58 protein-coding genes, 1 tRNA gene and 1 other RNA gene (2 of these 60 cut by a window edge) are annotated in these 53,322 nt (G+C 70.3%); 25 read left to right on the forward strand and 35 right to left on the reverse strand.

Going from position 1 to position 53,322, the window contains the following annotated elements; genetic code table 11:
* Together ACE3TE_RS01555 and ACE3TE_RS01560 are read right to left on the reverse strand one after the other, a co-directional pair.
* Positions 1-928, reverse strand: the 5' portion of a protein-coding gene (locus tag ACE3TE_RS01555; RefSeq protein WP_374601565.1) for an efflux RND transporter periplasmic adaptor subunit. It extends 299 nt beyond the left edge of the window; only the first 928 of its 1,227 coding nucleotides appear in the window; its start codon is at positions 926-928; the stop codon falls past the left edge of the window.
* A 25-nt stretch (positions 929-953) separates the two neighbouring features.
* Positions 954-1,643 (reverse strand): YIP1 family protein, encoded by a 690-nt coding sequence (locus tag ACE3TE_RS01560; RefSeq protein ID WP_374601567.1) that lies wholly within the window; start codon positions 1,641-1,643, stop codon positions 954-956.
* A gap of 223 nt (positions 1,644-1,866) precedes the next feature.
* On the opposite strand from ACE3TE_RS01560, the gene ACE3TE_RS01565 reads away from it, so the two are divergent.
* The 5 genes from ACE3TE_RS01565 (at position 1,867) to ACE3TE_RS01585 (ending at position 7,875) form a co-directional block, all read left to right on the forward strand.
* Positions 1,867-2,757: a dienelactone hydrolase family protein gene (locus tag ACE3TE_RS01565; RefSeq protein ID WP_374601569.1), complete on the forward strand. Its 891-nt coding sequence runs from the start codon at positions 1,867-1,869 to the stop codon at positions 2,755-2,757.
* Between the two features lie 193 nt (positions 2,758-2,950).
* On the forward strand, positions 2,951-4,429 hold the full coding sequence (locus tag ACE3TE_RS01570; RefSeq protein ID WP_374601571.1) for a SulP family inorganic anion transporter: 1,479 nt from the start codon (positions 2,951-2,953) through the stop codon (positions 4,427-4,429).
* A 15-nt stretch (positions 4,430-4,444) separates the two neighbouring features.
* The gene (locus ACE3TE_RS01575; RefSeq protein ID WP_374601573.1) at positions 4,445-5,329 is read left to right on the forward strand and encodes a universal stress protein; all 885 of its coding nucleotides are present in this window, start codon (positions 4,445-4,447) and stop codon (positions 5,327-5,329) included.
* 220 nt (positions 5,330-5,549) lie between these two features.
* Positions 5,550-6,257, forward strand: coding sequence for a pirin family protein (locus ACE3TE_RS01580; RefSeq protein WP_374601575.1), 708 nt, complete (start codon positions 5,550-5,552; stop codon positions 6,255-6,257).
* 46 nt (positions 6,258-6,303) lie between these two features.
* Positions 6,304-7,875 carry a serine hydrolase gene (locus tag ACE3TE_RS01585; RefSeq protein WP_374601577.1) on the forward strand — a complete coding sequence of 524 codons (1,572 nt, stop codon included), beginning with the start codon at positions 6,304-6,306 and terminating at the stop codon, positions 7,873-7,875.
* A 6-nt stretch (positions 7,876-7,881) separates the two neighbouring features.
* Here the strand turns inward: ACE3TE_RS01585 and ACE3TE_RS01590 are convergent, their stop codons facing one another.
* From ACE3TE_RS01590 to ACE3TE_RS01605, 4 genes are all read right to left on the reverse strand, one after another.
* Entirely contained in the window at positions 7,882-8,130 is a 249-nt protein-coding gene (locus ACE3TE_RS01590) for a hypothetical protein (protein ID WP_374601578.1), read from the reverse strand.
* A gap of 114 nt (positions 8,131-8,244) precedes the next feature.
* Positions 8,245-9,525, reverse strand: coding sequence for a tol-pal system YbgF family protein (locus ACE3TE_RS01595; protein ID WP_374601580.1), 1,281 nt, complete (start codon positions 9,523-9,525; stop codon positions 8,245-8,247).
* Positions 9,526-9,616: 91 nt separating this feature from the next.
* Complete coding sequence (locus tag ACE3TE_RS01600; RefSeq protein ID WP_374601581.1) at positions 9,617-10,324, reverse strand: YdiY family protein; 708 nt, start codon at positions 10,322-10,324, stop codon at positions 9,617-9,619.
* Positions 10,325-10,411: 87 nt separating this feature from the next.
* Entirely contained in the window at positions 10,412-12,061 is a 1,650-nt protein-coding gene (locus ACE3TE_RS01605) for an isovaleryl-CoA dehydrogenase (RefSeq protein WP_374601583.1), read from the reverse strand.
* Positions 12,062-12,103: 42 nt separating this feature from the next.
* Here ACE3TE_RS01605 and ACE3TE_RS01610 point away from each other — a divergent pair, with 42 nt between their 5' ends.
* The 5 genes from ACE3TE_RS01610 to ACE3TE_RS01630 all read left to right on the forward strand — a co-directional run bounded on the left by ACE3TE_RS01610 (position 12,104) and on the right by ACE3TE_RS01630 (position 18,101).
* Complete coding sequence (locus tag ACE3TE_RS01610; RefSeq protein WP_374601585.1) at positions 12,104-12,550, forward strand: hypothetical protein; 447 nt, start codon at positions 12,104-12,106, stop codon at positions 12,548-12,550.
* Between the two features lie 57 nt (positions 12,551-12,607).
* The gene (locus tag ACE3TE_RS01615) at positions 12,608-13,171 is read left to right on the forward strand and encodes a GNAT family N-acetyltransferase (RefSeq protein WP_374601586.1); all 564 of its coding nucleotides are present in this window, start codon (positions 12,608-12,610) and stop codon (positions 13,169-13,171) included.
* A gap of 13 nt (positions 13,172-13,184) precedes the next feature.
* Positions 13,185-16,649: a transcription-repair coupling factor gene (gene mfd, locus ACE3TE_RS01620; RefSeq protein WP_374601588.1), complete on the forward strand. Its 3,465-nt coding sequence runs from the start codon at positions 13,185-13,187 to the stop codon at positions 16,647-16,649.
* Positions 16,650-16,714: 65 nt separating this feature from the next.
* Positions 16,715-17,227: a histidine phosphatase family protein gene (locus ACE3TE_RS01625; protein ID WP_374601589.1), complete on the forward strand. Its 513-nt coding sequence runs from the start codon at positions 16,715-16,717 to the stop codon at positions 17,225-17,227.
* A gap of 10 nt (positions 17,228-17,237) precedes the next feature.
* Positions 17,238-18,101, forward strand: coding sequence for a pirin family protein (locus ACE3TE_RS01630; RefSeq protein ID WP_374601591.1), 864 nt, complete (start codon positions 17,238-17,240; stop codon positions 18,099-18,101).
* 3 nt (positions 18,102-18,104) lie between these two features.
* Here the strand turns inward: ACE3TE_RS01630 and ACE3TE_RS01635 are convergent, their stop codons facing one another.
* The gene (locus ACE3TE_RS01635; RefSeq protein ID WP_374601593.1) at positions 18,105-18,953 is read right to left on the reverse strand and encodes a pirin family protein; all 849 of its coding nucleotides are present in this window, start codon (positions 18,951-18,953) and stop codon (positions 18,105-18,107) included.
* A gap of 188 nt (positions 18,954-19,141) precedes the next feature.
* Here ACE3TE_RS01635 and ACE3TE_RS01640 point away from each other — a divergent pair, with 188 nt between their 5' ends.
* Positions 19,142-19,756 carry a GNAT family N-acetyltransferase gene (locus ACE3TE_RS01640; protein WP_374601595.1) on the forward strand — a complete coding sequence of 205 codons (615 nt, stop codon included), beginning with the start codon at positions 19,142-19,144 and terminating at the stop codon, positions 19,754-19,756.
* A gap of 69 nt (positions 19,757-19,825) precedes the next feature.
* Positions 19,826-20,968 carry a polyamine ABC transporter substrate-binding protein gene (locus ACE3TE_RS01645; protein WP_374601597.1) on the forward strand — a complete coding sequence of 381 codons (1,143 nt, stop codon included), beginning with the start codon at positions 19,826-19,828 and terminating at the stop codon, positions 20,966-20,968.
* Positions 20,969-20,971: 3 nt separating this feature from the next.
* On the opposite strand, the gene ACE3TE_RS01650 is transcribed toward ACE3TE_RS01645, so the two are convergent.
* Complete coding sequence (locus ACE3TE_RS01650) at positions 20,972-21,601, reverse strand: class I SAM-dependent methyltransferase (protein ID WP_374601599.1); 630 nt, start codon at positions 21,599-21,601, stop codon at positions 20,972-20,974.
* 90 nt (positions 21,602-21,691) lie between these two features.
* Between ACE3TE_RS01650 and ACE3TE_RS01655 the strand changes: the two genes are divergently transcribed.
* Positions 21,692-22,093, forward strand: coding sequence for a DUF6491 family protein (locus tag ACE3TE_RS01655; RefSeq protein ID WP_374601600.1), 402 nt, complete (start codon positions 21,692-21,694; stop codon positions 22,091-22,093).
* 9 nt (positions 22,094-22,102) lie between these two features.
* Here ACE3TE_RS01655 and rlmKL read toward each other — a convergent pair whose 3' ends face one another.
* Together rlmKL and ACE3TE_RS01665 are read right to left on the reverse strand one after the other, a co-directional pair.
* A complete protein-coding gene (gene rlmKL / locus ACE3TE_RS01660; protein ID WP_374601602.1) occupies positions 22,103-24,238 on the reverse strand; it encodes a bifunctional 23S rRNA (guanine(2069)-N(7))-methyltransferase RlmK/23S rRNA (guanine(2445)-N(2))-methyltransferase RlmL in 2,136 nt (711 codons plus the stop codon).
* The gene (locus tag ACE3TE_RS01665) at positions 24,235-24,756 is read right to left on the reverse strand and encodes a hypothetical protein (protein WP_374601604.1); all 522 of its coding nucleotides are present in this window, start codon (positions 24,754-24,756) and stop codon (positions 24,235-24,237) included. The genes rlmKL and ACE3TE_RS01665 overlap by 4 nt, the downstream gene beginning before the upstream one ends.
* Positions 24,757-24,820: 64 nt before the next feature.
* Here ACE3TE_RS01665 and ACE3TE_RS01670 point away from each other — a divergent pair, with 64 nt between their 5' ends.
* Genes ACE3TE_RS01670 through ACE3TE_RS01685 form a run of 4 tightly spaced genes read left to right on the forward strand, consistent with a single transcriptional unit; the run spans position 24,821 to position 27,934 of the window.
* Positions 24,821-25,396: an N-acetylmuramoyl-L-alanine amidase gene (locus ACE3TE_RS01670; RefSeq protein ID WP_374601605.1), complete on the forward strand. Its 576-nt coding sequence runs from the start codon at positions 24,821-24,823 to the stop codon at positions 25,394-25,396.
* A 55-nt stretch (positions 25,397-25,451) separates the two neighbouring features.
* Entirely contained in the window at positions 25,452-26,333 is an 882-nt protein-coding gene (tesB, locus tag ACE3TE_RS01675; protein ID WP_374601607.1) for an acyl-CoA thioesterase II, read from the forward strand.
* The gene (locus ACE3TE_RS01680) at positions 26,333-26,731 is read left to right on the forward strand and encodes a hypothetical protein (protein WP_374601609.1); all 399 of its coding nucleotides are present in this window, start codon (positions 26,333-26,335) and stop codon (positions 26,729-26,731) included. The genes tesB and ACE3TE_RS01680 overlap by 1 nt, the downstream gene beginning before the upstream one ends.
* 60 nt (positions 26,732-26,791) lie before the next feature.
* A complete protein-coding gene (locus ACE3TE_RS01685; protein ID WP_374601611.1) occupies positions 26,792-27,934 on the forward strand; it encodes an RNA polymerase sigma factor in 1,143 nt (380 codons plus the stop codon).
* 67 nt (positions 27,935-28,001) lie between these two features.
* On the opposite strand, the gene ACE3TE_RS01690 is transcribed toward ACE3TE_RS01685, so the two are convergent.
* From ACE3TE_RS01690 to ACE3TE_RS01755, 14 genes are all read right to left on the reverse strand, one after another.
* Positions 28,002-28,361: a PilZ domain-containing protein gene (locus tag ACE3TE_RS01690; RefSeq protein ID WP_188661472.1), complete on the reverse strand. Its 360-nt coding sequence runs from the start codon at positions 28,359-28,361 to the stop codon at positions 28,002-28,004.
* Positions 28,358-29,356, reverse strand: coding sequence for a DNA polymerase III subunit delta' (locus ACE3TE_RS01695; RefSeq protein WP_374601613.1), 999 nt, complete (start codon positions 29,354-29,356; stop codon positions 28,358-28,360). The genes ACE3TE_RS01690 and ACE3TE_RS01695 overlap by 4 nt, the downstream gene beginning before the upstream one ends.
* Positions 29,353-29,979, reverse strand: coding sequence for a dTMP kinase (tmk, locus tag ACE3TE_RS01700; RefSeq protein WP_374601615.1), 627 nt, complete (start codon positions 29,977-29,979; stop codon positions 29,353-29,355). The genes ACE3TE_RS01695 and tmk overlap by 4 nt, the downstream gene beginning before the upstream one ends.
* Positions 29,979-31,010: an endolytic transglycosylase MltG gene (gene mltG / locus ACE3TE_RS01705; protein ID WP_374601617.1), complete on the reverse strand. Its 1,032-nt coding sequence runs from the start codon at positions 31,008-31,010 to the stop codon at positions 29,979-29,981. The genes tmk and mltG overlap by 1 nt, the downstream gene beginning before the upstream one ends.
* Before the next feature lie 12 nt (positions 31,011-31,022).
* Entirely contained in the window at positions 31,023-31,835 is an 813-nt protein-coding gene (pabC, locus tag ACE3TE_RS01710) for an aminodeoxychorismate lyase (protein WP_374601619.1), read from the reverse strand.
* Positions 31,832-33,172, reverse strand: a complete 1,341-nt coding sequence (locus tag ACE3TE_RS01715) for an aminodeoxychorismate synthase component I (protein ID WP_374601621.1) — start codon at positions 33,170-33,172, stop codon at positions 31,832-31,834. Before ACE3TE_RS01715 ends, pabC begins: the two co-directional genes overlap by 4 nt.
* 23 nt (positions 33,173-33,195) lie before the next feature.
* Complete coding sequence (gene fabF, locus ACE3TE_RS01720; protein ID WP_374601623.1) at positions 33,196-34,434, reverse strand: beta-ketoacyl-ACP synthase II; 1,239 nt, start codon at positions 34,432-34,434, stop codon at positions 33,196-33,198.
* 135 nt (positions 34,435-34,569) lie between these two features.
* Positions 34,570-34,809 carry an acyl carrier protein gene (gene acpP, locus ACE3TE_RS01725; RefSeq protein WP_026817670.1) on the reverse strand — a complete coding sequence of 80 codons (240 nt, stop codon included), beginning with the start codon at positions 34,807-34,809 and terminating at the stop codon, positions 34,570-34,572.
* 131 nt (positions 34,810-34,940) lie between these two features.
* Complete coding sequence (fabG, locus tag ACE3TE_RS01730) at positions 34,941-35,684, reverse strand: 3-oxoacyl-ACP reductase FabG (RefSeq protein ID WP_374601626.1); 744 nt, start codon at positions 35,682-35,684, stop codon at positions 34,941-34,943.
* Positions 35,685-35,707: 23 nt separating this feature from the next.
* Positions 35,708-36,649 carry an ACP S-malonyltransferase gene (gene fabD, locus ACE3TE_RS01735; protein ID WP_374601627.1) on the reverse strand — a complete coding sequence of 314 codons (942 nt, stop codon included), beginning with the start codon at positions 36,647-36,649 and terminating at the stop codon, positions 35,708-35,710.
* A 73-nt stretch (positions 36,650-36,722) separates the two neighbouring features.
* Entirely contained in the window at positions 36,723-37,442 is a 720-nt protein-coding gene (locus ACE3TE_RS01740) for a hypothetical protein (RefSeq protein WP_374601629.1), read from the reverse strand.
* Positions 37,443-37,445: 3 nt separating this feature from the next.
* Positions 37,446-38,420, reverse strand: a complete 975-nt coding sequence (locus tag ACE3TE_RS01745; protein WP_374601631.1) for a beta-ketoacyl-ACP synthase III — start codon at positions 38,418-38,420, stop codon at positions 37,446-37,448.
* Between the two features lie 106 nt (positions 38,421-38,526).
* Positions 38,527-38,721: a 50S ribosomal protein L32 gene (rpmF, locus tag ACE3TE_RS01750; RefSeq protein WP_188661456.1), complete on the reverse strand. Its 195-nt coding sequence runs from the start codon at positions 38,719-38,721 to the stop codon at positions 38,527-38,529.
* A 13-nt stretch (positions 38,722-38,734) separates the two neighbouring features.
* Positions 38,735-39,247 carry a YceD family protein gene (locus ACE3TE_RS01755; RefSeq protein WP_374601633.1) on the reverse strand — a complete coding sequence of 171 codons (513 nt, stop codon included), beginning with the start codon at positions 39,245-39,247 and terminating at the stop codon, positions 38,735-38,737.
* Between the two features lie 117 nt (positions 39,248-39,364).
* Between ACE3TE_RS01755 and ACE3TE_RS01760 the strand changes: the two genes are divergently transcribed.
* Positions 39,365-39,847: a hypothetical protein gene (locus tag ACE3TE_RS01760; protein ID WP_374601634.1), complete on the forward strand. Its 483-nt coding sequence runs from the start codon at positions 39,365-39,367 to the stop codon at positions 39,845-39,847.
* Positions 39,844-40,422, forward strand: a complete 579-nt coding sequence (locus ACE3TE_RS01765; protein ID WP_374601636.1) for a nucleoside triphosphate pyrophosphatase — start codon at positions 39,844-39,846, stop codon at positions 40,420-40,422. Before ACE3TE_RS01760 ends, ACE3TE_RS01765 begins: the two co-directional genes overlap by 4 nt.
* On the opposite strand, the gene ACE3TE_RS01770 is transcribed toward ACE3TE_RS01765, so the two are convergent.
* Positions 40,390-42,276, reverse strand: coding sequence for an ArnT family glycosyltransferase (locus tag ACE3TE_RS01770; protein ID WP_374601638.1), 1,887 nt, complete (start codon positions 42,274-42,276; stop codon positions 40,390-40,392). The two genes, ACE3TE_RS01765 and ACE3TE_RS01770, sit on opposite strands and share 33 nt — an antisense overlap.
* 49 nt (positions 42,277-42,325) lie before the next feature.
* Between ACE3TE_RS01770 and ACE3TE_RS01775 the strand changes: the two genes are divergently transcribed.
* From ACE3TE_RS01775 to ACE3TE_RS01790, 4 genes are read left to right on the forward strand one after another with little or no spacing between them, the layout of a single operon-like run.
* The gene (locus ACE3TE_RS01775; RefSeq protein ID WP_374601640.1) at positions 42,326-43,279 is read left to right on the forward strand and encodes an AAA family ATPase; all 954 of its coding nucleotides are present in this window, start codon (positions 42,326-42,328) and stop codon (positions 43,277-43,279) included.
* A 3-nt stretch (positions 43,280-43,282) separates the two neighbouring features.
* Positions 43,283-44,251 carry a DUF58 domain-containing protein gene (locus ACE3TE_RS01780; protein WP_374601642.1) on the forward strand — a complete coding sequence of 323 codons (969 nt, stop codon included), beginning with the start codon at positions 43,283-43,285 and terminating at the stop codon, positions 44,249-44,251.
* Positions 44,244-46,202, forward strand: a complete 1,959-nt coding sequence (locus ACE3TE_RS01785) for a DUF3488 and DUF4129 domain-containing transglutaminase family protein (RefSeq protein WP_374601644.1) — start codon at positions 44,244-44,246, stop codon at positions 46,200-46,202. The genes ACE3TE_RS01780 and ACE3TE_RS01785 overlap by 8 nt, the downstream gene beginning before the upstream one ends.
* Positions 46,199-46,675 (forward strand): Slp family lipoprotein, encoded by a 477-nt coding sequence (locus tag ACE3TE_RS01790; protein ID WP_374601645.1) that lies wholly within the window; start codon positions 46,199-46,201, stop codon positions 46,673-46,675. Before ACE3TE_RS01785 ends, ACE3TE_RS01790 begins: the two co-directional genes overlap by 4 nt.
* A gap of 12 nt (positions 46,676-46,687) precedes the next feature.
* Here the strand turns inward: ACE3TE_RS01790 and ACE3TE_RS01795 are convergent, their stop codons facing one another.
* From ACE3TE_RS01795 to dnaX, 4 genes are read right to left on the reverse strand one after another with little or no spacing between them, the layout of a single operon-like run.
* Positions 46,688-47,029 carry a histidine triad nucleotide-binding protein gene (locus ACE3TE_RS01795; protein ID WP_374601647.1) on the reverse strand — a complete coding sequence of 114 codons (342 nt, stop codon included), beginning with the start codon at positions 47,027-47,029 and terminating at the stop codon, positions 46,688-46,690.
* Between the two features lie 10 nt (positions 47,030-47,039).
* Positions 47,040-47,642, reverse strand: coding sequence for a recombination mediator RecR (recR, locus tag ACE3TE_RS01800; RefSeq protein ID WP_374601649.1), 603 nt, complete (start codon positions 47,640-47,642; stop codon positions 47,040-47,042).
* Between the two features lie 7 nt (positions 47,643-47,649).
* Positions 47,650-47,976, reverse strand: a complete 327-nt coding sequence (locus ACE3TE_RS01805; protein ID WP_374601651.1) for a YbaB/EbfC family nucleoid-associated protein — start codon at positions 47,974-47,976, stop codon at positions 47,650-47,652.
* 17 nt (positions 47,977-47,993) lie between these two features.
* Positions 47,994-49,664 (reverse strand): DNA polymerase III subunit gamma/tau, encoded by a 1,671-nt coding sequence (dnaX, locus tag ACE3TE_RS01810; RefSeq protein WP_374601653.1) that lies wholly within the window; start codon positions 49,662-49,664, stop codon positions 47,994-47,996.
* Between the two features lie 111 nt (positions 49,665-49,775).
* Between dnaX and ACE3TE_RS01815 the strand changes: the two genes are divergently transcribed.
* A tRNA-Ser gene (locus ACE3TE_RS01815) sits at positions 49,776-49,868 on the forward strand.
* 60 nt (positions 49,869-49,928) lie between these two features.
* Positions 49,929-50,025, forward strand: an RNA gene (ffs, locus tag ACE3TE_RS01820) — signal recognition particle sRNA small type.
* Between the two features lie 14 nt (positions 50,026-50,039).
* Here the strand turns inward: ffs and ACE3TE_RS01825 are convergent.
* The 6 genes in view from ACE3TE_RS01825 to ACE3TE_RS01850 are tightly spaced (at most 1 nt apart) and all read right to left on the reverse strand, a layout consistent with a single transcriptional unit that may run on beyond the window.
* A complete protein-coding gene (locus ACE3TE_RS01825) occupies positions 50,040-50,453 on the reverse strand; it encodes a molybdenum cofactor biosynthesis protein MoaE (RefSeq protein ID WP_374601654.1) in 414 nt (137 codons plus the stop codon).
* Positions 50,450-50,686, reverse strand: a complete 237-nt coding sequence (locus tag ACE3TE_RS01830) for a MoaD/ThiS family protein (protein WP_374601656.1) — start codon at positions 50,684-50,686, stop codon at positions 50,450-50,452. The genes ACE3TE_RS01825 and ACE3TE_RS01830 overlap by 4 nt, the downstream gene beginning before the upstream one ends.
* A complete protein-coding gene (gene moaC / locus ACE3TE_RS01835; RefSeq protein WP_374601658.1) occupies positions 50,683-51,171 on the reverse strand; it encodes a cyclic pyranopterin monophosphate synthase MoaC in 489 nt (162 codons plus the stop codon). Before moaC ends, ACE3TE_RS01830 begins: the two co-directional genes overlap by 4 nt.
* Before the next feature lies 1 nt (position 51,172).
* A complete protein-coding gene (moaA, locus tag ACE3TE_RS01840) occupies positions 51,173-52,195 on the reverse strand; it encodes a GTP 3',8-cyclase MoaA (protein ID WP_374601660.1) in 1,023 nt (340 codons plus the stop codon).
* Positions 52,192-52,959 (reverse strand): MBL fold metallo-hydrolase, encoded by a 768-nt coding sequence (locus tag ACE3TE_RS01845; RefSeq protein WP_374601662.1) that lies wholly within the window; start codon positions 52,957-52,959, stop codon positions 52,192-52,194. Before ACE3TE_RS01845 ends, moaA begins: the two co-directional genes overlap by 4 nt.
* On the reverse strand, positions 52,956-53,322 hold the end of the coding sequence (locus ACE3TE_RS01850) for a 3-deoxy-D-manno-octulosonic acid kinase (RefSeq protein ID WP_374601663.1). The gene runs 404 nt beyond the window's last position; the window shows 367 of its 771 coding nt (coding positions 405-771); its start codon lies off the right edge, out of view — the gene reads right to left on this strand; its stop codon occupies positions 52,956-52,958. Before ACE3TE_RS01850 ends, ACE3TE_RS01845 begins: the two co-directional genes overlap by 4 nt.

Below are 53,322 nucleotides of genomic sequence, written 5' to 3' on the forward strand. Positions count from 1 at the left end.
TCTTGCCGCCGTCGCCCAGGAAGATGTCGGCGCGCGCGCTCATGCCCGAACGCAGGCCCAGGTCGTCCGGCACGTCCAGGAGCACGTCGACCTGGTAGGACCGACCCTGGCTGCCCGGCTCGAGGCTCGGCGCCAGCGCGATCTGCGCGACCTTGCCCTGCAGCGGCGTGTCCTGGTGCGCGGCCGCCACCACTTCGGCCTGCTGGCCCATGCGGATGCGGGCGATGTCGGCCTCGTCGACCTTCAGTTCGGCCTGGATCGCCGAGGTATCGGCGATCTTCATCAGGCTGGCGCCGGCCAGCGACATCGTGGACGGGATCGCGGTCTCGCCGACCTTGATCGGCAGGGCCACGATGGTGCCGCCGATCGGGGCGCGGATGTCGGTCTTCTGCAGCTGCTCGCGGGCTTCGCTGAGGATGGCCTGGGCCCGGCGCAGCGATTCCTGCGTGCTGCGAAGCTCGACGCGTGCCAGGTCGCGGGCATTGCGCAGGTCGTCGAAGTCGCTCTGGCCGATCATCTGCCGGCCCAGCAGCTCCTCGCCGCGCTTGAGCCGGGTCTCGGCCAGGGCCAGCGCCAGCCGCTGGCGCTCGATGCTGATCTGGCTCTGGCGCTGGCTGGCCTCTTCGCGCTCGATGGCGTTGCGGTAGGTCTCGGGATCCAGGCGCAGCAGCAGCTGGCCTTTTTCCACGCGGTCACCCTCCTGGACCAGGATCTCCTCGACCTTGGCCACCAGTTCGGCGGTCAGGTTCACCTCGTCCAGGTAGGCCAGCAGCCCCGAGGCGAGGATCGAGGGGCGGATGTCCTGTTCGGACGCCAGCACCACCTCGACCTCGGTGCGGGACTCGCCGCGCAGCGACTTGACCGCAAGCGGCAGCGCGACCACGGCGACGACGATGGCCGCGGCCACCCACTTCTTGTTGAGCTTCATCGGGACTTGGTTTCCAGGCTTGGCGTCAGAGGATCGCGAACAGGGCCATCACGCCGTAGATGAGGATCGACGGCAACAGCGCCACGAACAGCGCCTGGCCCCAGCCGGTGCGGAACCAGGTCTTCCAGCCCAGCGCGGCCAGGAACCAGACCCAGAAATTGAGCAGGCTGAAGCTCTTGGCCAGCATGGACCAGTCGTGGTCCATCGGCAGCTGCACCAGCAGCGGATCGACGTTGGTCAGCTGCAGGCTCTCGAACGGCGTCTGCGGCGAACTGGTGAGGATGCCGCCGATCACCACCAGGGTGCCCAGCAGCATCGGCATGCTGGCCCAGCTGACCAGGGCCATGCCGTGGCGGAAGCTGACCGCATGGCCGGTGACCTTGCCCGCCAGCAGGTAATACAGCCCGTAGACCAGGAACACGATCACCATGAAGATCATCGCGCTGGGCGCGGCGATCCACGCGGTGGTGCGCGCGCCGGGCATGAAGGCCTGGGCCTGGGCGATCTCCTCGCTGCTCATTTCCGGCCGCTGCGACAGCATCTGCGCGGTCTGGTGCTCGGCGAACCAGGCCGGGTCGACGGTGAGGAAGTACAGCAGGGTCGAAACCGCGGTCAGGCCCGCCAGCAGCAGCAGCGGGGTCCAGAACGTGGGCTTCTCGCGCAGGTCGGCGAACACCTTGGCCGGCTCGAGGAAGATGTTGATCAGGTGGGACATGCAAGGCTCCTGGCTGGTGAAACCGCGACTCCCCTTGAATCGCAGCGTGAATGGTAGGTGATTCGGGCCCCGCCGTCGGCCCTTGGGACGAAATCCTTCCGGGCGGGGATACAACCCCAGACGCCGCGACGAAACAAAACGTGACATCCGGCTTCACGCCAATTTTCGCCCCGGCTGCGAGGCTGCGGGCTGGCCAGAGCCGAAACCACCGGGAGAAACGCCCATGGACCGCAAGACCACCCGCGATTTCCACCCCGAAGTCCTTCGGCTGTTCGACCGCTACGTGCACGGGCAGCTGGACCGGCGCGGCTTCCTGCAGGCCGCAGCGGGTTTTGCCGCCGGCGCCTCCGGGGCCGCCGGGCTGCTGGCGGCGCTGTCGCCGCAGTTCGTCCAGGCCCGCCAGGTCGAACCCGACGATCCGCGGCTGGCGACCAGCCGCCCGCGCTTTGACTCGCCCGCTGGCTACGGCGAGGCCGGCGGCTACCTGGTCCGCCCCACCGCTGAAACCGGGCCGCTGCCGCTGGTGCTGGTGGTGCACGAGAACCGGGGACTCAATCCCCACATCGAGGACGTGGCCCGGCGCGTGGCGCTGGAGGGTTACCTTGCCTTCGCGCCCGACGCCCTGTTGCCGATCGGCGGTTACCCCGGCGACGAAGACGCCGCCCGCGCGAAGTTCCAGACCCTCGACCAGGCCAAAACACGACAGGACATGCTGGCCGCCGCGCGCTGGCTGCAGGGCCACGCCCTCGGCAACCGCCGCCTGGGCGTCGTGGGCTTTTGCTACGGCGGCGCCATCGCCAACTTCCTGGCCACCCAACTGCCCGACCTTCAGGCCGCAGCGCCGTTCTACGGCGGCGCGCCGGATGTCGCCGACGTGCCCGCGATCAAGGCCGAACTGCTGGTGGTGCTGGCCGCGGACGATCCGCGGGTCAACGCCAGCTGGCCCGGCTACCAGGCCGCGATCGAGGCCGCCGACACCGATTACACCCTTCTCCAGCCCGGCGGCACCGTGCACGGCTTCCACAACGACACCACGCCGCGCTACGACGAAGACGCCGCGCGCCTGGCCTGGGACGCCACGCTGGACCTGTTCGAACGCCGGCTCAAGGCCTGATCCGAGCGCAGAGCGGATCAAGGCCGAACTGAGGCGGTTATACTGCGTCCCCGATGAGCCCGCTCCTGCTTCCCGTTACGCCACCCTAGCCCCGGCCATTTCGCCGGGCTTCCGCGGTGGCCGCTCGTCGCGGCGCTCCCTGCCCCCTACTTCCCTGCATGACCCGCCGCCGCCCGGGTCGGACACACAATCCATGTTCAAGAATTTCCGTGACGACTGGCTCGCCAACGTCAGGGGCGACGTGCTCGCCGGCCTGGTCGTTGCCCTGGCCCTGATCCCCGAGGCCATCGCCTTTTCCATCATCGCCGGCGTCGACCCCAAGGTCGGCCTGTACGCCTCGTTCTGCATCGCGGTGGTGATCGCGTTCACCGGCGGCAGGCCGGGCATGATCTCGGCCGCGACCGGCGCCATGGCGCTGGTGATGGTGGACCTGGTCGCGGACCACGGCCTGCAGTACCTGCTGGCCGCGACCCTGCTCACCGGCGTGCTGCAGATCGTGGCCGGCCTGTTGAAGCTCGGCGCGCTGATGCGCTTTGTTTCGCGCTCGGTGATCACCGGCTTCGTCAATGCGCTGGCGATCCTGATCTTCATGGCCCAACTGCCCGAGCTGATCGGCGCGACGTGGCTGGTCTACGTGCTCGTGGCCGCCGGCCTGGCGATCATCTACGGCCTGCCCTACCTGACCAGGGCCGTGCCCTCGCCGCTGGTCTGCATCGTGCTGCTGACCGGCCTGGCGATCTGGCAGGGCTGGGACGTGCGCACGGTCGGCGACATGGGCGAACTGCCCGACAGCCTGCCGGTATTCCTGCTTCCGCAGGTGCCGCTGAGCTTGGAAACGCTGTGGATCATCCTGCCGGTGTCGGTGACGCTGGCGGTGGTGGGCCTTCTGGAATCGCTGCTCACCGCGGCGATCGTCGACGACCTGACCGACACGCCCAGCAACAAGAACCGCGAAGCCGCGGGCCAGGGCGTGGCGAACATCGCGTCCGGCCTGGTCGGCGGCATGGCCGGCTGCGCGATGATCGGGCAGTCGGTGATCAACGTGAAGTCCGGCGGCCGCGGCCGCCTGTCGGCGCTGGTGGCCGGCAGCGTGCTGCTGGTGCTGGTGGTCTTCGCCGGGCCGTGGGTGAAGCAGATCCCGATGGCAGCGCTGGTGGCGGTGATGATCATGGTGTCGATCGGTACCTTCAACTGGGGCTCGATCAGGAACCTGCGCGAACATCCGAAAAGCTCCAGCCTGGTGATGATCGCCACTGTAGTCGTCACCGTCGCCACCCACGACCTGGCCAAGGGCGTCGGCGCCGGCGTGCTGCTTTCGGCGCTGTTCTTCGCGCGCAAGGTCGGCCGCGTGCTGCACGTGGGCTCCACCCTGTCCGCCGACGGCGACCGTCGCGACTACGTGGTCACCGGCCAGGTCTTCTTCGCGTCGGCCGACAGCTTCATCGCCGGCTTTGATTTCAGGGAAGTGCTCGGACACGTCAGCATCGATGTCAGCCGCGCGCATTTCTGGGATCTCACCGCGGTCGGCGCGCTCGACAAGGTGGTGCTGAAATTCCGCCGCGAAGGTACCGTGGTGGAAATCATCGGCATGAACGAGGCCAGCGCCACGATCGTGGACAAACTGGGCGTGCACGACAAACCCGACGCCGTCGAACGGCTGATGGGCCACTGAGGGAGACACCTGGCCATGAACGACACCCGCCCGCTCATCCACGCCGACGGCAAGGTGCTGGCCGCGATGGATCCTTCGGTGTACGCCGACTCCGTCGCCGACCACGCCGGCTGGGCCGCGACCCGGCTCGGCTCGCCGCTGGAACTCGTGCACGTGATCGATCGCCGCCACGGCGCCGCCGCCGGCACCAACCTCAGCGGCAGCCTGTCGCTGGGCGCGCAGGAAAACCTGCTGCAGGAGCTGGCGGATCTCGATGAACAGCGCGGCCGGGTCGACCAGGCCCGCGGCCGCCTGCTGCTCGACCAGGCCCGCGAACGCGTGCAGACGGGGTTTGGACTGGCCGCGCAAGCGCGGCAGCGCCAGGGCACGCTGGTCGACAGCCTGCTCGAACTCGAGGCCGGCGTCCGGCTGTTCGTCATCGGCAAGCGCGGCGAACACGCCGACTTCGCCAGCGGCCACCTGGGCAGCAACCTCGAACGCGTGGTTCGCTCGGTGCACCGGCCGGTGCTGGTGGCCTCGCGGGCGTTCAAGGCGTCGGCGCGTTTCCTGGTCGCCTACGACGGCAGCGCCACCACCCGCCGCTGCGTCGAGATGGTCTGCGCCAGCCCGCTGCTGCAGGGCCTGGCCTGCGACGTGCTCACTGCGGGAGAGGCCAGCCCCGACGCGCAGGAACACATGGACTGGGCGCTTGCAAAGCTGCGCGACGCCGGCTTCAGCCCGGAAGCGGTGTTCCAGCCCGGCGCCGCCGATACGGTCATCGCCGAGGTCAGCCGGGCGCGTGGCAGCGACCTGCTGGTGATGGGCGCCTACGGCCACTCGCGCATCCGCAGCCTGATCCTGGGCAGCACGACCACCCAGGTCCTGCGCAGCTGCCTGCTGCCGGTGCTGCTGCTGCGCTGAGGCTGGCAGCGCCGGAAGCCCTTCCGGCGCAACACTGGGTTGACTGGCACCCTATTTGTTCCTCTGGCGGGACGACGGACAATGGCCGCCCATCACATCCCGGAGGCAACATGAGGTCCCTGGCCACCTTCGGCGCCCGGCTCGGCCTGGCCCTGATCTTCATCCTCGCCGGCTCGCTGGGGCCGGACAGCTGGCTGGGTGAACGCCAGGCCGGTGCCCGGTGATCAGCCTGCGCCCGGCCCGCGAACGCGGTCACGCCAACCACGGCTGGCTCGATTCCTGGCACAGCTTTTCCTTCGCCGGCTACCACGACCCCGAACACGTGCACTGGGGTCCGCTGCGCGTGATCAACGAAGACCGCGTCGCCGCCGGCCAGGGCTTCGGCACCCACGGCCATCGCGACATGGAGATCATCAGCTACGTGCTCGAAGGGGCGCTGGGCCACAAGGATTCGATGGGCCACGCCGCCAGCATCGTGCCCGGCGAAGTGCAGCGCCTGAGCGCCGGCACCGGCATCACCCACTCCGAGTACAACCACAGCGCCACCGGTGAAACCCACTTCCTGCAGATCTGGATCATCCCGCACACCCTGGGCGCGAAGCCCGGCTACGCGCAGAAGACCTTCACCGACGCCGACAAGCGCGGCCGGCTGCGCCTGGTCGCCAGCGGCGACGGCGCCGAGGGCTCGGTGCCGATCAACCAGGACGCGCGTTTGTATGCAGGCTTGTTCGACGATGACGAAGCCGCAGAGCTTGCGCTTGCCCCGGGCCGACTTGCCTATGTGCATCTGGTGCGCGGCGAACTCGAGGTCAACGGCCGTCGCCTGCAGGCCGGCGACGCGCTGAAATTCCGCGACGAAGCGATGGTAAAGGTGGCCGCCGGACGCGGCGCCGAAGTGCTGGTGTTCGACCTGCCGCCCCTGGACTGAGGCGCTTGGGCATAATCGGGCGGCACCCTTGAAAGGAGCCGCCCGCTTGCGCAAGACCGCCCTCGCCCTCTGCCTTTTCGCCCCTGCCGCCCTGGCGACCCCGCCCGGGCTGGACGAGGTTGTCCAACGCACGCGCGACACCTTCGACGTACCCGGCATCGCCATCGCCATCGTGAAGGACGGCGAGGTGGTGATGGCGCGCGGCTTCGGCCAGCGCGACCAGCGCACCGGCGAACCCGTGGACGCGCAGACGCGTTTCGCCATCGCCTCGCAGACCAAGGCCTTCACCTCGGCGGCGCTCTCGATCCTGGCCGACGACGGAAAACTCAGGCTCGACGACCGGGTGATCGACCACCTGCCCGGCTTCCGCATGTCGGACCCCTACGTCACGCGCGAAATGCGCGTGCGCGACCTCCTGACCCACCGCAGCGGCCTCGCCCTGGGCGCCGGCGACCTGCTGTTCTGGCCGGCCAGCGAACATTCCACCGAGGAGATCGTGCGCCGGCTGGCCCACGTGCCGCTGGCCACCAGTTTCCGCGCCGACTACGCCTACGACAACGTGCTTTACGCCGTGGCCCAGCGGCTGATCGAAACCGTGTCCGGCCAGTCCTACGGCGACTTCGTGCGCGAGCGCATCTTCGTGCCGGTGGGCATGCAGGGCGCCGTGATCAACAGCGACCGCCTGCCGGACGGCGCCAACGCCGCCACCGGCCACGCGAAGCCGGGTTTCGCCGGTGAACTCGTCACCGTTGCGCCGATGACCTGGTCGAACAACCAGGCCGCCGGCGGCATTTACGCCAGCGTCGACGACCTGGCGCGCTGGATGCAGGTGCAGCTCGACGGCGGCGTGCTCGGCAAGAACGACGACGGCAGCGAGCGCCGCCTGTTCAGCGCCGAACGCCACCGCGCCATGTGGGAACTGGTGACCCCCATCCGCATCCCGGCCGAGCCGGCGGTGCCGGAACTGGCGCCGGCCCTGCCGCAGTTCGCCGGCTACGGCGAGGGCTGGTCGGTCAGCGAATACCGTGGCCACCGGCTGGTCTGGCACACCGGCGGCTGGCCCGGCATGGTGTCGCGGGTCACCCTCGTGCCGCAGCTCGATCTGGGCATCGTGGTGCTGACCAACCAGGAAGTCGGCGCGGCGTTCCAGGCAGTCACGCTCGAAGCGCTGGACCATTACCTGCAGGCCCCGGACACCGACTGGGTCGCCGCTTATGCCGCGGCCGTGGCCAAATCACGCGAGAAGGCCGACGAGGCCTGGGAAAAACACCAGGCCGCGCGCGACCGCCGCAGCCAGCCCTCCCTGCCGCTGGACGGCTACGCGGCCACCTACCGCGACGCCTGGTACGGCGACGTCGCGATTGCAAAGGAAGGCCAGAAGCTGGTGATGCGCTTCGCGCACACGCCGGCGCTGGTGGGCACGCTGGAACACTGGCAGCACGACACCTTCCTGGTGCGCTGGCACGACCGTGCGCTCAACGCCGATGCCTTCGCCAGCTTCGCGCTGGACCCGGACGGCAAGGTGCGGGAACTGCGCATGCAGGCCGCGTCCTCGCTGACCGACTTCAGCTTCGACTTCCACCACCTGCGGCTGCTGCCGCAGGCGGCTTCGGACTGAGCGGCTTCAGCCGACCCGCACGAGGCGGTGACTGGAGTCGCCGGCGTAGCTGCGGTCCTGGGCGTAGCCGCTGCTGCGGCCATAACCGGTGCCGAAGTCCCGGCGACGATAGCGGTCCGGGCGCATCGCCTCGGCGAGTTCGATCGCCACCGGGGTGGCGCTCGGCAGCTGCCTGGCGGCGGACGCCCGGGTCACCGGCACGGACGCGACCGGGCGGGTCGGGAACAGGCGGTAGAAGGAATTCAGGGCATTCATGGCCGGGGCCTCGTGAGTTGGTGTGCTGGTAATCTACAACACCTAACCGCACACGCCATGGGCCGGAAGTCATGTTCCGTAAATTATTGAATTCCTGCCGTTTTCCCCAGGTCTTCAGGGCCCCTTGAAGCCGGGCGACGCCGCGAGCACCCGCTCCAGCGCCGCCAGCTGGGTCCGCGCCTGCGCCGCCAGCGGGTGCCCGGGGTGCGTGCGCAGCAGCGCCCGGAGCCGGTCGCGCGCCTCCTCGTCCCGCCCGAGGCGTTCGCTCAGCAGGGTCGCGGCGGTAAGCACCACCTGCGGCAGGTCGGGACTGTCGGGAAAACGGCCTTCGAAATCCTGCGCCAGTGCCACCGCCCGCTGCGCCTGGCCCAGGCGCGCGGCCAGGGCCACCAGCCGCGCTGTCTGGTCGGGCAGGTCCAGCCGGAAACCCCGCACCCGTTCGGCGGTATCGGCGTAAACCGCGAGGGCGCGCTTTTCCTTGTCGGTAACGACCAGGCTGGAGATGTACTCGCGGTCGTGCGCGGCAAGGCGCTCGAGCTCTCCTTCGGCGATCAGCAGTTCGCGGAAACGGTCGTGCACCGGATCCGAGGCGCCGCGTCCGCGGAACAGCCCGGCCAGCAGCTCCGCGGCCGCGGCCGGCTTGCCCTGCGCGGCCAGTTCCCCGGCGCGGGCCATGGTTTCGTCCTCGATGGGATTGGCGTAGGTCGCCCGGGCCACCGCCGGCGTGACATCAAGGCCCAGAACTTCGTGGTGCCGATGCAGGGCGTCGCCCAGCACGTGGTAGCTGGCGACCAGCGCGTACAGGGCGATGAAGCTGCCGGGCACCTGCCCCGGATCGCCCATGACGGCCATGAACCCCCACTGCAGCGCCTCGGACAGCAGGCCGAGGATCGCGAACACCAGCACCACGCCGAAGTAGGCGCCGCCCAGGCGGCGGATCAGCTCGAACCAGGCCAGGGGGTTGAGCGCGTTGAGGTAGTGGTGGTTGATCGCCAGCAGCATCACCGCCGCCGGCATGAACAGGAACACCGCCAGCAGGGCCACGGCCGTGGCCACCAGCCCCAGGTACACCGCCACCAGCGTCACCGCCAGGCCGACCAGCACGCCCAGCACCAGTTGCTCGATCGCATCGCCGTCGGTGGCCAGCATGTCTTCGCCGTGCAGGGCCTCGTAGCGCCCCTGCGCGGTATTGGTCAGGGCTTCGACCGCCATCTTGAAGCCCATCACCCAGAAGGCCAGTTCGAACAGCATCCCCAGGATGTTTGGCAGGTTCGACAGCAGGCGGAACAGCGCCAGCCCCGCGAACATCAGCAGCATGTCCCGCGTCGCGGGGTAGGCCAGCAGGCCGGGCAGCCGCTCGAAGAGGGAACCGGCGACCGGGGATCTGTTGGCCATCTGCCTGCCTTTGCCAGGGGAGTGAAGCACCCGAGGCTAGTGCGCGCCCCGGCCGGGGGTCAATCCGGCCGGGGCGCGCCGGCGTCGCTGCCTAGTTCGCGGCGGGGGTCCAGACGATGTTCACCGAGGTCAGGGTGTCGGTGTTCTCGGTGCCGACCGGCACCTCGGTGTTGTGGCGGGCCTGGAAGGCGGCCTTCAACGCCAGGGTCTTGTTGATGCTGACCGCGATGCCGATGTCGTTCTGGGCGAAGGTGTTGTCGCTGGTCGCCTCGACCAGGGTGGTGTTGAAGAACTTGGTGCTGTCGGTGATCTGGTGCTGGTAGTCGGCGAAACCACGCACAAGCGCCCCGGATTCAACTTCGCCGGTATCGGCCAGGCGGGCGCGACGCACGCCGGGGCCGCCCTCGATCTTGAACGTGCGGCCTTCTTCGCGCACCAGCCAGCCACCGTAGTTCAGGGCCAGCGTGGCCTGGTAGTCGTAGGGCGAAAAATCGTCGTTTTCATAGCGGGCGGCGGCACCGAGGTAGCTGCGCTCGGTGAGCTTGCGGTCGGACTTGGCGCCGACCTCGTAGCGGTTCGCGGTGAGCTCGTCGTCGTTCTCCGAGCGCAGCGCGGCCAGGTAATAGTCGTGCGTCCACAGGTCTTCCTCGGCCTTGAGGCCGAACCGCCCGTTGATGCTGGTGGTGTCGGAATTGCCGGTGGTGTTGACGATGCCCAGTTCGGCGCTGGGTTGCCAGGTGGCTGCATTGGCCACGGCGGGGCTGGCCAGCACGGCCAGCACGAGGAGGGTTCGGTTCATGGGCGCTTGCGTCTTCTTGCTGCGAATCGGCCGCCTATTAAAACGTAGCCAACATGAACACGCTGCAAAGGCTGCAAACCAGGGCTTTCAGGGCAGGACGCGCGCCAGCAGTTCCGGCAGGCCCTCCCGGCGGGCGAGACCACCGAATCCCAGGTCACTGCCCGCGCCAAGGCGCGCGTGGCAGAAAGCCTGCGCCACGGCTTCAGGCGCGCCGCGCAGCAGCACGCTGGCCTGCAGCGCGATGGCCATGCGCCCGGCGAGCTCGCGCGCCCGCGGCACGAGCTCGTCGGCGGGCAGCCGGAGCAGGCTTTCGATCGCGGCGGCCTCCGCGTCCAGCGCGGCGCTGGCACCGCGGGCCGCGGCCAGTTCGCCGAAATACGCCCGCGCGCATTCGGGCTCGCGGCCCAGCGCGCGCAGCACGTCCAGGCACTGGATGTTGCCGCTGCCTTCCCAGATCGAGTTCAGAGGCGCCTGCCGGTACAGCTGCGGCATGCCGGTTTCCTCGACGTAGCCGATGCCGCCCAGGCATTCCATGGCCTCGGCGAGGAAAGCAGGCGCGCGCTTGCACACCCAGTACTTTCCCAGCGCGGTGGTGAGGCGCGCGAGTGCCGCTTCACAAGGGTCGCGTTCGCTGGCATCGACGGCGCGGGCAACGCGGAAGGCCAGCGCGGTGGCCGCCTCCGACTCGAGCGCCAGATCCGCGAGCACGCTGCGCATCAGTCCATGCTCGACCAGCCGCTTGCCGAACGTGCGACGATGGCGCGCGAAGTGCATCGCCCGCGCGAGGCCCTGGCGCATCAGGCTGGCCGAGCCGAGCAGGCAGTCCAGCCGCGTCAGCGACACCATCTGCAGGATGGTGGCGACGCCGCGGCCTTCGTCGCCGATGCGCCAGGCCAGCGCGCCCTGGAATTCGATCTCGGCACTGGCATTGCTCCAGTCGCCGAGCTTGTCCTTCAGGCGCTGGATCTGCACGGCATTGCGGCTGCCATCGGGAGCGAAACGCGGCAGCAGGAAGCAGCCCAGGCCACCGGGCGCCTGCGCCAGCACCAGGAAGGCGTCGCACATCGGCGCCGAGTAGAACCACTTGTGGCCGACCAGCGAGTACAGCCCCTCGCTGCCGGGCACCGGCGTCGCGCGCGTGGTGTTCGCACGCACGTCCGACCCGCCCTGCTTTTCGGTCATGCCCATGCCGATGGTGACGCCCGGCTTTTCCCAGCCGGGACGATGCGAGGGGTCGTAGCGGTCCGAACGGATACGCGGCAGCCATTCGGCGGCCAGCGCCGGCGCGTGCATCAGCGCCGGCACGCTGGCGTAGGTCATCGTCAGCGGGCAGCTGCTGCCCTGGTCGGCCTGGTTGTGCAGGAACATCAGCGCCGCGCGCGCCACGTGTGCCCCCTCCCGGCCGGCATGCCGCCACGCAAAACCCGGCACGCCGTGTTCGACGGCCGTGCGCATCAACTGGTGGTAGGCCGGATGGAATTCGACCTGGTCGATGCGCTGGCCGCGGGCGTCGAAGGGCAGGAAACGCGGCCGGTTTTCATTGGCAAGCCGACCCAGCTCCTGCAGCTCGCCGCCGGCCAGCGCGCCGTAGGCCGCCAGTGCGTCGCCGGCCCAGCTGCCGCCTTCGCGGGCCACGGCCTCGCGCAGCGCCACGTCGCCTTGCCACAGGTCGCTCGGGGCCAGCGGGGGCGGCTGGTTTTCCACCTCGTGGGTGCGGAAACGTTCGCGGATGTCCATGCGCCCCTCCTGGTCCCGGCCATTGTGCCTGCGCGTATGATCGTGGACACCCGCCCCCTCAAGCCGGCGATGGAGCCCGCGATGAAGCCACAGCTCAAGCGCATCACCGCCGTCCTGCCCGTCGACGCCATCGAGCCCTGCCTGCCCTTCTGGGAAGCGGTGGGCCTGGTGCGCACGGTGGAGGTACCGCACGGCGACCGGCTTGGGTTCGTCATCCTGGCCGGCCACGGGCTGGAAGTGATGCTGCAAAGCCACGCCTCGATCGCCGACGACGTGCCGGCGCAGGCTGAAGAAGCGCGCGCGGCGAAGGCCTACCTGTTCATCGAGGTCGCCGACATCCATGCCATCGAGCGCGCGCTGGCGGCCTTCCCGGTGGTCCTGCCCCGGCGCACCACCTTCTACGGCGCCACCGAGGTCGGCTATCGCGAACCTGGCGGCCACCTGGTGACCTTCGCGCAGTTCAGCGGGGGCGACCCGGGTCCGGCGTGAACGGCAGGCCCGTCGTTTAGAGCAAGCCTGCAATACGAGGCAGGGACACTGGGCAACGTGGACAACAAGCGCCGACGCAGGAAGCCCGCTGCCGCGCCCGACCCGGGGCGCCGGGAGGCCGTTCGGCTGCCCGATGGCCGCGAGCTGTGGATCAGGCCCGTGCATCCCGGCGACGCCGGCCCGATCGCGGGCGCTTTCGACCTGCTGAGCGAGGACGAGGTCCGCCGCCGCTACCTGCATCCCGTGAAGGCCCTGGCGCCGGTTTACCTGGCCCAGCTCGTGTCCCCCGAGCCCGACCGCTCCTACGTGGTGGTGGCCGCCGAACCGCTGCCGCCGGGCGAGGCCCTGGTGGGCGCGGTCGCGCGGATCGATCTGGATCCGGGCACCGAAAGCGCCGAATTCGCGATCCTGGTGTCGCGTTTCGTCGCCGGACAGGGCCTTGGCAAGCTGCTGATGAAGCGCCTGGTCGAATGGGCGCAGGCCCACGGCCTCAGGCGGCTCTGGGGCGACGTGCTCGAGGACAATGCCGCGATGCTGGCCTTGGCCCAGGCGGTGGGATTCCGGCGTGAACACATCCCCGGCTCCGGGGGCCAGGTCCGCGTGACGCTCGACCTCCGGTAAAATCCCGGGCCTGATGACCCACGACTCCCTTCCCAGCGCGCCCCGTCCCCGGGCGGGCCAGCAGCGCGCCCTTTGGCGTGCCCCTTCCAGCGACAGCCTGCGGGCCCTGGCCCTGGTCGAAGCCGCCCGCCAGCACGCGGGACTGGTGCTGGCGATCACCCGCGACAGCCACGGTGCCCAGGCCCTGGAACACGACCTGCGCGTGTTCGCCGGCGAAGGACCCGATGCCCTGCCGGTGCTGCACTTCGCCGACTGGGAAACCCTGCCCTACGACCTGTTCAGCCCGCACCCGGACATCATTTCCCAGCGCGTCGCGGCGCTCTACCGCCTGCCCACCACCCGAAGGGGCGTGCTGGTGGTGCCGGTGGCCTCGCTGATGCAGCGGCTGGCGCCGCCGAGCTGGATCGCCGGCAATACCCTCGACCTGCGCAAGGGCCAGCGCCTGGACATGGACGCGGAAAAGCGCCGGCTCGAAGCGGCCGGTTACCGCAACGTGCCGCAGGTGCTGGATCCGGGCGACTTCGCGGTCCGCGGTGCCCTGCTCGACCTCTACCCGATGGGCGCCGACCGGCCCTACCGCATCGAACTGTTCGACGACGAGATTGATTCGCTGCGCAGCTTCGACCCGGAAACCCAGCGCTCCGACCACCCGGTGGACAGCGTTCGCCTGCTGCCGGCGCGCGAGTTCCCGCTCGACGAGGCCAGCACCAAACGCGTGCGCGAGCGCCTGAGCGAACGTTTCGATTTCGACCCGCGCCGCTGCCCGCTGTACCAGGACCTGAAGGAAGGCGGCACGCCGGCCGGCATCGAGTACTACCTGCCGATGTTCTTCGAGCAGACCGCCAGCCTGTTCGACCACCTCGCCGACGACACCCTGCTGGTGCTCGGCAACGGCGTCGCCGAGGCCGCGGAAGCCTTCTGGGCCCAGACCGGCGAACGCTGGGAACAGCGCCGCCACGACCTGGAGCGGCCGATCCTGCCGCCCGGCGAGCTCTACCTTTCGCCCGAAGAGCTGCGTGCCCGCTGGAACAAGGCCGCGCGCATCGACATGCTCGATGCGGACCACGCCCAGGCCGCCAAGGCCGTCGCATTGCCCGAACAACCCGCGCCGAGCCTGCCCTGGAGCCAGAAGGGCGGCGAACCCGGCAGCGCGCTGCTCGGTTTCCTGCGCGCCTATCCCGGCCGCGTGCTGCTGGCCGCCGATTCCGCCGGTCGTCGTGAGGCCCTGCTCGAGCTGCTGGCCTCGGCCGACCTGCGTCCGGTGGTGGTCGCCGACTGGGCCGCCTTCCTGGCCAGCGACCAGCCATTCGCGATCACCGCGGCGGCGCTCGAGGACGGTTTCGCGCTGACCGAACCGGCGCTGGCGGTACTCACCGAACGCCAGCTTTTCCCGGAACGCGCCGAACAATCCCGCCGACGCCGAAAGGCCGTGCGCGACCCGGATGCGGTGCTGCGCGACCTGAGCGAGATCCAGGTCGGCTCGCCGATCGTGCACGAAGACCACGGCGTCGGCCGCTACCAGGGCCTGGTGACGCTCGACGCCGGCGGCGTCAGCAGCGAATTCCTGCAGATCGAATACGCCAAGGGCGACAAGCTCTACGTGCCGGTGTCGCAGCTGCAGCTGGTCAGCCGCTATTCCGGCGCGTCGCCGGAACACGCGCCGCTGCATTCGCTTGGCGGCGAAGCCTGGGAAAAGGCCAAGCGCAAGGCCGCCGAGAAGGTGCGCGACGTCGCCGCCGAACTGCTGGAAATCCAGGCCCGCCGGCAGGCCCGCAAGGGCCTGGCGCTGCCGCTGGACCGGGCCATGTACGAACCCTTCGCGGCCACCTTCCCGTTCGAGGAAACGCCCGACCAGCTGGCCGCGATCGACGCCGTGGTCGCCGACCTGGGCAACAGCCAGCCGATGGACCGCGTGGTCTGCGGCGACGTCGGCTTCGGCAAGACCGAAGTCGCGGTGCGCGCGGCCTTCGTCGCGGCGGTTGCCGGCAAGCAGGTCGCCGTGCTGGTGCCGACGACGCTGCTGGCCGAGCAGCACTACCGCAACTTCCGCGACCGCTACGCCGACTGGCCGATCCGCGTCGAGGTGCTGAGCCGCTTCAAGTCCGCCAAGGAAATCAAGGCGGCGCTGGCCCTGCTGGCGGAAGGCAAGATCGACGTGATCGTCGGCACCCACCGCCTGCTGCAGCCGGACGTGAAGTTCCACGACCTCGGCCTCGTGATCGTCGACGAGGAGCAACGTTTCGGCGTGCGCCAGAAGGAAGCCCTGAAGGCGCTGCGCGCCGAGGTGCACCTGCTCACGCTGACCGCGACGCCGATCCCGCGCACGCTCAACATGGCCATGAGCGGCCTGCGCGAACTGAGCATCATCGCCACGCCGCCGGCGCACCGCCTGGCTGTGCAGACGGTGGTGACGCCCTGGGACGCCAACCTGCTGCGCGAAGCCTTCCAGCGCGAGCTGGCCCGCGGCGGCCAGGTCTATTTCCTGCACAACGAAGTCGACAGCATCGAGAAGATGGCCCGCGACCTGGCCGAGCTGGTGCCGGCCGCGCGCGTGCGCGTGGCCCACGGCCAGATGCCCGAACGCGAGCTCGAGCAGGTGATGCTCGACTTCCACCGCCAGCGCTTCAACGTGCTGGTGTGCACGACCATCATCGAGTCGGGCATCGACATCCCGAGCGCCAACACCATCATCATCCACCGCGCCGACCGCTTCGGCCTGGCCCAGCTGCACCAGCTGCGCGGCCGCGTCGGCCGCAGCCACCATCGCGCCTACGCCTACCTGGTCGTGCCGGACAAGAAGACGCTGACGCCCGACGCGGAAAAGCGGCTCGAGGCCCTGGCCTCGCTGGAGGAGCTGGGCGCCGGTTTCACCCTGGCCACGCACGACCTGGAGATCCGCGGCGCCGGGGAACTGCTGGGCGAGGACCAGAGCGGCCAGATGGCCGAAATCGGTTTCTCGCTCTACACCGAGCTGCTCGAGCGCGCGGTGAGGTCGATCAAGTCCGGCAAGCTGCCCGAGCTCGATCCGGCCCAGCGCCACGGTGCCGACGTCGAACTGCACGTGCCCGCGCTGATCCCGGAAGACTACCTGCCGGACGTGCACGCCCGCCTGACCCTGTACAAGCGCATCGCCTCGGCGCGCGACGCCGATGTCCTGAAAGAGCTGCAGGTGGAAATGGTCGACCGCTTCGGCCTGCTGCCGGACCCGGCCAAGCAGCTGTTCGCGATCGCCGAGCTCAAGCTCGAGGCCACGCCGCTCGGCATCCGCAAGCTGGAGCTGGGCCCCACCGGTGGCCGCTGTCATTTCCTGCCGCAGCCCAATATCGACCCGATGTCGGTGATCCGCCTGATCCAGTCGCAGCCGAAGGTCTATTCGATGGACGGGCCGGACAAGCTGCGTATCCGCATGGAGCTGCCCGACGCCGGTTCGCGCCTGCGCACGGCCCGCGGACTGCTGGCGCTGCTCCGGCACGGCTGACGCATGGCACTGCCGCCCCGTCCCGGGGCGGCTAGACTTGCCCCGTCGCCCAAGAGGAACCGGCCATGTCGCTGCTGACGCTGTTGCTCACGCTTTCGCTCGCTACGCCTGCCGCCCTGCCCGCGCACGACGGCGTCGCGGTGGTCGTGGTGCGCCACGCCGAGAAGGACGACGACGACAAGCTCGATCCCTCGCTGGCCGGCGAAGGCGAGGTGCGTGCACGCGCGCTGGCGACAACGCTCGCGGGCGCCGGCCTGGACCGGGCCATCGCCACCCAGTTCCGGCGCACGCGCAAGACCGCGGAACCGGCGGCCGCAGCCGCGGACATCACCGTCGAAGTCCGCGAGATCAACGCCGGCAACGCCGCCAGCTACGCCGCCGACCTGGCCGGCGAGCTGCGCGCGATGCCGGCCGGCAGCACGGTGCTGGTGGTCGGCCACAGCAATACGGTGCCGGGCATCGTCGAAGCCCTCTCGGGCCAGGCGGCCGAAGCCATGCCGGAAACCGAATACGATCGCTACACCGTGGTGCTGCTCGACGCCGACGGCGGCGCCCGGGTGATCACCAGCCGCTACTGAGGAGCCCGCCATGCCCCTGGTCATCCCGCCGCGCGTGCACGACCTCGGCGGCGGCTTCACCGTCAAGCGCCTGGTCCCGCACGCCAGCTGCCGCAGCGTCGGCCCCTTCGTCTTCTTCGACCACATCGGCCCGGCCGAACTGGGCCCGGACACGCCGCTGGACGTGCGCCCGCATCCGCATATCGGCCTGGCCACGGTCACCTACCTCTGGGAGGGCGCGATCATGCATCGCGACAGCCTGGGTTCGGCGCAGGAAATCAGGCCCGGCGACGTCAACTGGATGACCGCCGGCCGCGGCATCGTGCACTCCGAGCGCACGCCCGACCGCCTGCGCGGACAAACACATCGCATGCACGGCCTGCAGACCTGGGTCGCGCTGCCGCAGGAACACGAAGAAACCGCGCCCGCCTTCGCCCACCATCCCGCCGCCAGCCTGCCGGTGGTCGAACTGCCCGGCGTGCGGATGCACGTGGTCGCCGGCGATGCGTTTGGCGAAAGCTCGCCGGTGCAGGTGCTGGCGCGCACGCTGTACGTGGCGATCGACCTGGCCGCCGACGCCGCCCTGGTGCTGCCGGCCGATCACGCCGAACGCGCGATCTACGCCGTGGAAGGCGACCTGACGCTCGACGGCGACCCCGTGCCGCTGGAACACCTGCTGGTGCTCGAGCCCGGCAGCGAACCGCTGCTCAGGGCCGGCTGCGACGCGCGGGTGATGCTGCTGGGCGGCGACCCGCTCGACGGCCGCCGCCACGTCTGGTGGAACTTCGTTTCGAGCTCGCGCGAGCGCATCGAAGAGGCCAAGCAGGCCTGGCGCGAGGATCGCCTCGGCCAGGTGCCCGGCGAAACCGAACGCATCGAACTGCCCGAGCGCTGAGGCTCAGAAGCGGCCGGCCTGGTAGTCCTCGAAGGCCTGGCGCAGCTCGGCCTGGGTGTTCATCACGAACGGACCGTAACGCGCCACCGGCTCGCGCAGCGGCTGGCCGGCGACCAGGATAAGCCGCGTGCCGGCCTCGCGGCCTTCGACCTGTACCACGTCGCCTTCGCCCAGCACCGCCAGCTCGCGCGCCTGCACGGTGGCCGCGGCCTGGCCATCGCCCAGCCGGGCGCTGCCTTCGTAGACGTAGGCGAACGCGGTGTGGCCGGCGGGCAGCGCGTGCTGGTAGCGGTCACCGGCGCCCAGGTGCAGGTCCAGGTAGGTCGGCTGCGTCGCCGGCTGTTCGATCGGGCCACGCACGCCGGCCACCTCGCCGGCGATCACCTTCGCGCGCACGCCGGGGGCCGCGTCCACTTCCGGAAAACGATCGGGGCCGTATTCCTGGTATTTCGGCGCGGTCATCTTGTCCCGCGCCGGCAGGTTCACCCACAGCTGGAAGCCGCGCATGCGGCCTTCTTCCTGCTCGGGCATCTCCGAATGCACGATGCCGCGGCCGGCGGTCATCCACTGCACGCTGCCGGGCACCAGAACGCCCTGATTGCCGTGGTTGTCGCGGTGGCGCATGCGGCCGTCGAGCATGTAGGTGACGGTTTCGAAGCCCCGGTGCGGGTGTTCGGGAAAACCGGCGAGGTAATCCTCGGGGCGGTCGGTGCCGAACTCGTCGAGCATCAGGAAGGGATCGAGATCGGGCAGCTGCGGGCTGCCGATGACGCGGGTGAGCTTGACCCCGGCGCCGTCGGACGCAGGCTGGCCGCGAAGGGTGCGCAGTACGGGGCGGATGGACTGGCTCATGGCGACTCCGGACGGGGCCTCGTGGCGAGGCGACGGTGCAACTATGGGGGCTTCCGGCGACCGGTTCGAGGTGCTGGTGCCGCAACGCTGGGTTTCCCGCAGGCCTGCGCAGTGCGCCGAACGGCCGGAATTACCCCCGTCATGCGTTCTAACCGGTAGCCCGCCGACCATATCGCCGCCCCCAGACGATGGCCCTGCACGACATGCCCACCGCCCGCCGACGTCCCCCGCCCGGCCCCGCCCCGACCACCCCGGACCGGCTGCCGACCCTGGTGGCGCCGCGCCTCCAGCTGCGCTGGATCGAGGCCCGTGACCTGGACGGCCTGTATTCGGTCTTTTCCGACCCCGACGTCATGCGCTACTGGAGCCACGTCGCCTGGCCGCACCGGGACGAGGCGGCGATCTACCTCGAATCCATCCACCGCGGCTTCGAACAGGGCGATCTTTTCCAGTGGGGCATCGCACTGCGCGGCGACGACCACCTTATCGGCACCACCACGCTCTACGCCATCGACCACGCCCAGGGCCGGGCCGAGATTGGGTTTGCCCTTGCTCGGGAGCATTGGGGCCGTCGCTACGCCCGCGAGGCGCTGACGGTGCTGCTCGACCATGCCTTCGACGGCCTGGGGCTGCGCCGCATCGAGGCCGACGTGGACCCGCGCAACCAGGGCTCGCTCAACACCCTCGAGGCCCTGGGCTTCCGGCGCGAAGGTTACCTGCGCCAGCGCTGGCGCATTGCCGGCGAGCTCCAGGACAGCGTGCTGATGGGGCTGCTGGCCAGCGACTGGCCCGGCCCGCGCTGAGCCCGCATCCGCGTTGACAGCCGGCGGGGCCGGGTCGACGATGTCGCTTTCCTTGCCCCGGAGTCGACCATGTCCCTGCGCCTGAGCCTGATGGCTTCCGCCCTGCTGCTGGCCGCCTGCAGCCCCTCCCAGGAATCCGCGGACGCCACCGCCCCGGCGGAAGGCCCGACTGCCGGCGGCGGCGAACGCGTGGTGTATGTCTACAACTGGTCGGACTACATCGCCGAGGACACGCTGGAGAACTTCGAGGCGGAAACCGGCATCCGCGTGGTCTACGACGTCTACGACAGCAACGAAATGCTGGAAACCAAGCTGATGGCCGGTTCCTCCGGCTACGACCTGGTCTTCCCCTCGGCGCGTCCCTTCGCCCAGCGCCACATCCAGGCCGGGATCTACGCGCCACTCGACAAGGCGCGGCTCGGCAACCTTGGCAACCTCGACGCCGGCCTGCTGGCGGGCCTGCACGACGTGGACCCGGACAATACCCACACCCTGCCCTACATGTGGGGCACCACGGGCCTGGGCATCAACGTCGGCAAGGTGAAGGAGATCCTGGGCGAGGACGCACCGCTGGACTCGTGGTCGCTGCTGTTCGACCCGGCCAACGCTGAGAAACTCGCTGCCTGCGGCATCGCCGTGCTCGACGACGAACAGGAAACCTTCGCGGCCGCGCTGATCTGGAAGGGCCGCGACGCCAATGCGCTGGAAGGCGATGAAACCGCGGTCGTCAGCGAGGTCTACGCGGGGATCCGCCCGCACATCCGCTACTTCAATTCCTCGCGTTACATCGACGACCTGGCCAACGGCGACATCTGCCTGGCGATGGGCTATTCCGGCGACGTCTTCCAGGCCCGCGACAGCGCCACCGAAGCCGAAAACGGCATCGAGATCGCCTACATCATTCCGAAGGAAGGCGCGGTGCGCTGGGTGGACCTGATGGCGATCCCCAAGGACGCGCCGCATCCCGAAAACGCCCACGCCTTCATCGACTACCTGCTCAAGCCCGAGGTGGCCGCCGGCATCGTCGACTACGTGTCCTACGCCAGCCCGAACACGGCGGCCATGGAGCACGTGGACCCGGAGATCGCCGCCGACCCCGGCGTCTATCCGCCGGCCGACGTGATGGCCAAGCTGGTCGATCCGGTGACGCTGCCGCCCGGGACCACGCGCGAACGCGTGCGGGCCTGGACGACCATCAAGACCGGCCAGTAGCCCTCAGCGCATCGAACGCGGCGTGATGGCGCGCGACACGCGCCGCGAGTACACGTAGACGGTTGCCGGCGGTACGTTCCACCAGGTGAAGCTGCCGCGGCGCGCCGTGAGGTCGAGCGCGTCCAGCACTTCCCTGGCCACCGGATTGGCCGGCCCGTAGGTGAACTGCACGAAGCGACCCTGCGGCTGCAGGCACTCGAAGGCCGAGGCCAGGATCGCCTGCTGGGTCGGGCGCGGCATCGACAGCAGCCCCAGGCCCGACACGATGGCGTCGGCCGGGGTGTCGCCGTGGAAACCGTGCGCGCGCGCGACGTCGGCCAGGTCGCGGGCATCGGCGCAGGCCACGTGCACCTGCGGGAAGTGCCGCTGCAGGTGCTGGTGAAGTTCCTCGTTGAGCTCAAGCACCAGCAGGTCCGCCGGTTCGATACCCTGCTCCAGCAGCGCCCGGGTGAAGACCCCGGTGCCGCCGCCCAGTTCGATGATCCGACGGGCCTCATTCGGCAGTTCGGACATCATCTGGCGCGCCAGCTGCTGGCTCGAGGGCGAAATGGCGGCGACGCCGCGCGGGTTCTTCAGCCATTGGCGGAAGAATGTCCAAGTCTGCGCCAGCGCGGAGTGGGAGTGTCGGTTCATCGTCACAGGATAATGCCGGCCGGTTCGTTTCGTGCAGGTTAAGCGATCCCCGACAACACTGGGCTCCCGCCCCCGATCGAGGCAAGCGCCATGCGTCATGTCCTGTCCCTGCTGGTCCTGCTTCCCCTCGCGGCCTGCACCAGCACCGGCCCCGTCGCCACCGGGACACCCGGCGTCGTAGCCCACCCCAGCGAATGCCTGGACCCGGAACGCGCCCGCAGCTGGAGCCATGTCGACGACAGCACCCTGCTGGTGGACGCCGGCCCCCGGAAATACCGCGTGGTGCTGGCCGAATCCTGCTTCGCGCTGGGCACCTCGCCGGACCTTCGCTTCGTCGGCGACAGCATCAGCAACCGCGTCTGCGGCCATGCCGGCGAGTACGTGATCTCCGGTCGCCAGCGCTGCCGGATCCAGCGCGTCGAACGCCTGGACGATGCCGTGTACAAGCAGGCCCTCGACGAGGCCGAGGGCAAGTCCGGCGACGAGGACTGAGCCCGGCCCTCAGGGCCGGGTGAGTTCCCAGCAGCGGTGGATGCGCGGGTTGCGCTCGAAATCGGGCGCGATCGTCGCGGGCGTGATTTCCCTGGCCTGCGCGAACTCCGCCACGGCCTCTTCGTCGAGGCGGAACCGGCGGTAGTTGTTCGAGAACAGCAGCAAACCGTCCGGCGCGAGCCGCGCCATCGCCGCCCGCAGCAGGCGCACGTGGTCGCGCTGGGTGTCGAAATCTTCGGCGCGCGCGGAGTTCGAGAACGTCGGCGGATCGCAGAACACCAGGTCGTACTGCCCGCGGTCGGCGTCCAGCCAGGCCATCGCATCGGCCTGCACCAGCCGGTGCTGCGGCCCGGTGGCGCCATTGAGCGCCAGGTTGCCGGCGGCCCATTCCAGGTAGGTGCCCGACAGGTCGACGCTGGTGGTTTCCGATGCGCCGCCCACCGCTGCCTGCACGCTGGCGGCGCCGGTGTAGCAGAACAGGTTGAGGAAGCGCTTGCCGGCTGATTCGGCGGCGATACGCCTGCGGACCGGGCGGTGGTCGAGGAACAGGCCGGTGTCGAGGTAATCGAACAGGTTCACGCGCAGGCGGGCCCCGCCTTCGCGGACGACGAAGGTTTCGCCGCGCCGGTCCATGCTGCCGTACTTGCTGCCGCCCTTGCCGCGCGCGCGGGTCTTGACCGACACCTGAGCCGGCGGCACCGCGAAGGTATCGCGCACTGCATCCAGCAGTTCGCCAAAACGCCGGCGGGCGTCGGCTTCGGGGATGGAGCGCGGCGCCTCGTATTCCTGCACGTGCACGAACAGCCGTGCGTCGCCGCCGTCTTCGCTGTAGACGTCGACCGCGGCCGAGTATTCCGGCAGGTCGGCGTCGTAGGCGCGGAAGCAGGACACGCCCTCGCGCTCGCGCCATGACTTGAGCCGCTTGAGGTTCTTGCGCAGGCGGTTGGCGACCATCAGCGCGCCCTCGCCCAGCGGCCTGGCCTCGCGCGGCGCGCGCTCCGGCGGCCGCACCGGGTCGCATACGGCCAGGGTGCACTCGAGCGCGCCGTTGAAGAACGCATACCGTTTGCTGGCGCGCAGGCCGGTGGCCTGGGCCAGGTCCTGCGAACCGCACAGCAGCACCGCGCGCCAATCCGGCACCGCCGAGCGCAGCGCGTCGCCCAGGGCGCGGTAGAGCGCCGGGTCGGCGGCCAGGCGGGCGTCATAGGGTGGATTGCAGACGACCAGGCCACGCGCCGCGCCGGGCGCAACCAGCGCGGCGATGTCGCGGCGCTCGAGGGAAATCCACTCGGCGACGCCGGCGCGGTCGGCATTGGCCACCGCCGACTGCAGCGCCCGCGGGTCGAGGTCGGCGCCGAAGAAGACCGGGCGCAGCGCCGCCCGGCCGGCTTCGGCGCGCTGCCGGGCCTCGGTTTCAATGCGCGACCAAAGGGCCTCGTCGAACTGCTTCCAGCGCGTCGGCAGGGTGCCGGCCAGCCGGCGCAGGCCGGGCGCCTCGTCGGCGGCCATCAGCACGCCTTCGATCAGCAGCGTGCCGCTGCCGCACATCGGGTCGAGCAGCGCGCCGCCTTCGGCGTAGATTTTCGGCCAGCCGCCGCGCACCAGCATGCCGGCCGCCAGGTTCTCCTTCAGCGGCGCCTCGCCCTGCGACTGGCGCCAGCCGCGGCGGTGCAGCGGGCCACCGCCCAGGTCGACGGAGATGATGCCGCGGCCCTTTCGCACCACCAGGCTGACCCGCAGGTCGGGGCTGTCGGTGTCCACCGAGGGGCGCACGCCGTGGGCGGCGCGCATGCGGTCGACGATGGCGTCCTTGGTGCGCTGGGCGGCGTAACGTTCGTGCGTGAGCGCCGGACCGGAGACGTGCGCGTCCACCGCCAGCGTGCCTTCCGCGTCCAGGTGCGCAGGCCAGTCGATGGCGTGCACGCCCTGGTAGAGGTCGTTTTCGTTGGCGCAGTCGAACTCCGCCAGCGGCCAGTGCACGCGGCTCGCGAGGCGCGAGAACATCACCGCGCGATAGGCGACCTCGGGCTCGCCTTCGAAGTTGGCGCCAGCCAGCGCCGCGCTGGCGCGGGTGGCGCCGAGGGCCTGCAGTTCGTCGGCCAGCAGGTATTCGAGGCCCTTGGCGCAGGCGGCGAAGAACTTCATGGCGACAGCATCTGCAGGAAGCGGCCGAACTCCTCGGCGCAGAAATCGACGTGCGCCGCCAGGCGATGGCTGTCGGGCACCAGCACCAGCGGGTCGAGCCGGCGCTGCGCCCAGCGGGCCACGTCCATCGCGGGAATCAGTTCGTCTTCCCAGCCGTGGATGATGCGCGTGGGCACCATCGCGGCCTTGAGCTGGCGCGGCTCGACTTCCAGCGCCACCGGCGGCGCCATCAGGAACAGGCCGCCGACCGGCACTTCGCGCGAGACATGCGCGGAAATGTAGGCGCCCATGCTGGAACCGGCCAGGACCAGCGGCTTGCGGGTCACCAGATGGGCACGTTCGGCGAGGCGGCGGATGCGCGCCTTGACGTCGCCCAGCGGGCCCAGCACGTCGAGGTCGCGGTAGTCGGGGCGTTCATGGGTCCAGCCCAGCTGCCCCGCAACCTGCGCCAGCGCGGCGGCCTTGCTGGCCCCGGGGCCGCTTTCGAGACCGTGCGAGATGATGACGTGGCCGGTCATGGCGCGAGGTCGGCGGAAAACGGCATGGGGGACTCCGGAAACGGCCGCGATGTTAGCATGCGCCATGACCCCGGACCTGCCGCCAGAGCCCGCCCTCAACCACTGGCCCCTGCCCTACGAGGAGCGCCTGCAGGAGCGGCCGCCCGGCAACATCGACCTGGTCGTCATCCACTGCACCGAGCTTCCCGACCTCGCCGGCGCCCGCGAATTCGGCGAACGCGTGCTCTACGACAGCGGCACCGGCAACAGCGGCCACTATTACATCGACCGCGACGGCAGCATCCATGTCTTCGTCCGCCCCGGCCGCATCGCCCACCACACGCGCAGCTACAACGAACGTTCGGTCGGCATCGAGCTGGTCAACCGCGGCCGCTACCCGGACTGGCTCGATTCGCGCCGCCAAACCATGGAAGAGCCCTACACCGAGGAACAGGTGGCAGCCCTGCTGCACCTGCTCGCCTGGCTGAAGCGGGAAATCCCGTCGCTCGAGTTCATCGCCGGCCACGAGGACCTGGACCTGAGCCAGGTGCCGGCCAGCGACAACCTGCATGCACAGGTCTTCCGCAAGCGCGACCCGGGGCCGCGATTCCCCTGGTCGCGGGTGCTCGGGGCCGTGCCGCTGGAACGCATCCGCCCCTGAAACACGGGGCAGCGGGCGGCCCGGGTATAATCGCCGGCCGAACCCCGGAGTCCCCATGACCGCTTCCGTCGCCGCCGAACTGGTGGACCTGCTGCGCCTCGAGCGCCTCGAAGACAACCTGTTCCGCGGCCAGAGCCGCGACATCGGCACCAAGTACGTCTTCGGCGGCCAGGTGCTGGGCCAGGCCCTGTCCGCGGCCCAGCAGACGCTGGCCGGCGACCGCCACGTGCATTCGATCCACGCCTACTTCCTGCGCGCCGGCGACGTCGAGAACCCGATCGTCTACGACGTCGACCGCACCCGCGACGGCAACAGCTTCTCGGTCCGGCGCGTCACCGCCATCCAGCACGGCAAGCCGATCTTCGTGTTCGCCGCCTCCTTCCAGGAGGACGAACCGGGAAACGAACACCAGCTGGCGATGCCGACCGTGCCGCCGCCGGAGGACATCGAACCCGTCGCCGCGCCGACCGCCGAACAGCTGGCCCAGCTGCCGCCCAAGGCGCAGCGCTGGCTGTCGCGCATGGGGCCGTTCGAGATCCGGCCGGTGTACCCGCGCGACGAGGTCAAGCCGCCCAAGCGCCCGCCCTACCAGCAGGTCTGGTTCCGGCTGACCGGCGAAGTCGGCGATTCGCGCGTGCTGCACCAGGCGCTGCTGGCCTACGCCTCCGACTTCCACCTGCTGGGAACCGCCACCTTTCCGCACGGCATCAGCTACTACCAGCCGAACGTGCAGATGGCCTCGCTCGACCACGCGATGTGGTTCCACCGCCCCTTCCGCGCCGACGACTGGCTGCTGTATTCGCTCGACAGCCCCAGCGCCCAGGGTGCACGTGGCCTGGCGCGCGGCCAGATCTACGCGCGCGATGGCCGCCTGGTGGCCTCCACGGCCCAGGAAGGCCTGATCCGCGTGCTGCCCGAAGCCTGGAGTCCGAACTGATGCGCCAGGTCTTCACTTCGGTCCGGCTGGAGAACGTCGAAGCGGTCGAGAAGCTGCTCAACGAGGCCGGCATCCAGACCAAGGTCAACGGTGGCCGTACCTGGAAGGGCAACAGCCGCCGCGAGTTCAGCTACTCGAACAAGAACCACGATCCCAGCCAGCAGCCTTCGGTCTGGGTGGTCCGCCCGGACGACTTCAAGAAGGCGCGCGAAATCCTGCACGAGGCCGGCCTGCTCGAAACCACCGCCAAGACCGGCGGCTACGTGCCTGCGCCGCTGCAGTTCAGCGGAACCGCGGCCAACGACCCCGGTCGCAAGGTGTCCAAGCTGCGGCTGGTGCTGCTGGCGGCGGTGCTGGTCACCGGTGCAGTGATGGCGGCGCGGATGTTCCTGGCCTGATCCCAGTCACACCCTTCCCCTCCGCGGCGTCCCGGGTTTGAATCCCACCCGGAGACCGCCATGAGCACCGACGTCGTCGAAAGCCTGATCCACGCCCACCTGCCGGCCGCGGCCCGCGGCGACCGCGAGGCCTATGGCCGCATCGTCGCCGGCTGCCAGGGTACCGTCGCCTCGATCGCGCTGGCGATCGTGCGCGACGTGCCGGCCAGCGAGGACGTCGCCCAGGAAGCCTTCCTGTCGGCCTGGCAAAACCTGCGCCGCCTCAAGAACCCGGACAGCTTCCTGCCCTGGCTGCGCCAGATCACCCGCAACCTCGCCCGCGACCACCTGCGCGCGCAGGCCCGGCGGCGCGCGCCCGGCGGCGACGTCGAAGCCCTGCTGGCCGAGGTCGCCGACCCGCATCCGATGCCCTGCGAACAGGCCGCCGACCACGAGGAACACGACATCGCCGCGGCGGTTATCGACAGCCTGCCGGCGGAGAGTCGCGAAGTCCTGCTGCTGTATTACCGCGAAGGCCAGAACACCCGCCAGGTCGCGGGCCTGCTCGGCCTGCAGGACGCGGCGGTGCGCAAGCGGCTGCAGCGCGCCCGCGAACGCGTGCGCGGTGAACTGCTCGAGCGGCTGGGCAGCTTCGCCCGCGGCACGGCGCCGGGCCTGGCCTTCACCACCGCCGTGGCGACCGCGCTGACGATCGCCGCGCCACCGGCGGCCGCAGCCACCGCCCTGGGCGCGGGGGCCCTCGGCGGCGCTAAGGGACTGGCCAAACTCGGCCTCGGCGCGTTCGGGGCCGCGGCGGTGGGCATCCTGGGGGGCCTGATGGGCCTGTGGTTCGGCGTGCGCCGCTACGTGCGCGAACCCTTCGACGATCGCGAGCGCCGCGGCGTCCTGCTTTACGTCGCCGTCGGCGCCCTGCTTGTGGTCGGCTTCAGCGTCGGCATCAACCTGCTGGCCAGCGTGCCGGGCTGGGTGCCGCACCTCGCCCTGTCGCTGGGCTTCATGGTCGGCATCGTGCTGCTGTGCGCCGTATGGCTGCCCCGGGTACTGGCGCCGCGCCACGCCCGCGAACGCGAACTCGACCCGGTGGGTGCGGCCAGGCGCCAGGCGCGCGAACGTCGCAAAGGCCGCATCGGCGCCATCGCGGGCCTGCTGCTGGGTTCGGCGGGGCTGGTGCTGGGGCTGTGGCTGAGCGGCCGCATGGGCTGATGCCTAAAACGGCGAAGGCCCCGGGGTCGCCGGGGCCTTCGCGTCGCATGGACCGGTGTGGTCCGCGCTACATCGTGTGCGTGGGTTTGTCCGCTTCCAGCGTGCCGGCCAGGAAGGTTTCGATCTTGCCCTTCACCGCTTCGGCTTCGGCGGTGTCGGCGAACTGCACGCCGATGCCGGCACCGCGGTTGCCCTGGGCACCCGCCGGCGTCAGCCAGACGACCTTGCCGGCCACGGGCAGGCGGTCCTTTTCCTCCATCAGCGACAGCAGGATGAACACCTCGTCGCCCAGGGAGTACCGCTTGGTGGTGGGCACGAAGATGCCGCCACCCTTCACGAAGGGCATGTAGGCGTTGTAGAGCGCCGCCTTGTCCTTGATGGCCAGGGACAGGATGCCCTGCCTCGCGCCCGCGCCGCCTCCGATCATCGTCGTGCTCCCGTCCTTGCCGTGTCCTTGAACATGCTACGCCATTCGAGCAGCAGCCCGGCCAGCGCCAGGTCGTGGCGCAGGGCCGGCACCGCCAGCTGGCTGCGCAGGCGGTTGGCGGCGTCGAACCACGCCGAGAGCTTCTGGAAATCGCCGGGCAGGGTCAAGCCCGGCGCCGGCGCCCCGGCCAGGCGATGCGAAAGACCGTCGAGCACGGCTTCGGCGGCGAAGCGCAGGCGCAGCGGCGCGAGGTCGTCGGCGAGCCAGGCGCCCGCCATTTCGACCGGGCTGCGCCGGCCCTCGACCAGGGCTCCCAGCTCCTTCATCACGTCGGCACGCAGCGCAAGCTGGCCGCCCTCGAGCCAGTCAGCGGCCAGGCCCGGGTGGCCGCGGGCGGCATCCAGGGCCCGCTGACGCGCCTGCGGGCCGTGGCCCTTCCCTGCCAGCCAGGCCTCGGCCTCCCCGCGCGGCGGCAGGCGGAATTCCAGACGCTGGCAGCGGCTGCGGATGGTCGCCGGCAGCCGCCCGGGCTGGTCGGTGACCAGAAGCAGGTAACGGCCGGGCGCCGGTTCTTCCAGGGTCTTGAGCAGGGCGTTGGCCGAGGCGGTGTTGAGCGCGTGCGCGGGCTCGACCAGCGCGACCTGGGCGCCGCCGAGCTGCGGTGTCAGCGCGAACCACTGGCCCAGTGCGCGCATCTGGTCGACCACGATCTCGCTGCGCAGCTTGTCGCCCTTTTCAGTGGGAATGAAGCTGACGTGCCTGAAGTCGGCATGGGTGCCGGCCTCGAACTGGCGGCAGCCGCGGCAGGCGCCGCAGGCCTGGCCGTCGCCCGCGGGCGTGGCGCAGAGCAGGCGTCGGGCAAGCCGCATCGCGACTTCGCGTTTGCCCATCAGCGCCGGACCCAGCAGCAGCAGCGCATGGCCGAGCCGGCCTTCGGCCAGGGCGCCGGTGGCCTGGTCGTACTGGCGCTGCTGCCAGGGCGCGAGCCCGGTCACGCCCGGCTCCCAAGCCAGCTGCGCAGGGTGGCCATGGCGGCGTCGCGCACGGCGTTCGCCGGGAGGCTGGCGTCGATCACGCGGAAGCGTTCCGGTTCGGCGGCGGCGCGCGCCAGGTAGGTCCTGCGCACGCGCTCGAAGAAATCCTCGTGCTCGGATTCGATGCGGTCCGGTTCGCCGCCGCGCGAACGCGCGCGTTCCAGGCCCTGGGCCACGCCGACGTCGAGCAGGAAAGTCAGGTCCGGCCGCAGGCCAGCGGCCCAGCGTTCGAGTTCGGCGATGTGGCCCGTGTCCAGCCCGCGACCGCCGCCCTGGTAGGCGAAGCTGGCGTCGGTGAAGCGGTCGGCCAGCACGGCCGCGCCGCGCTCCAGGGCAGGGCGGATGACCCGGCGCACCAGCTGCGCCCGCGCCGCGAACATCAGCAGCAGCTCGGCCTCGGGCACCAGGTCGCGCCCCGGCGCCAGCAGCAGCTCGCGGATGGCCTCGCCTTCGGGCGTGCCGCCGGGTTCGCGCGTGCACACCACCTCGCGCCCGCCCTCGGCCAGCACTTCGCGCAGCGCCGCCAGCACGGTGGACTTGCCGGCGCCCTCGCCGCCTTCAAGGCTGATGAAGAGGCCGGGCATCAGCGGCAGCGCTTGAGCTGGTGGCAGGCCACCGCGCGGTTGTGTTCGGCCAGCGTCGAGGAAAACACGTGGCTGCCGTCGCCGCGCGAAACGAAATACAGCGTGTTGCCAGGCAGCGGGTTCGCCGCCGCCTGCAGCGCGGCGCGGCCCGGCATCGCGATCGGCGTCGGCGGCAGGCCGCCGCGGGTGTAAGTGTTGTAGGGCGTGTCGGTGCTCAGGTCGCGGCGGCGGATGTTGCCGTCGTAGGCGCTGCCCATGCCGTAGATGACGGTCGGGTCCGTCTGCAGGCGCATGCCCAGCTTCAGGCGGCGGACGAAGACACCTGCGATCTCCGGGCGCTCAGAGGCCTTGCCGGTTTCCTTCTCGATGATCGAGGCCAGCGTGAGCAGTTGCTCCGGGGTTTCCAGCGGCAGGTCGTCGAGGCGGTCTTCCCAGGCCTCCGCCAGCGCGGTGTCCATGGCCAGCATCGCGCGCCGCAGCAGGTCCAGGTCGCTCATGCCGCGGGTGTAGTGGTAGGTCTCGGGCAGGAAGCGGCCTTCGGGATGCACGCCCTCGCGGCCCAGGGCCTTCATCAGCGCCGCGTCGTCGGTGTCGGCCAGGGTCTGGCGGATCTCCGGGTCGCGGGCCAGCGCGGCGCGCAGTTCACGCAGGTTCCAGCCTTCGACGATCGTGAAGCGGTAGTGGATGACGTCGCCGCGCTCGAGCTTGCGCAGCAGTTCGGCCGGGGTGATGCCGTGTCGGATCGTGTAGTCGCCCACCTGCAAGCGCGAGACCACGTTCATTTCGTGGGCCAGCGCCTTCCACTCGATGTCATGGCCTTCATCGACGCCGAGTTCGCGCAGCTTGTCGAGGATGTCCTGGAAACCGTCGCCGGACTCGACCACCAGGATGCGTTCGGATTCGGCCAGCGCGATCGGGGCGTTGGCGAAACCCTCGTAGCGCTGCCAGAACCAGCCGCCCAGGGCGACCGCGACCAGCAGGGTAAGCGCCACCAGGGCCTTGAGCAGTTTGTACGACGAAGACTTAGGCAAGGGGGGCTCCGGTCAGGCGGCCGGCAATTCGCGGCCCAGGGCCCGGCGCAGGGATTCGGTCGCCGGGTGCGGTGGCCAGTGCAGGTCGTCGAGCTGGCCGACCGGCAGGATACCGCGCACGGCATTGCACAGGAAAAGCGCCTCGGCAGAGGCCAGGGATTCCGGCTTCAGCACGGCCTCGGCGGCAGCGGGCTCGTTCGCCAGCACCCAGGCCCGCGCCAGGCCCGCCACGCCGCCGTCGGCCAGCGACGGCGTCAGCCATCGGCCATCGACCAGCGCGAACAGGTTGGCGGCGGTGGCGCAGGCCAGGTTGCCGCTGGCGTCGAGCATCAGGCCTTCGTGGATGCCGGGGGCGTGCCATTCGGCGCGGGCCAGGACCTGGTCTAGCCGGTTGAGGTGCTTGATGCCCGCCAGCGCCGGCTGCAGCGACACGCGCGTCCGGCACCAGCGCAGGCGCAGCGGGCCCTGTGCCGGCGGCAGTTCGTGCACCGACAGCACCAGGCCGGGTTCGGGCGCAGCGGGCGGTGCGTAGCCGCGGCCGCCGGCGCCGCGGGTCAGCACCAGCTTGAGCACGGCCGATGCCGGCGATTCGCCGAGCAGGGTTTCGACCTGTGCACGCAGCCAGTCGCGATCGGGCAGCGGGATGCCCAATACGCCGGCGCCGCGACCGAGCCGCGCCATGTGCGCGTCCCACCACGGAACCTGCCCTCCGGCAATCCGCATGGTTTCGAACAGCCCGTCGCCGTAGGCCAGGCCGCGGTCGGCGGGATCCAGGCAAGCCACGGCCTCGCGGCCACGGAACAGGCGGGTGGCGGGCAGGCTCATCCGGCGGCTCCCAGCGTGCGCAGCAGGCCGCGGGCCTTGGCGCGCGTCTCCTCGAGTTCTCGAGCGGCGTCCGAATCAACGACGATGCCGGCGCCGGTGCGGAACTGCATTTCGTCGCCCGCCAGCCAGGCGCTGCGGATCAGGATGTTCAGGTCCATGTCGCCGTCATTGCCGAGGTAGCCGAAGGCACCGGTGTAGGCACCCCGCCCTTCCCCTTCCAGCTCGGCGATGACCTGCATGCAGCGCACCTTGGGTGCGCCGGTGATCGTGCCGCCGGGAAAAACCGCGCGCACGACCGCGCCCGGCGTGGCGTCGCCGCGCAGCGTGCCGGTGACGTTCGAGACGATGTGGTGCACGTGGGCATAGCTCTCCACGCCCATCAGCTCGTCGACGCGCACGCTGCCGGGTTCGCAGACGCGGCCCAGGTCGTTACGCTCGAGGTCGATCAGCATCACGTGTTCGGCGCGCTCCTTGGGGTTGCCGACCAGGTCGCGGATGCGGGCCTGGTCGTCGTCGCCGGGAAAACGCGGACGGGTGCCGGCGATCGGACGGGTGTCCACGCGGCGGCCGCGCACCGACACCAGCCGCTCGGGCGAGGAGCTCAGCAAGGCGGCATCGCCGAACCGCATCAGGCCGGCGAAGGGCGCGGGATTGTTCTCGCGAAGCCGCGCATACACGGCGGCCGGATCCGGAGCAGCCTCGAAACGGGCGCGCCAGGCCCGCGAGAGGTTGACCTGGAAGACGTCGCCGGCGCGCAGATATCCGTGGATGCGCTCCACCCCGTCGGTGAAGCGCGTCGGCAGGTCCTCTTCCAGCGTGGGTGCGGCGAAATCGCCGGCGGCCGGCGCCATCGCCGCGGCGGCCAGCGTCTCCAGCCAGTGCGCGGCGCCGGGTTCGGCAACGGCCAGGCAGCGGCCGCTGTCGCGATCGCGCAGCACCGCGGCCGGGCAGCGCCAGGCAATCGCCACCGGCAGCGGCCCCGGGGCCGGCGGCAGATCGAGGGTGGGTTCGACCTGTGCGGCCAGCTCGTAGGCCAGGAACAGCGCCCAGCCGCCCTCGAACGGCAGGCCGTCGCTGGCGCGCGGCTGCCTCGCGACCGACCAGCGCACATCGAGCTCGCTCAGGAAGTCCAGGCCGACCACCGCGCCGTCGGCCAGCGAACGCACATGGCCGTCGACATCCAGGCGCAGCCCTTCGCCATCGGTGGCCAGCAGCAGGTCCCAGCGCGAAAGTGCGTTGCCGCCCGCGACGCTTTCGAGCAGCAGCGGGAAGCGGGCCGGATTCGCCGACTGCAGGCGCAGCAGGTCGGTGCCCGGCGGCAGCGCGAGGGTGGTCATCGCGGCGACCGGGGCGGCCGGCGTCAGAGCCGCTTGAACACCAGGCTGCCGTTGGTGCCGCCGAAACCGAAGCCGTTGGAAACGGCCACGTCCACCTGCAACCGGCGCGCGATGTTGGGCACGTAGTCGAGGTCGCAGCCATCGCCGGGCGCGTCGAGGTTGATCGTCGGCGGGATGACGCCGGTATGCAGCGCCATCACGGTGAACACCGCCTCGACGCCGCCGGCGGCGCCGAGCAGGTGGCCGGTCATCGACTTGGTGGAGCTGACCATGGTCTTGTAGGCGTGTTCGCCCAGCGCGCTCTTGATCGCCAGGGTTTCACCCAGGTCGCCCAGCGGCGTGGACGTGCCGTGGGCGTTGAGGTAACCGACCTGTTCGGCGTTGACGCCGGCGTCCTTGAGCGCGGCGCGCATGCAGCGCGCGGCGCCGTCGCCGGTTTCGCTGGGCGCGGTCATGTGGAAGGCGTCGGAGCTGGCGCCGAAACCGGCGAGCTCGCAGTAGATGCGTGCGCCGCGGGCCTTCGCGTGTTCGTACTCTTCCAGGATCAGGATGCCGGCGCCGTCGCCGAGCACGAAGCCGTCGCGGTCCTTGTCCCAGGGCCGGGAGGCGCGCGTCGGGTCGTCGTTGCGGGTCGACATGGCCTTCATCGAACAGAAACCGCCCACCGAGGTCGGCGTGCAGCCGTGTTCGGCGCCGCCGGCGACCATGATGTCGGCGTCGCCGTACTGGATCATGCGCATCGCCATGCCGATCGAGTGGTTGGCGGTGGCGCAGGCCGAGACGGCGGAAAAATTGGGGCCCTTGATGCCCTTGAGGATCGTCAGCTGGCCCGGGAGCATGTTGATGATCGTGCTGGGCACGTAGAAGGGCGAGATCTTGCGCGGGCCGCCCTCGTGCAGCGCGATCGCCGTGTCCTCGATGCCGCGCACGCCGCCGATGCCGGAGCCGACCAGCACGCCGATGCGTTCGGCGTTCTCGTCCGTCACTTCCAGGCCGGCGTCCTCCATGGCCTGGAAGCTTGCGGCCAGGCCGTAATGGATGAAGGTGTCCATCTTCTTGACGTCCTTCGGCGGCAGGAAGGACTTCGCATCGAAATCGCGCACCTCGCCGGCGATGCGGGTGGCATAGGCCGAGGCATCGAAGTGGGTGATCTGGCCGATGCCGCTGCGGCCGGCCTCGATGCTTTCCCAGGCGGTGGCGAGGGTATTGCCGATGGGCGAGACGATGCCCATGCCGGTGACGACGACGCGACGATGACTCATGGCGAAACTCCGCTATGGATTCAGGGTGCGCGGGCTGGCCGCGCAAGCGCCGGCGATCATGCCGACATTCGGTCCGGATGCCGCAAACGCGCAGGGCCGCGCAAGCGCGGCCCCGGCGTACAAACCGTCAGGCGATCAGGCCTTGACGTGGGCCTTGATGTAGTCGATGGCCTGCTGGACGGAGGTGATCTTCTCGGCCTCTTCGTCCGGGATTTCGCACTCGAACTCTTCCTCGAGGGCCATGACCAGCTCGACGGTGTCCAGGGAGTCGGCGCCGAGGTCGTCCACGAACGAGGCGTTCACGGTGACTTCCTCTTCCTTCACGCCCAACTGCTCGACGACGATTTTCTTGACGCGTTCTTCGATGCTGCTCATGGATCTGTCTCCTCCCGGAGGAATGTTTGCGGGCGCATTGTAATCAAATGCCGGCCGCGGCGGGCGCCTGACGCGCCGCGGCCTGGGATCGGGTGGCCGGATTCTAACGCAAATCCTGCCCCCACAAGGGCTTAGGGCATGTACATGCCGCCGTTTACATGCAGGGTTTCGCCGGTGATGTAGGCCGCGGCCGGGCTGGCCAGGAAGCCCACGGCCCGGGCGATGTCCGCCGGTTCGCCCAGGCGGCCCAGGGCGATCTGGCCCACCAGCGCCTCGCGCGAGGCTTCCGGCAAGTCCTTGGTCATGTCGGTCTGGATGAAGCCGGGCGCGACCACGTTGACGGTGACGCCGCGGCTGCCGATTTCCTTGGCCAGCGACTTGCTGAAGGCGATGATGCCGGCCTTGGCCGCCGCGTAGTTGGCCTGGCCGGCGTTGCCGGTAACGCCGATGACCGAGGCGATGTTGACGATGCGGCCCTTGCGCGCCTTCATCATGCCGCGCATCACCGCCTTGGAGGTGCGGAACACCGAGCTGAGGTTGGTGTCGAGGATGGCCTGCCAGTCCTCGTCCTTCATGCGCATCAGCAGGTTGTCGCGGGTGATGCCGGCGTTGTTGACCAGGATCGAGATGGCGCCGAAGGACTTCGAGATTTCATCAAGCACGGCGTCGACGTCGGCGCTGCTGGAGACATCGAGCCTGCGCCCCGCCCCGCCGGACGCAGCGAGGCGCTCGCCGATCGCGGCGGCGCCGGCGTCGCTGGTCGCGGTGCCGATGACGGTGGCGCCCATCGCCGCCAGCTCGTCGGCGATCGCCGCGCCAATGCCGCGGCTCGCACCCGTTACCAGCGCGATTTCACCCTTGAGGACTTCAGACATTCTCGGTTCTCCAGAATCAGGTTTCAGCTTTCCCAATCCGACAAGGCGGAGTCGAAGTCGGCGGGTGCGCCGAGGGCGCGGGCGTCGAGGGATTTGTCGATGCGTTTGGCCAGGCCGGTGAGCACCTTGCCGGGGCCGCATTCGGCGATGCGGGTGGCACCCCTGGCGGCCAGCGCCTGCACGCATTCGGTCCAGCGCACCGGCAGGTAGAGCTGGCGTACCAGCGCGTCGCGGATGGCCTGCACGCCTTCGTGGACTTCGCCATCGACGTTCTGCACCACCGGCAGCTGCGGCTCGCGCCAGTCCATGCCGGCCATCACTTCGGAAAGCCGGTTGGCCGCCTCGCGCATCAGCGGCGTGTGCGAGGGCACCGACACGGCCAGCTTCACCAGCTTGCGCACGCCGCGCGCCTGCAGTTCGGCCATCGCGCGATCCACCGCCGCGGCATGGCCGCCAATCACGACCTGGCCCGGCGAGTTGAAGTTGGCCGGAACCACCACTTCGTCACCCGAAACCGCTTCGCAGACCTCGGCGACCAGCGCGTCCTCGGTTCCCAGCACCGCGGCCATGGCGCCGGTGCCCGCGGGCACGGAGTGCTGCATCAGCCGACCGCGCTCGCGCACCAGCCGGGCGGCGTCGGCGAGCGTCAGCGAATCCGCCGCCACCAGCGCCGCGTATTCCCCGAGGCTGTGGCCGGCCAGCAGCTGCGGCCGCGCCCCACCGCGCGCGCACCAGGCGCGCCAGGTGGCGACACCGGCCGCCAGCAGCGCCGGCTGGGTGAACTCGGTCTGGTTGAGCTGGTCCTCGGGACCCTGCTGCGACAGCGCCCACAGGTCGACGCCCGCGCCTTCCGAAGCCTCGTCGAAAGCGGCTCGCACTTCGGCATGGGCGGCGGCGAGTTCGGCAAGCATGCCCAGCGACTGGGAACCCTGGCCGGGAAACACGAAAGCGATGGTCTGGCTCATCGGCGGTCCGGTTGGCGTAATCGACGAATGATAAGCGAGGCGGGCCCGCTTTCGTCTGTACCGCCGCGTAGGGTCAGGCCGTGGCGCGGGCCAGGCTGGACAGGGCTTGGGCGACGCCGCGCGCGCGCTCCCCGAACAGGCAGGCGACCGGCGAGATCCAGCAAAGCGCGGAAGCCGTGCGCGTCACTTCGGTCCGCACCTCGGGGGTTTCGCGTTCCAGGTGCGCCTTCAGCAGGCGCGCATGTTCCCCCGGCTGGCTGCACAGGAAGCGCGCGGTCGAATGTGCGTAGAACAGGACGTCGCGCGCCTGCGCCGCCGGCAGCGACATGGTCGTGCCGGGGTCTTCCTCCAAGTCGATGAAGCCGACGCAGCCGTCGCGCACCGTCAGGTTGCGCGCGAAGGCCTGGCTCAGGTAACCACCGCGGGCATGCAGGTCGGCCAGCGCGTCCAGGCCCAGCTGCACCAGGCGGCTTCGCTTGTCGTCGTCGGGTTCGGCGCGGCAGACGACGGCCAGCGTGGGTCCCAGGTCACCCAGAAGAAGCTCGCGGTCGCCCACGGCCAGCACCGGCGGCACGTTGGCGCCCAGTGCCGCCAGGCGATTGATCATCGCCTGTTCGGTGCGGCACGCGAGCTCCGGAGAGAGCGGCATCGGCGCCAGCAGCGCGTTCGCACCCAGGCGTCGCGCAATCCACCGCAGCGCGGCGATACGCCGACGATGGCCGCCATCGGCATAGGTCTTGCGCCAGGCGACCTGGCCCTGCCAGCTTTCGCGGCGGACCCGCGTGACGGCCATGGCTCAGTAGCGGATGAGCGCCGAACCCCAGGTGAAGCCGCCGCCGAAGGCCTCCAGCAGCAGCAGCTGGCCGCGCTGGACCTTGCCCGAGCGCACGGCCTCGTCCAGCGCCAGCGGCACCGAACCCGAGGACGTGTTGCCGTGCTTGTGCACGGTGACGATGACGCGCTCCATCGGCATGTCCAGCCGCTTCGCGGTGGCTTCGATGATGCGCAGGTTGGCCTGGTGCGGGATAAGCCAGTCCAGGTCGGACTTGTCTAGGCCGTTGGCCGACAGGGTTTCGTCGACGACGGCGTCGAGCGCCTTCACGGCGTGCTTGAAGACTTCGTTGCCGGTCATCAGGACGCGCACGCCGGCATTCTTCTCTTCGGGTTTGAAGCCCGCGGACACGCCGACCGGGTTGTAGAGCAGTTCCTTCTTGCCGCCGTCGGCGTGCAGGTGCGTCGAGAGGATGCCGGCTTCGGCATCGGCCTTGAGCACCACCGCGCCGGCACCGTCGCCGAACAGCACGCAGGTGTTGCGGTCGGACCAGTCGAGCATGCGGGTCAGGGTTTCGGCGCCGATCACCAGCACCGTGCGGGCATTGCCCGAGCGCACGAAGGCGTCGGCGACGCTGAGCGCATAGATAAAGCCCGAACAGGCGGCGTTGACGTCGAACGCGGCGCAGCCGTTGGCGCCCAGGCGGTGCTGCACGAGGCAGGCCGTGGAAGGGAAGATCAGGTCGGGCGTGGTGGTGCCCAGGATGATCATGTCGAGCTGGTCGGCGGTGACGCCGGCCGCTTCCATGGCCGCACGCGCGGCGCGTTCGGCGAGGTCGGCGGTGGTTTCACCCTCGGCCACGACGTGGCGCTGGCGGATGCCGGTTCGCGAGGCGATCCACTCGTCGCTGGTTTCGACGAACTGTTCGAGGTCCTTGTTGCTCAGGACCTTTTCCGGCAGGGCGCTGCCCGTGCCTGCGATACGCGAGAAAACGGCCATGGTCACATCCTCTGCCAACCGTCGGAAACGCACGCGGCGGGCCTGGCCCGCCGCGCAAGGCTTACGTCAGGCCGCTCCCGCGAAGCGCGGGACGCGGCAGGCGGCCTCAGTCTTCCTCGACCACCGAGGTCTTGGTCGCGATGACCTTGCGGCCGCGGTAGTAGCCGTCCTTGGTGACGTGGTGGCGCAGGTGGGTTTCGCCCGTGGTCGGGTCGGTGGCCAGCTGCTTGGCGGTGAGCGAGTCATGCGCACGGCGCTGGCCGCGGCGGGACGGGGAAACACGGGACTTCTGGACGGCCATGGCTTGTCTCCAACTACTTCTTCTGTTCCTTCAACGCGGCGAGCGCGGCGAAAGGGTTTGGTTTCTCTTCCTCTTCCACCTCGTCGGGCCACCTGGCCTCGAGTTCCGCGGAATCGGGATCGATCGGTACCACCGGCACGGCGAGGATCAGTTCATCCTCGACCAGGCCGGCCGGGTTCAGCTCGCCACTGGCGTCGAGCAGGAGGGGTTCGACGCCCTCCCGCAAGGCTGCTTCCTGCGACTCGTCGGTGATCAGGCCCAGGCGCTGGTTGATGCGCACCGGATGCAGGAACCGTTCGAGCGTACGCTGGCACAGCAGCGGCAATTCGGCCTCGGCACGCACCTCGACGTAACGCATACCCATCGCGTCCACGCCGAATTCGACCTCGAACCGGCAATCTCCCTCGGCATCCGCCAGCGCCGGCCGAAGCCGGGACATCCCGGCCAGGGGCAGGCGGCCATCGAACAGCCGTTTGGCCGCAACCATGCGCCAGGCATCGAGCACAGGAGGCAAGGAAGCGGACATAAGCGCGGGATTTTAGGCCCGGGAAGACCCCATGTCAAACCCAAGTAGCTGCAGGAACAGGGGTTTGCCGCCTGCCGCAGGCCTGGTGCAGACTGGCCCCAGCCAACGGAAAACCGCATGGATACCCTGATGACCCTCGGCCTGGCCGCACTGGCGCTGGCCGTCGCCCTGCTTTGGTGGATCCTGCGTGGCCGCCGCCGGGACCGCAGCCTGGTGCGCCTGCTGGACCTGGCCGACGAAATGGAAGGCCTGCTCGACCGCAGCCAGGTCCACATGCAGTCCCTGCAGGCCGTGGTCGGCCGCGTGCCGGCGGACATGGCCGCGGTCGCCCAGGCCTCGCTGGAAAGCACCCTGCCGGTGCGCGAGGCCAAGCGCGACCTGCTCCAGCACCGCCTGTGGATAAAACACCACGGCCAGCAGGCCCGCCAGGCCGAGCTCGACGCCGCCTGCGCGGCCCTGGACCGGGCCCGGGAACGCCTGGCCGGCGGCCTGGCCGAACTCGAGCGCGCCGGCGCCGAACTGGCCGAGGCCACCGAAGCCAGCGAACGCGCCGCCGAACGCGAGCCTCCGACCCTGCGCCGGCCGGCCTCGCGCCCGTGAGCCGGCTGGTCCTGGCTTCCACCTCGCGCTACCGGCGCGAGCTGCTCCAGCGCCTGGCCCTGCCCTTCGAGGTGGAGCGGCCGGACACCGATGAAACGCCGCTGCCTGGCGAGAACCCGCTGGCCCTGGCGCGCCGCCTGGCCCTGGCCAAGGCACGCGCCGTGGCGGCGGCGCATCCGGAGGCCTGGGTCATCGGCTCGGACCAGGTCGCTGAGCGGGATGGCCAGGCCATCGGCAAACCCGGCGACGCCGACACGGCGATCGCCCAGCTGCTGGCCGCCTCCGGCCGCGAGCAGCGCTTCCACACCGCCTTTTGCCTGTTCCGCCAGTCCGATGGCGCCCTGGTCGCCGGCGAGGACCTCACCGTGGTCCGTTTCCGCGACCTCGATGCCGACGAGGTGGCCCGCTACGTGGCCGCGGAACAGCCGCTGGACTGCGCCGGCAGCTTCAAGTGCGAAGGCCTGGGCATCAGCCTGTTCACCGCGATCGAAACCCGCGATCCCACGGCCCTCGTTGGCCTGCCGCTGATCGCCCTCGCCGCCTCACTGCGCCTCGCCGGGTTCCGGCTGCCCTGAGGGGCGCCACTGCACCGGCTGCGCCGGCCACTCCTCGACGACGCCATCGGCGCCATGCAGGCGCAGGCCCAGCCAGGCCCGTCCGGCCGCGACGCCGGGCACCGCCGGCATGCGCAGGCTGAAGCCGAACCGGTCGCCGTCCTCCGGGGGCAGCGTCCAGTAATTGGCCACGTCCGGACGCGGCAGGCCCGGTTCGACTTCAGCCACCAGCTTCCCGTCAAGCAGCACCCCGACCCGGACGATCCGTCCGCCGGACTTGAGTGCCCAGCCGCGCAGCTCGTCGCCCGGCGCCAGCCCGTTACTGCGGGCAGGCGTTTCCAGCCAGGCGAGGGCAGGCAGCCTGCAGCCGCCCGCCGGCGCCGTCGCGGCATCGCGCGCGAGCGCGAAGCGCAGGAAACGCTTGCGTCCGTGGTCCACGTTCAGCACCCGCGCGGCCGGCAAGCCGCCGGCGCGCCAGCACAGCTCCCGGTAGCCGTCGAGCCGCAGGCGCAGCGGCCGCGCGGTGTCCTCGACCACCAGCAGGACGGGCCGCCCGTCCCAGTCCCGGGCACCCTGGTCAAGCACGCCCCATGCACCCAGCTGCACCGCACGCCCGTGCTTGTCATTGAGCGGATGCGGAAGCACGCGCACGTCGTCGCGGCCCAGCGCCAGCCGCAGCTGTGCGGCCAGCATGAAATTGTCGGCCACCAGCACCGTGCCGGGCGGCATGTCCTGCAGGTCGCGCCGCACCGTCGCGGCCACCTCGTCCCAGCCGCTGAAGTTGTCGGCGTAGGCGGAACTGCCGGCCAGCCAGGTCCGGCCCGCCGGCACGGCCAGCACCGCCAGGTAGGCCAGCACCAGCGCGAGGCCGGCCGCGGCCAGGGCATGCAGCAGCCTGCGCGACCCTGGCCGCCAGCGCGCAAGCACCGGCGGCGCCACGCAGCACAGGGCCAGCCAGCCCGCCAACGGCCAATGGAAGGTGACGCGCTCGGCATCGGCGAAAAACCCGAGCACGAAATAGCCGGGCACGGCCACCAGTCCCAGGCCCAGCATGAAGCCCCACGCCGGCTCCGGATCGCGCCGCCGACGCCAGCATTCGACCAGCGAACCAAACAGCAGCCAGGCCAGTGGCGGCGTCAGCAGGAGCAGTTGCACCAGCGGCCACCACAGTCCGCGCCACTGCGGCTGCCAGGGATGACGATCAACGAACTGGAAACCAAGGCCCGCGCCCGCGTTCGAAAAATTCCAGGCCAGCACCGGCGTCCAGGCCAGGGCGCCCACCGCCAGCGCGAGCCAGAGGCCCGGATGCCGCAGCAGCGCCCGACCCGCCGGCGAGCAGGCCAGGCCGACAGCGCCGGCCAACACCACCAGCGCGAACCGGTAGTGCGCGAATGCACCCATCGCCAGCGCCAGCGCCAGTTGCACCAGCGCGCCAGCCGTCACCCGCCGCATCAGCGCCGCGAACGCGTCCAGGCACAGCAGCGCCGCCACCAGCATCGGCACGTCCGGCAGGGCAAGCAGGCCCATCAACCCGCCCAGCGGCATCAGCAGCGCCAGCAGGCCGGCCTGCCAGCCGGCTTCGGCGCCGAACCAGCGGCGCGTGATGCGCACGACCAGCCACGGCAGCAGTGCACCCAGCAGCACGAAAGGCAGGCGCAGCGCGAATACGCCCGGGCCGCCGACCTGCGCGCCCAGCCACGCGATCCACGCCGTGAGCCCCGGCAGGTCGGAATACACCCAGGCCGGATGCCGCCCTTCCCACGCGTAGAAGGCTTCGTCGCCGAACGGCTGCAGCGTCGCCGCCAGCACCAGCTTCGCCAGCAGCAGCAAGGTCCACAGCAGCAGGAATTTCACGCGTTTCGAACCGGTCCGCATGCCAGCATCCACAAGGTATCCTTCCTGAAACCAACGCCGGGACGCACGCATGCACGCGCAGGCCAAACACGCCGACATCCTACCCGAGCGCACCCGCCAGGCCCTCGACGACGCCCTCGCCCAGGTCAACCAGCTCGTGCTGGGCAAGGCGCGGGAGGTGAGGCTGGCGTTCACCACCTTGCTCGCCGGTGGCCACCTGCTCATCGAAGACCTGCCCGGCCTGGGCAAGACCACCCTGGCCCGGGCGATGGCCGCGACGCTGGGCCTGGATTTCCAGCGCATGCAGTTCACCTCCGACCTGCTGCCCTCGGACATCATCGGCGTGTCCATCTACGACCAGGCGGCGCGGGAGTTCCGCTTCCATCCGGGGCCGGTGTTCACCCAGCTGTTGCTCGCCGACGAGATCAACCGCGCGCCGCCGCGCACGCAGAGCGCGCTGCTCGAAGCCATGGCCGAACACCAGGTGACCCTCGACGGCACGACGCATTCGCTGTCGCAGCCGTTTTTCGTCATCGCCACGCAGAACCCGGTGGACCTGGCCGGCACCTTCCCGCTGCCGGACTCGCAGATGGACCGCTTCCTGCTCCGGCTGCACCTGGGTTACCCCGACTCGAACGCCGAACGCGAGATGCTGGCCGGCGCCGACCGCCGCGACCTGATCGCGCATTCGATGCCGCGCCTGTCCGCCGCGGACGTGCTCGACCTGCGCACGGCCGTCGGCAACGTACATGCCAGCGAGGCCCTGGTCACTTACGTGCAGGCGCTCCTGCAGGAAAGCCGCCGCCATCCGGGCGTGCAGGTCGGCCTGTCACCCCGCGCCGGCCTGGGCCTGCTGCGCGGCGCGCGGGCGCTCGCGCTGCTCGACGGTCGCGACCACGCGCTGCCGGAGGACGTGCAGGCGCTGTTCGCCGCCGTCGCCGCACACCGGCTCGTGCCCGAATCCGAGGCGGAAGGTCGCGACCAGCTTGCCCAGGGCATCCTGAGCGCGGTGGCCGTGGACTGATCCGTGGCAAGCAAGCCCGATGCGATCGACCGTTTCAGCGAGCGGCTCGCCCGCCTGCCGCTGGTCCGGCCGCGCCAGGTCGAGGACCTGCCCGTGCATATCGACCGGCGCCGCATCTATGTGCTGCCGACCGGATTCGGGCTGTTCATTTCGCTGATGCTGCTGGCGATGGTGCTGGGCGGCCTGAACTACAACAACAACCCGGCGCTGCTGCTGGCCTTCGTCACCATCGCAGTGGCGCACAACTCGCTGGTGCAGGCGCACCTGACGCTCTCCGGCCTGCGCCTGGTCGCCCTGCACGCCGAACCGGTGTTCGCCGGCCAGTCCATCGTGCTGCGCGCGGCCTTCGAAGCCACCGGCCAGCGACGCCGGCCCGGACTGGAGTTGCGACTGCAGGACGTCGAAGGTTTCATCGACCTGGCGCCGGGCGAACGGGGCGAGGTGACGCTGGCGCTCCCCACGCGTCGGCGCGGCTGGCTCGGCATCGGCCGCATGCGGCTGTCGACGATCCGGCCGCTGGGCCTTGCCCGCGCCTGGACCTGGCTGCTGCCGCGCACGCGCCTGCTGGTCTACCCCAGCCCCGAGGCGGGCCAGGTTCCGCTGCCCGACGACGGCGGCGACAGCACGTCGCGCCACACCCGCCAGCACGGCGAGCAACCGCACCACCTGCGCGAATACCGACCCGGCGACGCGCTCAAGCAAGTGGCCTGGAAGCCCTCCGCCCGCGCCGAACGCCTGCTGGTGCGCGAATACGAGGCCAGCGCCCCGCGTGAACTCGAGCTCGACTGGAACAGCCTCCACGGCATGCCGCAGGAAGCCCGCATCCGCCGCCTGGCGCGCTGGGTCGTGGACGCCGAACGCCTGGGCCATCGCTACCGCCTTCGCCTGCCCAGCGTGACCCTGGGCCCGGGCCGCGGCCCCGACCACCGGCACGCCTGCCTGCGGGCCCTGGCGCTGATGCCCCATGGCTGAGCAGCTGCCGAGGCCGCTGCGCCGCGGGTGCATGGCCGCAGCGGGAGCCTGCCTGCTGCCCTTGCTCCTGCAGGTGCCGCCGGGACTTGCGATCACGCTCGGCTTCATCGCTGCGCTGGGCTATGTATTCGACCGGCGCTGGCCGGGTCTGCTGCGCGGAGCGGTCGTGGTGATGGTGGTGGGCTACCTGTTCTTCACCTTCGGCTACAACCTGGGCCGGGACACGGGCACGGCGATGCTCGCCGCGCTGTTGGCGGTGAAGCCGGGCGAAACACGGACGGTGCGCGATGCCCGCAGCTTGCTGGGCTTTTCCCTGTTCGCTCCCTTTGCCGCCTTCCTTCAGGACCAGGGTCCGCTGGTCCTGCTGTTGGCGCTGCTGGCGCTTGGCCTGCTGCTGACGGCGCTGGGGATGCTGGCCGAACACCGCCCGGGCACGGCACCCCGGCTCGACCTTCCCAGGGGCCGCGCCACCCTGCGCGGCCTTGCAATCGCCCTGCCGCTGGCGCTCGCCGCCTTCTGGTTGTTCCCGCGCCTGGCCACGCCGCTTTGGGGCATGCCTGAAACCGTCCTTGGCCAGGGCGGCCTGGGAGAGAGCATGACACCCGACCAGTGGGTGGACATGTTTGCCGATGATGGCCCGGCGTTGAGAGCGCGCTTCCTGGACCCGGCGCCACCTGCCCCGCAGATGTACTGGCGGGCACAGGTGCTCTGGAACTTCGACGGCAGCAGTTGGACGCGCGAGCCAGGCATCGGGCAACTGGCCGGCGCCGAGCCTGAGCCCGGCTCCCGTGCGCTGCGCTACGAGGTGACGCTTGAACCCACCGACCAACGCTATCTCGCGGTCCTGGACCTGCCACTCCAGGCTCCTGACGGAGGGCGGCTGCTGGCAGACGCGAGCGTGGTCACGGCGTCGCCGGTCAGCGGCCTGCGCAGGTACCAGGCAATCTCGTCACCCGACGCGCGCCTCGGCAACGAACTTAACCCCGGACTACGCCGCCTCGCGACACGGCTGCCGGCCGATTTCAATCCCCGTACCGTCGCCTTGGGCCGGCAGTGGCGGGCCGAAGCGGGAAACAACGACGCACAGGTGGTGCAACGTGCCCTCGAATGGATCGACCGGGACTTCAGTTACAGCCTCTCGGTTCCGCCAACCGGACGCCATGCGGTGGATGAGTTCCTGTTTGATACCAGGATTGGCTTCTGCCAGCACTACAGCTCGGCCTTCGCGGTACTCATGCGCGCAGCCGGCATTCCCACCCGTGTGGTGCTGGGTTACGCGGGTGGTTACCGCAATCCGTACGCGGATTACTGGGTGGTCAGGCGCATGGACGCACACGCCTGGAACGAGGTCTGGCTTGAAGGACGCGGCTGGGTGAGGGTCGATCCCACGGCGGCCGTGGCCCCCATCCGTGTACTCGACACCGTCGCCGACCGACAGCGTAGCGGCGCGCTACTCCCCGAAGGTCTTGCACCGGTGCGGGACCTCGCTGACTGGGCACGCAGGAGCTGGAACGAACTGGTGTTGTCCTTCGACGCGGAACGCCAGGCGAAACTGTTCCGGCCGCTGGGCGTTGACCAGGCAAGCTCCCTGCAGCTGGGGCTGGCCTTCGCGTTCGGAGCTGGCGCCACAATGTTGCTGACCCTGTGGTACCTGATGCGCGGGCAGCCCGCCAGCCACGACCCGCTGGTGGCGGCATGGCTGGAATTCACGCGGCGGCTGCGCCGCGCCGGGCTCGCCAAGAGGCCGTCGGAAACCCCGCTGGCCTTCGGGCGCCGTCTGTCCGCCGTCCTACCCGCCCAGTCGGCGCAGCTGGAATCGCTCAGCCGGCGTTATGCCGTTGGCCGATACGCTCGCGGAGGATTGTCCGACGAGGACGCGCGCGAAGTCATCCGCGAGTTGCGCGCCTTCCGGCCCGGCAAGCCAGCCCGCCCCACCGGAGATGCCCGATGAACCGCCTGCCGACCCGCCTGATTCCCCTCGCCGCTGCCCTGGCCCTGGCCGGCTGCGTGTCGGCGCCCAAGGTGCTCGACGGCGCCTATGCCCCCGTGCAGCCGGGGGAGGTTGCCCGCTCCGGCGCCACCGGCGACGTCGTTCGCTGGGGTGGCCGCATCGTGCGCGTCGATCCGCTGGCAGCGCAGAGCTGCTTCGAAATCGTCGGCGTGCGCGTCGGCGCCGACGGCCGGCCGCTGGCGCGCGACCAGAGCGAAGGCCGTTTCATCGCCTGCCGCGCCGGTTTCTACGACCCGGAAGTATTCCAGCCCGGTCGCGAGGTGACGATCACCGGCCGCGTCACCGGCTTCGAAAACCGCAAGGTCGGCGACTACGACTACCGCTACCCCAGCGTCGCCGCCGACGTGATTTATCTGTGGCCCGAGCGCAAGGACGTCGACGTCATCGTCGAGCGCCACCCTTTCTGGTGGTGAGCCCCGCCGGCTTCAGCCGGGCGGCCAGGCCATGGCCCGCCCGGCCAGCAGGTGCAGGTGGATGTGGTAAACCGACTGCCCGCCGTCGCCGTTGCAGTTGATGACGACGCGATAGCCGTTTTCGGCGAAACCCTCGGCTTTCGCATACGCCGTGGCCGCGGTCACCAGACGTCCCACCACCACCTCATCGCCGGGCGCCAGGTCGTTCAGGGTCGCGACCGGGGTCTTCGGGATGAACAGCACGTGCACCGGTGCCTGCGGATTGATGTCGCGGAAGGCCAGCACGTTTTCGTCTTCATGGACGATGTCGGCGGGGATCTCGCGCGCGATGATCTTGTCGAAGATGGTGGCCATTCCGGTCTCCTCAGGAAGTGATCTGCGTACGCGAACCGAACGCGTGCGCCAGGGTCCCGCGGTCCACGAACTCGAGCTCGCCGCCCAGCGGCACGCCGTGGGCCAGGCGGCTGGGGCTGACCCCGGCCTGGTGCGCCAGCTGCGCCAGGTAGTGCGCCGTGGCCTCGCCCTCGACGGTGGGGTTGGTGGCGATGATCAGCTCACGCACTTCGCCGTCGGCCAGGCGGGCCGCCAGCTTGTCCAGGCCCAGTTCTCGCGGGCCGATGCCGTCGAGCGGCGACAGCCGCCCCTGCAGTACGAAATACAGCCCGCGATAGCCAGTGGCGGTTTCGATCGCCAGCCGGTCGGCCGGGGATTCGATCGCGCACAGCAGGGCCCGGTCACGCGCGCCGCTGGCGCAGACCGCGCAGACCGGAGTTTCGCTGAAATCGCGGCAGGTTTCGCAGTGCCCGACCTTTTCCACCGCCTCGGCCAGCGCCGCGGACAGCCGCAGGCCGCCCTCGCGGTCGCGTTCGAGCAGGTGGTAGGCCATGCGCTGCGCCGACTTCTGGCCGACGCCGGGCAGGCAGCGCAGGGCCTCGATCAGCTGCGACAGCAGCGGCGAGGCGCTCACCGGCGGCTCAGAGCATGCCCGGGATCTTCATCCCCGGCGGGATGGGCATGCCGGCCGTGGCCGCGGACATGCGCTTCTGGCTTTCTTCGTTGGCCTTGTTCACGGCGTCGTTGAAGGCGGCGGTGACCAGGTCTTCAAGCATTTCCGCGTCCGCCAGCACCGACGGGTCGATGCGCACGGCGCGGCACTCCATCTTGCCGGTCAGGGTGACCTTGACCATGCCGCCGCCGGACTGGCCCTGCACCTCCAGGCTGCCCAGTTCTTCCTGGGCCTTCTTGAGGTTGTCCTGCATGCGCTGGGCCTGCTGCATGAGTTGGGCGATGTTGCCTCGCATGGTGGTTTCCTTTGTTGTCAGTGCTCGTCCAGCGGACGAACGGAATCGGGGACCAGCCGCGCGCCCTGCTGCACCAGCCGGGCGACGACCGGGTCGGCCAGGAAATCGGCCTCGGCACCGGCCTGGCGTTCGCCGCGCTGGCGTTCGGTGCGCTGATGCAGGGTTTCGGTGCCGGCGGCGGCGCGCGCGGATTCGAAGCGCACCTGCGGCGGCTGGCCAAGCGGTCCGGCCAGGGCCTGGGTCAGCTGGCGCACCAGCGATTCGCTGCGCAGGTGGTCGAAACTATCGGGCAGCGACAGCGACAGCACGCCGTCGCTGAAACCGCAGAAAGCGCAGTGCGCCGCCAGTTCGCGAACCGGGCCGCGAAGGCCGGCGTCGGCCACCAGCTGCAGCCAGTCTTCGACGGTGGCCAGATGGGAGTCGGCAGGCGCGGGTGCGGGTGCGGGTGCGGTCGCCGGCTGCTGCAGCGGTGGCAGCGGCGGGGCGGGCGCGGGGGCCGCCACGGCAGGTGGCCGCTGGCTGGCCACGGGGGCCGCAGAGGTCGCGCCGGCCGGGGCCGCCATCGCCGCGCCCTGGCCAAGGCCCGCCGGACGGGCGCCACTGCCCTCCCCGGCCGGCCGGAACGCCAGCATGCGCAGCAGGGTCATTTCGAAGCCGGTGCGCGGACTTGGCGCCAGGCCCAGGTCCCGGCGGCCGGTCACCGCCATCTGGTACCACAGCTGCACCAGCTCGGCCGAATGGCCGGACGCCAGCGCGGCCCAGGCCGCAGGCAGGTCGTCGCCGGTGGCGCCAGGAACGAGCTGCTGCACCTGGATGCGGTGCAGGGCCACGGCCAGGTCTTCGAGCACATGACCAAAATCCGGGGAAAACGCCGCCAGGGTCTCGACGCGCTGCATCAGCGCGGCACCGTCGCCAGCGTCCAGCGCCTCGAGCAGCCCGCCCACCTGGCCCCGGTCGACGGTGCCCAGCATCGCAATCACCGACGCTTCGCCCAACTGCCCGCCGGTATAGGCAATCGCCTGGTCGAGCAGGGACAGGCCGTCGCGCAGGCTGCCGTCGGCGGCGCGCGCCAGCAGCTCGATCGCCGGGGCCTCGAAAGCGATGCCCTCGGCCTCGAGGATGCGCCGCATCTGCCCGGAAATCTGGTCCAGTTCGAGCCGCCGCAGGTTGAACTGCAGGCAGCGCGAGAGCACGGTCACCGGCAGTTTTTCCGGATCGGTCGTGGCCAGCAGGAACTTCACGTGGCCGGGCGGCTCCTCGAGCGTCTTGAGCAGCGCGTTGAACGCCGGCTTGGACAGCATGTGCACTTCGTCGATCAGGTAGACCTTGGTGCGACCGCGCGAAGGCATGTACTGGGCGTTGTCGATCAGCTCGCGGATGTTGTCCACGCCGGTGTGGCTGGCGGCGTCGATCTCGAGCAGGTCGACGTAGCGGCCGGCGTCGATGTCCACGCAGGCGGCGCATTCACCGCAGGGTTCGGCGCCGCTGCCGCGCTCGCAGTTGAGCGACTTGGCGAAGATGCGCGCGATGGTCGTCTTGCCGACGCCGCGGGTGCCGGTGAACAGGAAGGCGTGGTGCACCTTGCCGGTTTCAAGCGCATTGGTGAGCGCACGCACGACGTGTTCCTGCCCCACCAGTTCGGAGAAGCGCCGGGGCCGCCATTTGCGGGCAAGGACGAGATAGGACATGACGCCATTGTGCCAACCCCCCTGCCCCCCGGCCAGCGGCCCCACGCGCTGCTTGTGGCTGGACCCGCCGGCGGGTATCATTTCGCGCTTGCATTCAGCCTTTACCTCTGCGGAGAGGTGTCCGAGTGGTTGAAGGAGCACGCCTGGAAAGTGTGTAAGCGTCTAAACCGCGCTTCGGGGGTTCGAATCCCCCTCTCTCCGCCAAAATCCAGCGGCGCGCCCCGGCCAGCACGGCCCGGCGCGCCGTTTGCTTCAATGGTGGCCCCGTCGGCCTCCCGCGACGCTAGTCCGAAAACTCCGCCAGGGCCGGAAGGCAGCAACGGTATTGGATGACGCGGGTGCCGGGAATCGCCGGCGGGGCTGCCACCCCCGACCCTAAGGATGTAGCCAGGTTTCGGTGCCATCGGCGTAGCGTTCGTGTTTCCAGATGGGGACGCGGGATTTGACCTCGTCGAGGATCCAGCGGCAGGCGTCGAATGCCGGGCCGCGGTGGGCGGCGCTGACGCCGACCCAGACCGCCATCTCGCCCAGGGCCAGGTCGCCGACGCGATGCACGCAGGCGGCATCGGCAATATCGAAGCGGCGGCCCGCCTCGGCGATGATGCGCAGGCCCTCGGCTTCCGCCAGCGCGGCATAGGCTTCGTAACGCAGGCCCAGCACGGCGCGGCCGGCGTGGTGGTCGCGCACCCAGCCTTCGAAACTTGCGAACGCGCCCGCCCGTGGCGAGTGCAGCTGCCGCCGCAGCGGCGCCGGATCGAATGCGATTTCGCTGAGCGAGAAACGGTTCATCCGCCCGACACCGGCGGGATGAAGGCGATCTCGGCGCCGTCGCGCGGCGCCGCGTCCCAGTCGACGAACTCCCCGTCCATGGCCACGCGCAGGCGGGACGCCGGCAGGCTGAAGCCGTGTTTCGCGCGCAGGCCTTCGTACAGGGCAGCAAGCGAATCCGGCATCGGCAGGACCTCGCTGGCCATGCCGGCGGCGTCGCGCAGGCTGGCGAAATACAGCACCGTGATGCTCATGCCCTCGCCTTCCCGACGTCGCGCTTGCCGCCGCGTTTGGCCAGCAGCCTCGCCGGCCCGATGACGATGGCGTGCGACAGCGCCTTGCACATGTCGTAAACGGTTAGCGCGGCGACGGTGGCGCCGGTCAGTGCCTCCATTTCCACGCCGGTGCGATGGGTGGTGCGCACCGCGCACTCGATGCGCAGCACGCTTTCGGATGACCAGGCCAGGTCGAAACGGCAGCCCTCGATCGGCAGGGGGTGGCAGAAGGGAATCAGCTCGTGCGTGCGCTTGACCGCCATCGTGCCGGCGATGATCGCCGTGTCCATCACCGCGCCCTTGGCGGTTTTCATCCCGCCCTTGCGCAGCGCCGACGCCACCGCCGGCGGGAAACGCAGCCGGCACTCGGCCACGGCTTCGCGCGCCGTCAACGCCTTGCCGGAGACATCGACCATTGCCGGCCGCCCGGCCGCATCGACGTGCGTGAGTTTCTTCTTCGCCATGTCAGCCGCCTATGAAATACATCTCGATGCGCCGGCCCTTTCCGGGAGCGCTCGCCCGCTGTTCGCTGTAGCGGTCGGCGCGGGCCAGCCAGGCGTCGCGCAGGCGTTCGGCCACGCTGTCCTCGCCGGCGGCGATCGCCTCGCGCAGCGGCAGGCCCTTGCCCGCGAACAGACAGGTGAACAGCTGGCCGTCCGCGGAAAGCCGCGCCCGGTGGCAGTCGCCGCAGAAGGGCTCGCTGACCGAGCTGACGAAGCCCACTTCGCCGGCGCCGTCCACGTAGGCGTGGCGGCTCGCCACCTCGCCCCGGTAGGCCTCGCGCAGCGGCCGCAGCGGCCAGCGCGCGGCGATGGCGTCGTGCAGCTCGCGCGACGGCACCACGTTCGCCGCCTGCCAGCGGTTGCAGGTGCCGACGTCCATGAATTCGATGAAGCGAAGCACGTGCGGCGTGCCGCGGAAAAACGCCGCCAGCTCCGGCACCTGCGATTCGTTGACGCCACGCTGCACGACGCAGTTGATCTTCAGCGATCCGAAGCCCGCGGCCTCCGCGGCGGCGATGCCGGCCAGCACGTCGGCGAGTTCACCCCGGCCGCCGGTCAGTTCGCGGAACAGCCGGGGTTCCAATGCGTCCAGGCTCACCGTCAACCGGTGCAGGCCGGCCTCGCGCAGCGCCCGGGCCTGCCCGGCCAGCAGGGCGCCATTGGTGGTCAGCGCCAGGTCGGTGATGCCCGTCACCTTCGCCAGGCGCGCAACCAGCGCCGACAGGTCCTTGCGCAGCAGCGGCTCGCCGCCGGTCAGGCGAACCTTACTGACGCCCAGGCGCGCAAAGGCCCGCACGGCGGTTTCGATCTCGTCGAAGTCGAGCCGGCCGGCGCGACCCAGCGTGCCGTGCTCCGGCGTCGCATCGGCCGGCATGCAGTAGGGGCAGCGGTAATTGCAGGTCTCGATGACCGACACGCGCAGGTCGTGCAGCGGCCGACCCAGGCGGTCGCGCGGGGACAGGGCATCGGCAGCCAGTGCGTTCATGGCGTATCCGGCAGGCCCGGGGACGGCAGCGGATCGGCCAGCGCCAGCACGTCGCCCGCTTTCGCGACCCGGTGGCCGCGTTCGCGCATCGCCGCGCCGTCGGCGGGCGAGGCGTAGTGGTAAAGCACGCAGCGCGACAGCAAGCCCGCTGGATATTCGCGCTCGAGGTCGTCCAGGCCGCTGTGCGAGGGATTGCCCTGCAGGGCGCAGTCGTGGGCGACGATTTCGCCGGCGCCGGCGAACTTCGCCAGCATTTCCGGAATGGGCCGGGTGTCGCCGGTCCAGACCAGGCTGCCGGGCAGGCGCAGCGCGAAGGCCGTGTCGGGCAGGTGGTGGCGGACCGGGAACACGTCGTACCACTGGCCTGCATGCCAGAAGCCGCGGCTCACCGGCACCAGCTGGAAGGCGTCCCACCAGTTCGCGTCGCCTTCCGCGACCACGCCGGGATAGTCGGCCAGACGCGCCTGCAGGTGCGGCAACACGCCGACAGGCACGTACAGTCGCACCTTGCCGCGCCGCGCCGGATCGAAATAGGTGGCGAAAAACAGTCGCTCGAGCCCGGCGACGTGGTCCATGTGCACATGGGTGATGAACAGGGCATCGGGCAGTGCCCCGTAGGTGGCCTCATGGGCGGTCAGGGCCTCCTGCCCGCAGTCGATCATCAGTACCGGCCGCGATTCACGCTCAAGCACGGCCGAGGACGAACCCAGCGTGACCGCCGACTGGGAGTTGCCCACCCCCAGGAATCGCAGCGACCAGCTCATTGCCACCTCCCCGAAGCGGCCAGGTCCGGCGTACCGCTGAACGCCGTCTCGTAGGACTGGCGCAGGCGCGCGAAACCCTCGCGCCAGGTCTCTTTTCCAGGTCCGGCCAGCTTGGCGAGCGAACGCGACAGCCGCGCCAGATTGGCCTCGCGCCAGCCGGCGGACGGCTGGCGCAGGCGAGCGCGGTCGAAATCGATCAGCCAGGCCCGGCCCTCGGCATCGAGCAGCACGTTATGGGCGTTGAGGTCGGCGTGGTCGACGCCGGCAGCGTGCACGCGCGCGATCGCGTGGCCGGCGCTGGCCCAGGCGGCGGCTCCGGGTTGGTCCGCGCAGTCGGCCAGCGGGGTGGCGCCGCGGATGCGC

Source organism: Arenimonas sp., assembly GCF_041919775.1.
Classification (GTDB): Bacteria; Pseudomonadota; Gammaproteobacteria; order Xanthomonadales; family Xanthomonadaceae; genus Arenimonas.

What these genes read in the sequence shown, in the direction of transcription:
- ACE3TE_RS01845 (WP_374601662.1), bottom strand. Translation starts at nt 52,959, where the DNA reads ATGAGCTGGTCGCTGCGATTCCTGGGGGTGGGCAACTCCCAGTCGGCG.
- ACE3TE_RS01565 (WP_374601569.1), top strand. Translation starts at nt 1,867, where the DNA reads ATGGACCGCAAGACCACCCGCGATTTCCACCCCGAAGTCCTTCGGCTG.
- ACE3TE_RS01605 (WP_374601583.1), bottom strand. Translation starts at nt 12,061, where the DNA reads ATGGACATCCGCGAACGTTTCCGCACCCACGAGGTGGAAAACCAGCCG.
- ACE3TE_RS01670 (WP_374601605.1), top strand. Translation starts at nt 24,821, where the DNA reads ATGACCCCGGACCTGCCGCCAGAGCCCGCCCTCAACCACTGGCCCCTG.
- ACE3TE_RS01770 (WP_374601638.1), bottom strand. Translation starts at nt 42,276, where the DNA reads ATGCGGACCGGTTCGAAACGCGTGAAATTCCTGCTGCTGTGGACCTTG.
- tmk (WP_374601615.1), bottom strand. Translation starts at nt 29,979, where the DNA reads ATGCCCGGCCTCTTCATCAGCCTTGAAGGCGGCGAGGGCGCCGGCAAG.
- fabD (WP_374601627.1), bottom strand. Translation starts at nt 36,649, where the DNA reads ATGAGCCAGACCATCGCTTTCGTGTTTCCCGGCCAGGGTTCCCAGTCG.
- ACE3TE_RS01630 (WP_374601591.1), top strand. Translation starts at nt 17,238, where the DNA reads ATGCCCCTGGTCATCCCGCCGCGCGTGCACGACCTCGGCGGCGGCTTC.
- ACE3TE_RS01595 (WP_374601580.1), bottom strand. Translation starts at nt 9,525, where the DNA reads ATGGCCAACAGATCCCCGGTCGCCGGTTCCCTCTTCGAGCGGCTGCCC.
- moaC (WP_374601658.1), bottom strand. Translation starts at nt 51,171, where the DNA reads ATGGCGAAGAAGAAACTCACGCACGTCGATGCGGCCGGGCGGCCGGCA.
- rlmKL (WP_374601602.1), bottom strand. Translation starts at nt 24,238, where the DNA reads ATGAAGTTCTTCGCCGCCTGCGCCAAGGGCCTCGAATACCTGCTGGCC.
- ACE3TE_RS01575 (WP_374601573.1), top strand. Translation starts at nt 4,445, where the DNA reads ATGAACGACACCCGCCCGCTCATCCACGCCGACGGCAAGGTGCTGGCC.
- mfd (WP_374601588.1), top strand. Translation starts at nt 13,185, where the DNA reads ATGACCCACGACTCCCTTCCCAGCGCGCCCCGTCCCCGGGCGGGCCAG.
- ACE3TE_RS01755 (WP_374601633.1), bottom strand. Translation starts at nt 39,247, where the DNA reads ATGTCCGCTTCCTTGCCTCCTGTGCTCGATGCCTGGCGCATGGTTGCG.
- ACE3TE_RS01805 (WP_374601651.1), bottom strand. Translation starts at nt 47,976, where the DNA reads ATGCGAGGCAACATCGCCCAACTCATGCAGCAGGCCCAGCGCATGCAG.
- ACE3TE_RS01830 (WP_374601656.1), bottom strand. Translation starts at nt 50,686, where the DNA reads ATGAGCATCACGGTGCTGTATTTCGCCAGCCTGCGCGACGCCGCCGGC.
- ACE3TE_RS01775 (WP_374601640.1), top strand. Translation starts at nt 42,326, where the DNA reads ATGCACGCGCAGGCCAAACACGCCGACATCCTACCCGAGCGCACCCGC.
- ACE3TE_RS01645 (WP_374601597.1), top strand. Translation starts at nt 19,826, where the DNA reads ATGTCCCTGCGCCTGAGCCTGATGGCTTCCGCCCTGCTGCTGGCCGCC.
- ACE3TE_RS01640 (WP_374601595.1), top strand. Translation starts at nt 19,142, where the DNA reads ATGGCCCTGCACGACATGCCCACCGCCCGCCGACGTCCCCCGCCCGGC.
- ACE3TE_RS01570 (WP_374601571.1), top strand. Translation starts at nt 2,951, where the DNA reads ATGTTCAAGAATTTCCGTGACGACTGGCTCGCCAACGTCAGGGGCGAC.
- ACE3TE_RS01795 (WP_374601647.1), bottom strand. Translation starts at nt 47,029, where the DNA reads ATGGCCACCATCTTCGACAAGATCATCGCGCGCGAGATCCCCGCCGAC.
- dnaX (WP_374601653.1), bottom strand. Translation starts at nt 49,664, where the DNA reads ATGTCCTATCTCGTCCTTGCCCGCAAATGGCGGCCCCGGCGCTTCTCC.
- ACE3TE_RS01785 (WP_374601644.1), top strand. Translation starts at nt 44,244, where the DNA reads ATGGCTGAGCAGCTGCCGAGGCCGCTGCGCCGCGGGTGCATGGCCGCA.
- ACE3TE_RS01665 (WP_374601604.1), bottom strand. Translation starts at nt 24,756, where the DNA reads ATGACCGGCCACGTCATCATCTCGCACGGTCTCGAAAGCGGCCCCGGG.
- ACE3TE_RS01650 (WP_374601599.1), bottom strand. Translation starts at nt 21,601, where the DNA reads ATGAACCGACACTCCCACTCCGCGCTGGCGCAGACTTGGACATTCTTC.
- ACE3TE_RS01560 (WP_374601567.1), bottom strand. Translation starts at nt 1,643, where the DNA reads ATGTCCCACCTGATCAACATCTTCCTCGAGCCGGCCAAGGTGTTCGCC.
- moaA (WP_374601660.1), bottom strand. Translation starts at nt 52,195, where the DNA reads ATGAACGCACTGGCTGCCGATGCCCTGTCCCCGCGCGACCGCCTGGGT.
- acpP (WP_026817670.1), bottom strand. Translation starts at nt 34,809, where the DNA reads ATGAGCAGCATCGAAGAACGCGTCAAGAAAATCGTCGTCGAGCAGTTG.
- tesB (WP_374601607.1), top strand. Translation starts at nt 25,452, where the DNA reads ATGACCGCTTCCGTCGCCGCCGAACTGGTGGACCTGCTGCGCCTCGAG.
- ACE3TE_RS01690 (WP_188661472.1), bottom strand. Translation starts at nt 28,361, where the DNA reads ATGATCGGAGGCGGCGCGGGCGCGAGGCAGGGCATCCTGTCCCTGGCC.
- ACE3TE_RS01600 (WP_374601581.1), bottom strand. Translation starts at nt 10,324, where the DNA reads ATGAACCGAACCCTCCTCGTGCTGGCCGTGCTGGCCAGCCCCGCCGTG.
- ACE3TE_RS01715 (WP_374601621.1), bottom strand. Translation starts at nt 33,172, where the DNA reads ATGACCACCCTCGCGCTGCCGCCGGGCACCGACCTGCTGCGCCTGCAG.
- fabG (WP_374601626.1), bottom strand. Translation starts at nt 35,684, where the DNA reads ATGTCTGAAGTCCTCAAGGGTGAAATCGCGCTGGTAACGGGTGCGAGC.
- ACE3TE_RS01790 (WP_374601645.1), top strand. Translation starts at nt 46,199, where the DNA reads ATGAACCGCCTGCCGACCCGCCTGATTCCCCTCGCCGCTGCCCTGGCC.
- ACE3TE_RS01680 (WP_374601609.1), top strand. Translation starts at nt 26,333, where the DNA reads ATGCGCCAGGTCTTCACTTCGGTCCGGCTGGAGAACGTCGAAGCGGTC.
- ACE3TE_RS01685 (WP_374601611.1), top strand. Translation starts at nt 26,792, where the DNA reads ATGAGCACCGACGTCGTCGAAAGCCTGATCCACGCCCACCTGCCGGCC.
- ACE3TE_RS01740 (WP_374601629.1), bottom strand. Translation starts at nt 37,442, where the DNA reads ATGGCCGTCACGCGGGTCCGCCGCGAAAGCTGGCAGGGCCAGGTCGCC.
- fabF (WP_374601623.1), bottom strand. Translation starts at nt 34,434, where the DNA reads ATGAGTCATCGTCGCGTCGTCGTCACCGGCATGGGCATCGTCTCGCCC.
- ACE3TE_RS01760 (WP_374601634.1), top strand. Translation starts at nt 39,365, where the DNA reads ATGGATACCCTGATGACCCTCGGCCTGGCCGCACTGGCGCTGGCCGTC.
- ACE3TE_RS01655 (WP_374601600.1), top strand. Translation starts at nt 21,692, where the DNA reads ATGCGTCATGTCCTGTCCCTGCTGGTCCTGCTTCCCCTCGCGGCCTGC.
- pabC (WP_374601619.1), bottom strand. Translation starts at nt 31,835, where the DNA reads ATGAGCCTGCCCGCCACCCGCCTGTTCCGTGGCCGCGAGGCCGTGGCT.
- ACE3TE_RS01635 (WP_374601593.1), bottom strand. Translation starts at nt 18,953, where the DNA reads ATGAGCCAGTCCATCCGCCCCGTACTGCGCACCCTTCGCGGCCAGCCT.
- ACE3TE_RS01590 (WP_374601578.1), bottom strand. Translation starts at nt 8,130, where the DNA reads ATGAATGCCCTGAATTCCTTCTACCGCCTGTTCCCGACCCGCCCGGTC.
- rpmF (WP_188661456.1), bottom strand. Translation starts at nt 38,721, where the DNA reads ATGGCCGTCCAGAAGTCCCGTGTTTCCCCGTCCCGCCGCGGCCAGCGC.
- ACE3TE_RS01745 (WP_374601631.1), bottom strand. Translation starts at nt 38,420, where the DNA reads ATGGCCGTTTTCTCGCGTATCGCAGGCACGGGCAGCGCCCTGCCGGAA.
- ACE3TE_RS01625 (WP_374601589.1), top strand. Translation starts at nt 16,715, where the DNA reads ATGTCGCTGCTGACGCTGTTGCTCACGCTTTCGCTCGCTACGCCTGCC.
- ACE3TE_RS01825 (WP_374601654.1), bottom strand. Translation starts at nt 50,453, where the DNA reads ATGAACCGTTTCTCGCTCAGCGAAATCGCATTCGATCCGGCGCCGCTG.